The 47,461-nt window shown below is 63.7% G+C and carries 47 protein-coding genes (1 of these 47 cut by a window edge); 23 read left to right on the forward strand and 24 right to left on the reverse strand.

Going from position 1 to position 47,461, the window contains the following annotated elements:
• The 3 genes in view from MVC20_RS14715 to MVC20_RS14725 are tightly spaced (at most 55 nt apart) and all read left to right on the forward strand, a layout consistent with a single transcriptional unit that may run on beyond the window.
• On the forward strand, positions 1 to 629 hold the 3' portion of the coding sequence (locus tag MVC20_RS14715; protein ID WP_297542669.1) for an RNA methyltransferase. It extends 115 nt beyond the left edge of the window; 629 of the gene's 744 nt are visible here — the last part of the coding sequence; its start codon lies beyond the left edge, outside the window; the stop codon is at positions 627 to 629.
• 55 nt (positions 630 to 684) lie between these two features.
• The gene (ctaA, locus tag MVC20_RS14720) at positions 685 to 1,827 is read left to right on the forward strand and encodes a heme A synthase (RefSeq protein WP_297542671.1); all 1,143 of its coding nucleotides are present in this window, start codon (positions 685 to 687) and stop codon (positions 1,825 to 1,827) included.
• Positions 1,828 to 1,829: 2 nt separating this feature from the next.
• The gene (locus MVC20_RS14725) at positions 1,830 to 3,299 is read left to right on the forward strand and encodes a carboxypeptidase M32 (protein ID WP_297542673.1); all 1,470 of its coding nucleotides are present in this window, start codon (positions 1,830 to 1,832) and stop codon (positions 3,297 to 3,299) included.
• 3 nt (positions 3,300 to 3,302) lie between these two features.
• Here the strand turns inward: MVC20_RS14725 and MVC20_RS14730 are convergent, their stop codons facing one another.
• From MVC20_RS14730 to MVC20_RS14740, 3 genes are all read right to left on the reverse strand, one after another.
• The gene (locus MVC20_RS14730) at positions 3,303 to 5,180 is read right to left on the reverse strand and encodes a nucleoside-diphosphate sugar epimerase/dehydratase (protein WP_297542675.1); all 1,878 of its coding nucleotides are present in this window, start codon (positions 5,178 to 5,180) and stop codon (positions 3,303 to 3,305) included.
• 168 nt (positions 5,181 to 5,348) lie between these two features.
• Positions 5,349 to 5,984, reverse strand: a complete 636-nt coding sequence (locus MVC20_RS14735; protein WP_297542677.1) for a sugar transferase — start codon at positions 5,982 to 5,984, stop codon at positions 5,349 to 5,351.
• Positions 5,981 to 6,841 (reverse strand): NAD-dependent epimerase/dehydratase family protein, encoded by an 861-nt coding sequence (locus MVC20_RS14740; protein ID WP_297542679.1) that lies wholly within the window; start codon positions 6,839 to 6,841, stop codon positions 5,981 to 5,983. The genes MVC20_RS14735 and MVC20_RS14740 overlap by 4 nt, the downstream gene beginning before the upstream one ends.
• A gap of 99 nt (positions 6,842 to 6,940) precedes the next feature.
• On the opposite strand from MVC20_RS14740, the gene MVC20_RS14745 reads away from it, so the two are divergent.
• Positions 6,941 to 8,059, forward strand: a complete 1,119-nt coding sequence (locus tag MVC20_RS14745; protein ID WP_363320805.1) for a polysaccharide biosynthesis/export family protein — start codon at positions 6,941 to 6,943, stop codon at positions 8,057 to 8,059.
• An 84-nt stretch (positions 8,060 to 8,143) separates the two neighbouring features.
• Here the strand turns inward: MVC20_RS14745 and MVC20_RS14750 are convergent, their stop codons facing one another.
• From MVC20_RS14750 to gyrA, 3 genes are all read right to left on the reverse strand, one after another.
• Positions 8,144 to 8,494, reverse strand: a complete 351-nt coding sequence (locus tag MVC20_RS14750; RefSeq protein WP_297542681.1) for a DUF6614 family protein — start codon at positions 8,492 to 8,494, stop codon at positions 8,144 to 8,146.
• Between the two features lie 80 nt (positions 8,495 to 8,574).
• Positions 8,575 to 9,156 (reverse strand): hypothetical protein, encoded by a 582-nt coding sequence (locus MVC20_RS14755; RefSeq protein WP_297542683.1) that lies wholly within the window; start codon positions 9,154 to 9,156, stop codon positions 8,575 to 8,577.
• Positions 9,157 to 9,292: 136 nt separating this feature from the next.
• Positions 9,293 to 11,992: a DNA gyrase subunit A gene (gyrA, locus tag MVC20_RS14760; RefSeq protein ID WP_297542774.1), complete on the reverse strand. Its 2,700-nt coding sequence runs from the start codon at positions 11,990 to 11,992 to the stop codon at positions 9,293 to 9,295.
• Positions 11,993 to 12,213: 221 nt separating this feature from the next.
• On the opposite strand from gyrA, the gene MVC20_RS14765 reads away from it, so the two are divergent.
• Both MVC20_RS14765 and MVC20_RS14770 read left to right on the forward strand, forming a co-directional pair.
• Entirely contained in the window at positions 12,214 to 12,483 is a 270-nt protein-coding gene (locus MVC20_RS14765; RefSeq protein WP_037269335.1) for an usg protein, read from the forward strand.
• An 87-nt stretch (positions 12,484 to 12,570) separates the two neighbouring features.
• The gene (locus tag MVC20_RS14770) at positions 12,571 to 14,388 is read left to right on the forward strand and encodes an SLC13 family permease (RefSeq protein WP_297542684.1); all 1,818 of its coding nucleotides are present in this window, start codon (positions 12,571 to 12,573) and stop codon (positions 14,386 to 14,388) included.
• A gap of 41 nt (positions 14,389 to 14,429) precedes the next feature.
• On the opposite strand, the gene MVC20_RS14775 is transcribed toward MVC20_RS14770, so the two are convergent.
• Together MVC20_RS14775 and hemB are read right to left on the reverse strand one after the other, a co-directional pair.
• On the reverse strand, positions 14,430 to 14,990 hold the full coding sequence (locus MVC20_RS14775) for a YSC84-related protein (RefSeq protein WP_297542685.1): 561 nt from the start codon (positions 14,988 to 14,990) through the stop codon (positions 14,430 to 14,432).
• Between the two features lie 130 nt (positions 14,991 to 15,120).
• On the reverse strand, positions 15,121 to 16,122 hold the full coding sequence (gene hemB / locus MVC20_RS14780; RefSeq protein WP_297542687.1) for a porphobilinogen synthase: 1,002 nt from the start codon (positions 16,120 to 16,122) through the stop codon (positions 15,121 to 15,123).
• A 122-nt stretch (positions 16,123 to 16,244) separates the two neighbouring features.
• Between hemB and MVC20_RS14785 the strand changes: the two genes are divergently transcribed.
• From MVC20_RS14785 to MVC20_RS14800, 4 genes are all read left to right on the forward strand, one after another.
• Complete coding sequence (locus tag MVC20_RS14785; RefSeq protein WP_297542689.1) at positions 16,245 to 16,772, forward strand: component of SufBCD complex; 528 nt, start codon at positions 16,245 to 16,247, stop codon at positions 16,770 to 16,772.
• Between the two features lie 37 nt (positions 16,773 to 16,809).
• On the forward strand, positions 16,810 to 20,262 hold the full coding sequence (mfd, locus tag MVC20_RS14790; RefSeq protein WP_297542691.1) for a transcription-repair coupling factor: 3,453 nt from the start codon (positions 16,810 to 16,812) through the stop codon (positions 20,260 to 20,262).
• A gap of 125 nt (positions 20,263 to 20,387) precedes the next feature.
• Positions 20,388 to 20,984, forward strand: a complete 597-nt coding sequence (locus MVC20_RS14795) for a hypothetical protein (protein WP_297542693.1) — start codon at positions 20,388 to 20,390, stop codon at positions 20,982 to 20,984.
• Positions 20,985 to 21,040: 56 nt separating this feature from the next.
• Entirely contained in the window at positions 21,041 to 21,505 is a 465-nt protein-coding gene (locus MVC20_RS14800) for a hypothetical protein (RefSeq protein ID WP_297542695.1), read from the forward strand.
• Positions 21,506 to 21,715: 210 nt separating this feature from the next.
• On the opposite strand, the gene MVC20_RS14805 is transcribed toward MVC20_RS14800, so the two are convergent.
• Together MVC20_RS14805 and MVC20_RS14810 are read right to left on the reverse strand one after the other, a co-directional pair.
• Positions 21,716 to 22,609 carry a fructose bisphosphate aldolase gene (locus tag MVC20_RS14805; protein WP_297542697.1) on the reverse strand — a complete coding sequence of 298 codons (894 nt, stop codon included), beginning with the start codon at positions 22,607 to 22,609 and terminating at the stop codon, positions 21,716 to 21,718.
• 102 nt (positions 22,610 to 22,711) lie between these two features.
• A complete protein-coding gene (locus MVC20_RS14810; RefSeq protein ID WP_297542699.1) occupies positions 22,712 to 23,896 on the reverse strand; it encodes a phosphoglycerate kinase in 1,185 nt (394 codons plus the stop codon).
• 127 nt (positions 23,897 to 24,023) lie between these two features.
• Between MVC20_RS14810 and MVC20_RS14815 the strand changes: the two genes are divergently transcribed.
• The 5 genes from MVC20_RS14815 to MVC20_RS14835 all read left to right on the forward strand — a co-directional run bounded on the left by MVC20_RS14815 (position 24,024) and on the right by MVC20_RS14835 (position 28,514).
• Positions 24,024 to 24,530, forward strand: coding sequence for a peptidylprolyl isomerase (locus tag MVC20_RS14815; protein WP_297542700.1), 507 nt, complete (start codon positions 24,024 to 24,026; stop codon positions 24,528 to 24,530).
• Entirely contained in the window at positions 24,523 to 25,071 is a 549-nt protein-coding gene (locus tag MVC20_RS14820; protein ID WP_297542702.1) for a peptidylprolyl isomerase, read from the forward strand. Before MVC20_RS14815 ends, MVC20_RS14820 begins: the two co-directional genes overlap by 8 nt.
• A 56-nt stretch (positions 25,072 to 25,127) precedes the next feature.
• Positions 25,128 to 25,775: a DUF4336 domain-containing protein gene (locus tag MVC20_RS14825; RefSeq protein ID WP_297542704.1), complete on the forward strand. Its 648-nt coding sequence runs from the start codon at positions 25,128 to 25,130 to the stop codon at positions 25,773 to 25,775.
• Between the two features lie 89 nt (positions 25,776 to 25,864).
• The gene (locus tag MVC20_RS14830; protein WP_297542706.1) at positions 25,865 to 26,830 is read left to right on the forward strand and encodes a DUF3179 domain-containing (seleno)protein; all 966 of its coding nucleotides are present in this window, start codon (positions 25,865 to 25,867) and stop codon (positions 26,828 to 26,830) included.
• 382 nt (positions 26,831 to 27,212) lie between these two features.
• Entirely contained in the window at positions 27,213 to 28,514 is a 1,302-nt protein-coding gene (locus MVC20_RS14835) for a DEAD/DEAH box helicase (protein WP_297542707.1), read from the forward strand.
• A gap of 37 nt (positions 28,515 to 28,551) precedes the next feature.
• Here MVC20_RS14835 and MVC20_RS14840 read toward each other — a convergent pair whose 3' ends face one another.
• The 3 genes from MVC20_RS14840 to MVC20_RS14850 are packed head-to-tail and all read right to left on the reverse strand — an operon-like array spanning position 28,552 to position 31,392.
• Positions 28,552 to 29,973 (reverse strand): protein adenylyltransferase SelO, encoded by a 1,422-nt coding sequence (locus MVC20_RS14840; RefSeq protein WP_297542708.1) that lies wholly within the window; start codon positions 29,971 to 29,973, stop codon positions 28,552 to 28,554.
• 31 nt (positions 29,974 to 30,004) lie between these two features.
• Positions 30,005 to 30,454 carry an N-acetyltransferase gene (locus tag MVC20_RS14845; RefSeq protein WP_297542710.1) on the reverse strand — a complete coding sequence of 150 codons (450 nt, stop codon included), beginning with the start codon at positions 30,452 to 30,454 and terminating at the stop codon, positions 30,005 to 30,007.
• Positions 30,451 to 31,392: a nucleoside hydrolase gene (locus MVC20_RS14850; RefSeq protein ID WP_297542712.1), complete on the reverse strand. Its 942-nt coding sequence runs from the start codon at positions 31,390 to 31,392 to the stop codon at positions 30,451 to 30,453. Before MVC20_RS14850 ends, MVC20_RS14845 begins: the two co-directional genes overlap by 4 nt.
• A gap of 319 nt (positions 31,393 to 31,711) precedes the next feature.
• Between MVC20_RS14850 and ihfB the strand changes: the two genes are divergently transcribed.
• The 5 genes from ihfB to trpB all read left to right on the forward strand — a co-directional run bounded on the left by ihfB (position 31,712) and on the right by trpB (position 34,958).
• A complete protein-coding gene (gene ihfB, locus MVC20_RS14855; protein WP_008282380.1) occupies positions 31,712 to 31,993 on the forward strand; it encodes an integration host factor subunit beta in 282 nt (93 codons plus the stop codon).
• Between the two features lie 3 nt (positions 31,994 to 31,996).
• Positions 31,997 to 32,347: a lipopolysaccharide assembly protein LapA domain-containing protein gene (locus tag MVC20_RS14860; RefSeq protein ID WP_037269371.1), complete on the forward strand. Its 351-nt coding sequence runs from the start codon at positions 31,997 to 31,999 to the stop codon at positions 32,345 to 32,347.
• A 9-nt stretch (positions 32,348 to 32,356) separates the two neighbouring features.
• Complete coding sequence (locus MVC20_RS14865; protein ID WP_297542715.1) at positions 32,357 to 33,001, forward strand: phosphoribosylanthranilate isomerase; 645 nt, start codon at positions 32,357 to 32,359, stop codon at positions 32,999 to 33,001.
• A gap of 34 nt (positions 33,002 to 33,035) precedes the next feature.
• A complete protein-coding gene (locus tag MVC20_RS14870) occupies positions 33,036 to 33,653 on the forward strand; it encodes a class I SAM-dependent methyltransferase (RefSeq protein ID WP_297542717.1) in 618 nt (205 codons plus the stop codon).
• An 81-nt stretch (positions 33,654 to 33,734) separates the two neighbouring features.
• On the forward strand, positions 33,735 to 34,958 hold the full coding sequence (gene trpB, locus MVC20_RS14875; protein ID WP_297542719.1) for a tryptophan synthase subunit beta: 1,224 nt from the start codon (positions 33,735 to 33,737) through the stop codon (positions 34,956 to 34,958).
• Positions 34,959 to 34,973: 15 nt separating this feature from the next.
• Here trpB and MVC20_RS14880 read toward each other — a convergent pair whose 3' ends face one another.
• From MVC20_RS14880 to mazG, 3 genes are all read right to left on the reverse strand, one after another.
• Entirely contained in the window at positions 34,974 to 35,369 is a 396-nt protein-coding gene (locus MVC20_RS14880; RefSeq protein WP_297542721.1) for a carboxymuconolactone decarboxylase family protein, read from the reverse strand.
• Positions 35,370 to 35,373: 4 nt separating this feature from the next.
• Entirely contained in the window at positions 35,374 to 35,754 is a 381-nt protein-coding gene (locus tag MVC20_RS14885) for a DUF2237 domain-containing protein (protein WP_297542723.1), read from the reverse strand.
• 74 nt (positions 35,755 to 35,828) lie between these two features.
• Entirely contained in the window at positions 35,829 to 36,644 is an 816-nt protein-coding gene (gene mazG / locus MVC20_RS14890) for a nucleoside triphosphate pyrophosphohydrolase (RefSeq protein ID WP_297542725.1), read from the reverse strand.
• Positions 36,645 to 36,706: 62 nt separating this feature from the next.
• Here mazG and MVC20_RS14895 point away from each other — a divergent pair, with 62 nt between their 5' ends.
• Both MVC20_RS14895 and speB read left to right on the forward strand, forming a co-directional pair.
• Positions 36,707 to 37,870, forward strand: a complete 1,164-nt coding sequence (locus MVC20_RS14895) for a M20 aminoacylase family protein (RefSeq protein ID WP_297542727.1) — start codon at positions 36,707 to 36,709, stop codon at positions 37,868 to 37,870.
• A 12-nt stretch (positions 37,871 to 37,882) separates the two neighbouring features.
• Positions 37,883 to 38,848 (forward strand): agmatinase, encoded by a 966-nt coding sequence (speB, locus tag MVC20_RS14900; RefSeq protein ID WP_297542729.1) that lies wholly within the window; start codon positions 37,883 to 37,885, stop codon positions 38,846 to 38,848.
• Between the two features lie 38 nt (positions 38,849 to 38,886).
• Here the strand turns inward: speB and grxD are convergent, their stop codons facing one another.
• The 7 genes from grxD to MVC20_RS14935 form a co-directional block, all read right to left on the reverse strand.
• Positions 38,887 to 39,249 carry a Grx4 family monothiol glutaredoxin gene (gene grxD, locus MVC20_RS14905; RefSeq protein ID WP_297542731.1) on the reverse strand — a complete coding sequence of 121 codons (363 nt, stop codon included), beginning with the start codon at positions 39,247 to 39,249 and terminating at the stop codon, positions 38,887 to 38,889.
• 19 nt (positions 39,250 to 39,268) lie between these two features.
• Positions 39,269 to 39,487 (reverse strand): hypothetical protein, encoded by a 219-nt coding sequence (locus MVC20_RS14910; protein WP_297542733.1) that lies wholly within the window; start codon positions 39,485 to 39,487, stop codon positions 39,269 to 39,271.
• Positions 39,488 to 39,492: 5 nt separating this feature from the next.
• Positions 39,493 to 39,729: a BolA/IbaG family iron-sulfur metabolism protein gene (locus MVC20_RS14915; protein ID WP_037269401.1), complete on the reverse strand. Its 237-nt coding sequence runs from the start codon at positions 39,727 to 39,729 to the stop codon at positions 39,493 to 39,495.
• A 150-nt stretch (positions 39,730 to 39,879) separates the two neighbouring features.
• The gene (locus tag MVC20_RS14920) at positions 39,880 to 40,413 is read right to left on the reverse strand and encodes a hypothetical protein (protein ID WP_297542736.1); all 534 of its coding nucleotides are present in this window, start codon (positions 40,411 to 40,413) and stop codon (positions 39,880 to 39,882) included.
• Between the two features lie 251 nt (positions 40,414 to 40,664).
• Entirely contained in the window at positions 40,665 to 42,830 is a 2,166-nt protein-coding gene (purL, locus tag MVC20_RS14925; RefSeq protein WP_297542738.1) for a phosphoribosylformylglycinamidine synthase subunit PurL, read from the reverse strand.
• Positions 42,831 to 43,008: 178 nt separating this feature from the next.
• Complete coding sequence (locus MVC20_RS14930) at positions 43,009 to 43,545, reverse strand: phosphoribosylglycinamide synthetase (RefSeq protein ID WP_297542740.1); 537 nt, start codon at positions 43,543 to 43,545, stop codon at positions 43,009 to 43,011.
• Positions 43,546 to 43,713: 168 nt separating this feature from the next.
• Positions 43,714 to 46,191 carry a penicillin acylase family protein gene (locus tag MVC20_RS14935; protein WP_297542742.1) on the reverse strand — a complete coding sequence of 826 codons (2,478 nt, stop codon included), beginning with the start codon at positions 46,189 to 46,191 and terminating at the stop codon, positions 43,714 to 43,716.
• A gap of 80 nt (positions 46,192 to 46,271) precedes the next feature.
• Here MVC20_RS14935 and MVC20_RS14940 point away from each other — a divergent pair, with 80 nt between their 5' ends.
• On the forward strand, positions 46,272 to 47,162 hold the full coding sequence (locus MVC20_RS14940; RefSeq protein WP_297542744.1) for an NAD(P)-dependent oxidoreductase: 891 nt from the start codon (positions 46,272 to 46,274) through the stop codon (positions 47,160 to 47,162).
• Between the two features lie 12 nt (positions 47,163 to 47,174).
• Here MVC20_RS14940 and MVC20_RS14945 read toward each other — a convergent pair whose 3' ends face one another.
• Complete coding sequence (locus MVC20_RS14945) at positions 47,175 to 47,327, reverse strand: hypothetical protein (RefSeq protein ID WP_297542746.1); 153 nt, start codon at positions 47,325 to 47,327, stop codon at positions 47,175 to 47,177.
• Positions 47,328 to 47,461: the final 134 nt, after the last annotated feature.

The raw sequence follows: 47,461 nt of genomic DNA on the forward strand, positions 1-47,461 counted from the left end.
TGGCACCGCGCGATGGCTGGCCCAATCCCAAGGCCGATGCCATGGCAAGCGGGGCGGGGCGGCTTCTCGATGAGGCGCTGTTGCTGGAGGATACCGCCGGTGCGGTGGGCGATTGTTCCTATGTTCTGGCCACGACGGCGCGGGCGCGGGGGCTGACCAAGCCGGTCCTCAGCCCCGAGCGCGCCATGGTGCTGGCCGCCGAGAAGATCGCGGCGGGCGAGAAGGTCGCGGTGCTCTTTGGTCCAGAGCGTGCAGGGCTGGAAAATGACGACATCGCCCGCGCCAATGCGATCATCAACGTGCCGGTCAATCCGGTCTTTGCCAGCCTCAACCTAGCGCAATGCGTGCTTTTGGTGGCCTATGAGTGGCAGCGCGCGGCGGGCCAGGTCGTGCCCGAGCGGGTCGATCTGGCCAAGACCGACTGGGCCGCGCAGGTCGAAGTCGAGGCCCTGGCCGCGCATTACGAGGAGCGGCTGGAGGAGGCCGGGTTTTTCTTTCCCGAGCACAAGGCCGAGAACATGAAAACCAACCTGCGCAATATGTGGAGCCGGATGCCGATGACCCGTGCAGACGTGCAGACCCTGCACGGGGTGATGCGGCAGATGGTCCGCTGGAAGGCGCGCGGTTGAAGCAGGCAGGGACGCGCCCTAGTGTTGCCGGGTGCGAACAGAAAGAGGCGTGAGCATGAGCGGAAAACGCAGCATTTTCGAAGAGGTGGGACAGACCGGCGCCGAAAAGCCCGTGCCGCAGGGCGGCATGATCGACGCGGGCCGACGCGGTGCGCGGGGGGCGATCCGGCTCTGGCTGATGATCCTTTTTGCCTTGGTCGTGGTGATGATCGCGGTGGGGGGCCTTACGCGCCTCACCGACAGTGGCCTCAGCATCACCGAATGGAAGCCGGTGACCGGGGCGCTGCCGCCGATGTCCGAAGCGCATTGGATGGAGGAATTCGACAAATACCGCGCCATTCCGCAATATGAGCTGATCAACAAGGGCATGACCCTTGCGGAGTTTCAATTCATCTATTGGTGGGAATGGGGCCACCGGCAATTGGGCCGGGTGATCGGGCTGGTCTGGGCCTTGGGCTTTTTCGGGTTTCTCGTCGCGCGGCAGATCCCCAAGGGCTGGAGCGGGCGTTTGCTGCTCTTGGGGGCCTTGGGCGGCACGCAGGGGGCTATCGGCTGGTGGATGGTATCCTCGGGTCTGACGGGCGAGATGGTGGCGGTGGCCTCTTACCGGCTGGCGACGCATCTGGGGTTGGCCTTTGTGATCCTTGGGGTGATCGCGTGGTTCGTGTTCCTGCTCGGGCGCGAGGAGCGCGAGTTGATGCAGGCGCGGCGGGGGCGCGAGGCCAAGCTCTTTAGCCTCTCGACCGGGCTCATGCATTTTGCCTTTCTGCAAATCCTGCTGGGGGCGCTGGTTGCGGGGATTGATGCCGGGCGCAGCTATACCGACTGGCCGCTGATGGCAGGGGGATTTCTGCCGCCCGACATGATGGAGTTGCTGCCATGGTGGCGAAATTTCTTTGAGAACCCCGGCACGGTGCAGTTCATTCACCGGATGAGCGGCTATCTCTTGCTGGTCTTTGCCGTGGTGGTCTGGCTGCGCGGGCGCAAGAGCGCGCATGAGCGCACGCGGGGGGCCTTTACCGCCGCCTTTGCCGTGCTGCTGTTGCAGATCGTTCTGGGCATCATGACGGTGCTTTATATTGCGCCCTGGCAGTTGGCGATCGCACATCAGTTCGTGGCGGTGATCCTCTGGGTGCTGATCCTGCGGGCGCGGTTCCTGAGCCAGTATCCGCGCGCCACCTCCATTCGGGGCAGTTGAGCATGAGTGCCTATGACGATCTGATGGCGCGCGAGCGCGAGACGCAGGCCCTGGCGCAGGTGGCCGGGCGGCTGGGCTGGGATCAGGAAACCATGATGCCGCACGGGGCCGCCGACCAGCGGGCCGAGGAATCGGGCGCGATTCAGGCGGTGCTGCATGCGCGGCGTGTGGACCCGGCGCGCGGCGCGATGCTGGCTGAGGCGGAGTTGGAGGCCACCGCGCCCGTGGCGCGGGCGCAATTGCGCCACATCCGGCGCGACTACGAGCGCGCGGTCAAGGTGCCGGGCGATCTGGCGGTGGCGCTGGCCCGCCTCACGAGCCGGGCGCAGGGGCAATGGGCCGCGGCGCGGGCGGCGGATGACTATGCCGCCTTTGCGCCTGTTCTGGCCGAGGTGGTGCGGCTCAAGCGCGAGGAAGCGGCGGCGCTCTCGGAGGGGGGCGCGCTCTATGATGCTTTACTCGAGGATTACGAGCCGGGCATGGGCGCGGCGAGGCTCGATGCGATGTTCGCCGAGATGCGGCCCCGGCTGGTGGCGCTGCGCGGTGCTGCGCTGGCGGCGGACTGGCCCGAGCTTGCGGGGCGGTTTGATCGCGCCGCGCAACTGGCGCTGTCGCGGGAATTGGCGCAGGTTTTCGGCTATGACCTGAACCGGGGGCGGCTGGATCTGGCGGTGCATCCGTTCAGTTCCGGCAGCGGGGATGATGTGCGCATCACCACGCGGGTGAGCGAGGCGGACCCGTTCAACTGTTTCTATTCCACCATCCACGAGGTCGGGCATGCCTGCTATGAGCAGGGGATCGACCCGGACTATCGCCTCACGCCCTTGGGTCAGGGGGTGTCGATGGGGGTGCATGAGAGCCAGAGCCGGATCTACGAGAACCAGTTGGGCCGGAGCCGGGCGTTTTGCGGCTGGCTCTATGGGCGGATGCGGGATGGGTTTGGCGATTTCGGCATTGCCGATGAAGAGACATTCTATCGCGCCGTGAACCGGGTGCATCGCGGCCATATCCGCACAGAGGCCGATGAGGTGCAATACAACCTGCATGTGATGCTGCGCTATGATCTGGAGCGGGCCTTGATCGCGGGGGATCTGGGCGTGGCCGACCTAGAGGCCGCGTGGAACGACCGCTTTGCCGCCGATTTCGGATATGCCGTGGATCGCGCCTCGCAGGGCGTGTTGCAGGATGTGCATTGGTCCGTGGGGCTGTTTGGCTATTTCCCGACCTATAGTCTGGGCAATCTCTATGCCGGATGCCTCTTTGCCGCCTTGCAGGCGGCGGTGCCGGAGCTTGAGGCGCAGTTGGCGCGGGGCGATCTGACCGCCGCGACGGCGTGGCTGCGCGCGTCCGTGCAGCGGCATGGCGGGCTCTATGAGCCAGCGGAGGTGATCGAACGGGCCGTTGGTGCGGCCCCGACGGCCGGGCCGCTTCTCGACTATCTGGATGTGAAATTCGGCGCGCTGGCGGGCTGACCGCTATTGGTTGACCGTCGCGTCGGGGCGATCTTCGATCTGTTCGATCCACTGGGCCAGCACGCTGCGCAGGAGGGCCACATCGCGTGTCTCGATCGCCTCGGAGAGGGATTTGAGCGCCTTGGCGAGTTCGATTTCCGACAGATGCCCCTCTTGGGCGCGCAGGATCTTGGGGTGCGGCGTGGTCAGCATGTCAGAGCCGATCAAGAGCTCCTCATAGAGCTTTTCGCCGGGGCGCAGGCCGGTGATCCGGATTTCAATGTCGCCATGGGGGTTCTGTTTGTCGCGCACCGTCAACCCTGAGCCTTCGATCATCTTGCGCGCCACGTCGCGCACGGCGATGGGTTTGCCCATGTCGAGCACAAAGACATCGCCGCCGCGGGCAAAGGAGCCGGCCAAGAGCACGAGGCGCGCGGCCTCGGGGATGGTCATGAAATAGCGGGTGACATCGGCATGGGTCAGCGTGACCGGTCCACCGCGGGCAATCTGCTCGGCAAAGAGCGGAATGACAGAGCCGGACGATCCCAGCACATTGCCGAACCGCACCATGGAAAAGCGCGTGTTCTGGCTCCGGGTGGCGAGATCCTGCACGATCATTTCGGCAAAGCGTTTGGAGGCCCCCATCACGCTGACGGGGCGCACGGCCTTGTCGGTGGAGACGAGGATGAAGCGTTCGACGCCCGCGTCCCGCGCCGCCTGTGCCACGGTGCGGGTGCCGATGACATTGTTGCGCATCCCCTCGATGGCGTTGGATTCGACCATGGGCACATGTTTGTAGGCCGCGGCGTGCAGCACGATTTCCACCTTGCGCGAGCGCATCAGCACATTGATCAGGGATTTTTCGCAAACCGATCCCAGCACGGCTGAAATCCGCATGGCGGGGGCAAGGCTGCGCAATTCGCGCTCGATCTCGAACAGGGCGTGTTCCGCGTGATCGAGCAGGATCAGATGTCCGGGATCATAGGCGATCAACTGGCGGCACAGCTCCGAGCCGATGGAGCCGCCTGCGCCGGTGACGAGAATGCAGCGCCCCTTGTAGCTGTCGCGGGAGCCGGGCAGCTTGTCCTCAAGCCCGTCGCGGCCCAATAGCTCGTTCACATCGACGGGCCGGCTTTGATAGAGGCTGCGGGCGTCGTTGGAAATCAGGTCGGCAAAGGAGGGCAGGGCGTGCACCTCGATCCCATGTTCCGCGATGCGCCGCGTGAGCAGGGTGCGTTTGGCGGGGGGCGCGCTGGGCATGGCGAGGATCACGCGCTGAATGTCATAGCGTTTGACGAGGTCCGGCAGATCGTCGGACTTGTGGACCTTGAGCCCGGCGATGGTCAGGGATTGCAGGCGCGGTTCGTCATCGACAAAGGCCATGGGCAGCACGGCATCGTCGGTTGCCAGGGCCGTCGCAAGCTGTTGGCCGGTCTGACCGGCCCCGTAGATCAGCACCCGCAGGCGGCGATTGCCGTTGCGGTAGATGCGCAGGAGTACGGTGCGCAGCACCAATCGCGAGGTCGCGGACAGGATGAGGAACATCATGCCGCAGACGATATAGACCGTGGCGGGGGCAGCGACGCTGGTGTCCAAGAGCGAGAAGGCAATCCCGCTGGCGGTGATGGCGAGCGCCACCCAGCCAGAGCTGAGCATGCCCTGCATCTCGTAGGATTTCAGTTTGACCTTGTGCAGGCCGAAATAGGTGGCGAGCGCCGCCGCGACGCACATCATCGCGAAGAGATCGTTGGAGGCAGCGACGAGATTGCCCGAAAGGGCTGTGGGCCCCATGAAGAGAACCACGGAAAAGACGTAGGACACAACGACGATCAGCATGTCCAGCGTCAGGAAAAACGCTTGTTTCTGGCCCTGCTTCAGTGAGGTGACGATGTCATACAGCACGGCACTATTCCCTGAGATCAAGTACGTCGAAATCAAATCGTTTGTAGGCGTTCACAGCGTCTTAAGGAATGCCGATTAACGGCATTTTGAGAAGCCGGGAGGAGATTCTGGGCAAATTTTAGCCGATCAGTCTAAAACATATGCGAAATCGATCCTGAATCATACCGCTTAGCTGCGGTTTGCCCGGGCTGTACGCCGCCGGGAAAAAACGCGAATCACGGTTTGACAGATCAGGCGGATGTCGTAGCAGAGGCTCTGATGGCGCGCCCAGATGAGGTCGAGCCGCGCCTTGCGCGGGATGCAGCGGGTGACATAGGTGGTCTCGCCGCTCTCGTGGTTGGTGCAGGCCGAGAGCAGTTTCTCCTCGGTGCGGTGGTAGACGAGCGTGGCCAGACCCGTCACGCCGGGGCGTTTCTCCAGCACGCGAGCGTAGATGTCCGGGCAGCTTTCGACATAGCAGCGCAGCGGCGGGCGGGGGCCGACAAAGCTCATGTCGCCGCGCAACACGTTGATAAGTTGGGGCAGTTCATCAAGCCGGGTGGCGCGCAAGCGGCGTCCAAGCGGGGTGATGCGGTGCCGCTTGTAGCCGGTGGAGACGCCGGAATCGTTGTCCACCACGCGCATGGTGCGGAATTTCCACAGGCAGAACGGGGTGTCGGGCGTCTTCATCCGTTCCGAAAGGTAGAACACGGGTCGCCCGTCGCAGATCGCGATCAAAAGCGCGATCACCAGGAGGATGGGTGACAAAAGCACGATCAGGAGCAGAGCGAATGCCACGTCAAAGGCCCTTTTGGCCGGGGTCATGTTGCCATCTCCAAGCTGTGCCAGTCGTCGATCATCTGCTGAGCTGTCTGTTTCAGATACAGAAGTGGAAGCAGACCGGCAAGAGATGCGCCATCGAGGGTGACGGCCTGCACCGCATTTTCCGGGGCTTTTCGCCAGATCAGGGGGCGTCCGGCGGCGCGCGCGAGGCTTTCCATCGTCACGGGGACGGGGGCGGTCACGTTGAGCACGTCAGGCAGGCGGTTTGGGGCAAGCTCTGAGAGCGCGCAGAGCACCTGCGCGAGGTCGCCTGGGGCGATATAGCTGCGCAGCGGGCCGGTGCCATCGGCGAAGCGGTCGAGCGACACTGCGCCATCGGTGGCGCGCAGTGCCGGGGCGAGGCTATCGGCGCCTACGACATTGGCCAGCCGCAGGCAGCAATGGCGCGTCTCGCCGGGGGGCAGGGCGCGTACCGCTGCCTCCATCGCCAGCTTGGCCTGGCCATAGGCATTGGCGGGATGGGGGGAATCGGATTCTGTCAGGGCGGTGCCGGGGCCGTAGATGGCCGCCGACGACAGGTGCAGCATGCGCCGTGCGCCGCAGGCCCGCGCCAGTTCCGCCCCGTGATGCACCAGCGCGACATTGGCGGCCAGATCCTCGGGCGTGCCTGCGACCTGTCCCCACAGAGCGATCACCGTATCGCACCGGGGCAGATCGGGCGGCAGCATCCCGCCCGGAGACCATAGAATATCCGCCGGTTCCCGACGCGCAAGCCACAAGGGTCGCAGGCGCGCGAGCAGGCCCTCTGGCCTGGTCCAGGCCGCGCGCAGCAGCGTCCCGAGACGGCCCGTGGCACCGGTGATCAGCACGGTTGAGTCATGGCGCATTTCGGCCAGCATGCGGCTTTGCCTGTCGTTGATGGGCAGATTCCGATTGTCTAGCACGGCAGGACCGGGGTAGGAACCGATGCAATGCCAGACGAACCGGGGAGTCGGAGAGTGACGCGCACAATCAGGATTGTCCTCGGAATGATGATGTTTGCCGCCGTGGCGGCGTGCAGTCTGCCCCGGGGCGCCGCTCTGCAAAGTGAGGTTCTGGCCGAGAAGGACAACAAGTCTCCGACATTTCAGGTGGTCGAGGTCACGCGCCGCTCGACCCCGGCTCTGGCGCTATGGCCTGCGTCGGGCTGGAAGGGCAGCTATCGTTGGCTGTCGGCAGGCCGCGGGCCGGATTCCACGACCATCCAGACCGGCGATACGCTGAATGTGATCGTCTGGGACAATGAGGAAAATTCCTTGCTGGCCAGCGCGTCGTCGCGCTCGACCCCTGTTGCGGGCTTGACGGTTTCGCCATCGGGCACGGTGTTCATGCCCTATATCGGTGAGGTCAACCTGCGCGGCATGACCGAATCCGAGGCGCGCGCCACGCTGCAGGAACGGATGCTGCAAATCGCACCATCGGCGCAGGTGCAGTTGAACGTGGAGCCGGGGCGCAACAACTCGGTCGATGTGGTGGGCGGTGTGACCGCGCCGGGCAACTACCCGCTTGAGTCGCGCAACACGCGCATTCTGAGCGTGCTGGCGACTGCGGGCGGTATTTCGCCCGCGATGGTCAACCCGCTGGTGATTCTGCAACGGGGCGGGCAGGTCTATGAGACGCGGGCGGAGAGCCTGTATGCCGAGCCGGAACGCAATGCGCTGGTGCGGGGGGGCGATCAGATCGTCGTGACCGAGGATGACCGCACCTTCAACGTGCTGGGGGCTGCGGGCAGCCAGAAGGTGATCCCCTTCGAGGATGACCAGGTAACGGCGATGGAGGCGGTCTCGATGATGGGCGGGCTGAGTGCCGCGCGCGCCGATCCCAAGGGCCTTTTGGTGCTGCGCGAATACGAGCGGCATCATATCAACCCCGACAAGCCCGGCCCCGAGATGCGGCAGGTGATCTTCTCGCTGGATTTCACCAATGCGGACGGTCTCTTTGCGGCGCGGCAGTTCCAGATCAACCCGGGCGACACGTTGCTTGCGACCGAATCGCCGGTCACGCGCGTGCAGACCATCCTTGGCCTCTTTGGCACAGTCGTTGGCTTCGCCTCGACCGCGAACAACATCGCGAACTGATCGCCAGGCCTGAGACCGCCGGGCTAGACGGGGGACGCTGTCCCCCGGACCCCCTGAGGCATTTCGGCCAGATGAACGCGGGGTTCAGATGAGGGACATGCGTTCGGCGCGTTCGGCATCGGGGAACGGACGGTAGAGGGCAAATCGTGCCACGGTGATCTGGGCATGCACCCGGTCATGCAGCACGGTTGTCACCTCGTCCTGCGCGCCGGTGAGGCGGAAGGCGCGGTCAAGCTGGGCCAGATCGTCAACCTCAATCTCCAGCAGGAAATCGCCATAGGCATCGGCCGCGAGATTGAGCTTGCGCCGCAAGAGGCGCCAGCGGCCGATGGTGCCATGGTGGTGCAGATGCGAGAGCCAGGCATCGAGAGCGGCGGCAAAGGCCAGAGCCTTGGCATCCTGCTTGAGGTCGATCATGCAGCAGTAGAGGTTCATCGGCGGGCCTCCGGCGCGAGGGAAATCGCGCCCAGTCTGCGCCGGAAGGGTTGAGGTCGGGTTAAGCGGCGCGGGCCCGGTCAGATATTCGCGAAGATATTGTCGACGGCATCCTCGTCCTCGTCGGCGGGACGATGCGTGATCGTGGCTGCGGCGAGCGCGCTGCGGATTTCCTGCTGAACGGGGCGTTTGGGGGCCGGTTTGGGCGTGATGCGGCGCGGGCTGATGGCCCTTTGTGCCATGGCGCGGCGCAGGCGGGCGCGGTGGGCCAGCACCGAGGCGCGGCGCAGCGCGCCGGGGCCGAGCGTGAGATAGGTGAGCAACACCGCCGTGGCCAAGGTCAGGTCGCGCCAGAAGGCCGAAAGGCTTTCGGGTGTGACGGAGATGAGATTTTGCACAAAGCTGGAGCAGAATACCAAGAGCGCGAGGCTGAGCGCCGCAAGGCGCAGGTGCAGCCCGGCCATGACAGCCGCGCTGAGGCAAAAGAGCAGCGTCGAGCCGACCAGATCCGCTGCGGCATGGGGCATCAGGGCGGCAAAGAGCGTGGCCGCATCGAGCCCCGCGACGAGATCGAGCGAGAGCGCGAGGAAATACGAGCCGATCACGATCCGGATCAGGTTGAGACCGGTTTGGTCCATGCTGGCGCTGGTGGGCTTGGCCATGAGACAATCCGCAGTGAGAGGTGCCGGGAACCGAATGAAACAAATACAACCATGCCGCGAGGCAACCAGGGTATCATCGGGCCAAATCCGGCGAAATTGGGGCCGGAGCGTGATGATACCCTGACGCGGCAAGGGTTTAGCTCTCTGCGGTCTCGTCCTCTTCGGCCTGTTCGGCGATCCAGGCCACGGACACCACCTCTTCGCCGGTGCCGGTGTTGAACACCTTGACCCCGCCAGCGCTGCGCGAGCGGAAGGAGATGCCATCGACCGGCACGCGGATCGACTGGCCCTTGGAGGTGGCGAGCATGATCTGGTCTTCGAGCGTGACCGGGAAGGAGGCCACCACGGCCCCGCCGCGCATGGATTTGTCCATGGCCTGCACGCCCATGCCGCCGCGCCCGCGCACCGGGTAGTCATGGCTTGAGCTGAGTTTGCCGGTGCCGCGCGCGGTGATGGTCAGGATCAGGTTCTCGGCGGCCTGCATTTCCTCGAACCGTTCGGGGCTGAGGGCGGCGTCGGCATTGCCTTCGTCATCGCTGGAGCCGTCGTCTTCGGCCCCGGCCAGTTGGCGGCGCATCTTGAGATAGGCGGCGCGGTCGTCGGCGGAGGCGTCGAAATGGCGGATTACGGACATCGACACCACGCGGTCATCGCCGAGCAGGCGGATGCCACGGACGCCGGTCGATTTGCGGCCCTTGAAGACGCGCACCTCGGTTGTCGGGAAGCGGATGGCGCGACCGGAATCCGTGACCAGCATCACGTCATCCTCGGGGCCGCAGATGCGTGCGTTGACCAGTTCCACGCCCTCGGGCAGGTCCATCGCGATCTTGCCGTTGCGCATCACATTGGTGAAATCCGACAGCGCATTGCGCCGCACGTCGCCGGCGGAGGTGGCAAAGACGATTTGCAGGTCTTCCCAGTCTTCCTCGGGGCGGTCGACGGGCATGATGGCCGCGATGGAGACACCCGCAGGAATGGGCAGGATGTTGACGATCGCCTTGCCCTTGGACGTGCGCCCGCCAAGGGGCAAGCGCCAGCACTTGAGCTTGTAGACCATGCCGCTCGTGGTGAAGAACAAAAGCTGCGTATGGGTATTGGCGACAAAGAGGGTGGTGACGACATCCTCGTCCTTGGTGGCCATGCCCGACAGCCCCTTGCCGCCGCGTTTCTGCGCGCGGAAATCGGCGAGGGCCGTGCGCTTGATATAGCCGCCGCTGGTGACGGTCACGACCATATCCTCGCGTTCGATGAGGTCTTCGTCCTCCATGTCGCCGGACCAGTCCACGATCTCGGTGCGGCGGGGGACGGCGAACAGCTCTTTCACCTCGCGCAGTTCATCGGCGATGATCTGCATGATCCGCTCGCGGGAGGCGAGGATGGCGAGGTATTCCTTGATCTTGCTCGCGAGGTCCTGGAGTTCGTCGGTGACCTCCTTGACGCCCAGTTGCGTGAGGCGTTGCAGGCGCAGATCGAGAATGGCGCGGGCCTGAACCTCGGACAGGTTATAGGTGCCGTCCTCGTTGGCGCGGTGGCTGGGGTCGTCGATCAGCGCGATATAGGGCAGGATGTCGCCTGCGGGCCAGCGACGTTCCATCAGTTTTTGCCGGGCCTCGGCCGCATCCATCGAGCCACGGATGGTGGCGACCACCTCATCGACATTGGAGACCGCGACCGCCAGACCGCAGAGCACATGCGCGCGCTCGCGCGCCTTGCGCAGGTCATAGGCGGTGCGGCGCGCGACCACCTCTTCGCGGAAGGTAATGAAGAGCGAGAGGAAGCGGTGCAGCGTCAACTGCTCGGGCTTGCCGCCATTGAGCGCCAGCATGTTGCAGCCGAAATAGGTCTGCATCGGGGTAAAGCGATAGAGTTGATTGAGCACCACCTCGGCGGTGGCGTCGCGTTTCAACTCGATCACCACGCGCACGCCGTTGCGATCGGATTCGTCCTGCACATGGCTGATGCCTTCGATCCGCTTGTCACGGGCGGCCTCGGCGATCTTTTCGATCATCGTCGCCTTGTTCACCTGATAGGGGATCTGGTCGATGACGATGGCAAAGCGGTCCTTGCGGATTTCCTCGACGCGGGTCTTGGCGCGGATGATGACAGAGCCGCGCCCCTCAAGATACGCCTTGCGCGCGCCCGAGCGCCCGAGCATCAGACCGCCGGTGGGAAAATCGGGGCCGGGAATATACTGGATCAGGTCTTCGCTCTCGAGATCGGGATTCTCGATCAGCGCCAGCGTGGCATCCACGACCTCGCCCAGATTGTGCGGGGGGATATTGGTGGCCATGCCGACGGCGATGCCGCCTGCGCCATTGACCAGCATGTTGGGGAAGCGCGCGGGCAGGACGGTGGGCTCTCGGTCCTTGCCGTCGTAGTTGTCCTGGAAATTGACGGTCTCTTTTTCAATATCGGCCAAGAGATAGGCGGCCGGTTTGTCCATCCGCACCTCGGTATAGCGCATGGCCGCCGCGTTATCGCCATCCATCGAGCCGAAATTGCCCTGACCATCGAGGAGGGGCAGGGACATCGAGAAATCCTGCGCCATGCGGACCAGCGCGTCATAGATCGCGGAATCGCCGTGCGGGTGATATTTACCCATCACGTCGCCCACGGCGCGGGCGGATTTGCGATAGGGTTTGTCGTGGGTATTGCCCCCCTCGTGCATCGCATAGAGGATGCGGCGATGCACAGGTTTCAGCCCGTCGCGCAGGTCGGGAATCGCGCGGCTGACGATCACACTCATGGCATAATCGAGATAGGAAGTTTTCATCTCATGGGTGATCGAGACGGAGGGGCCGCTGTGGGTGGGCCGCTCGGGCGGGGTTTCATCCATGTTTTCAGGGGGTTGGGGCGTATCGCTCACGATTGGGACCGTCCTGTGATCATTCTCTATATCTTGTTGAAGGGACTATATCAGAGGCAGGATATAGGGTGCAATGGGGCTGGGGAATTGCCTTTGTCAGCCGCGCGGAGCGAGTGCTAATATATTGTTTTAATTGAAAAGTAATTTATTTCTGGCACCATGATCCTGTCAGGCGGTGACAGGAGAGACACATGCAGATGTCTGAGACGGAAATGATGCTCAAGGGATACGGGCTGACGACGGCGGAATTTTTCTACCGGATGCCCGATTTTCGCAACGTGCTGAACAGTTACCTTTGGCAGGATTACGATCTGGCACCGGATCACCCCAAGCTCTTTGGTTTCATCGAATTCTGGCAGCGCGAGCTTGAGGGCCCGCTGCATTCGGTGCGTTTTACCCATCGCAAGCTGATCGCGCCGGGGGAATGGCGCAACGTGGTGGGCGAATTCACGCTGCATTGACGCCACATTGACGCTGGGGGCGGTTGAAGCGCCCGCAGGTCCGTGATCTTGTCGGGGGCTCTCGTTTCCGGTCTGGAGGATCGCCCGATGACAGCCCCGCAGATGACGATTCTGGGCGTGCTTGCGCTGACGATGGGTCTCTTTCTGTGGGGGCGGCTGCGGCATGACGTGGTCGCGCTGGCCTCGCTCATGGCCTGCGTCGTGACGGGGCTGGTGCCCGCCGCAGAGGCCTTTGCCGGGTTTGGCCATCCGGCGGTGATCACCGTGGCTTGCGTGCTGGTGCTGAGCCAGGGGTTGCAGAATACCGGCGCGGTCGATGCGCTGGCGCGCTCGGTGCTGCCACGCGAGGCGGGGCGGCTGGTCAGCATGACGGCGCTCTTGGGTCTTGGGGCGATGCTGTCGGGGTTCATGAACAATGTGGGGGCGATGGCGCTCTTGATGCCGGTGGCGGTGCAGCTGGCCAAGCGGCTCGAGATGCCGCCGGGGCAGGTTTTGATGCCCTTGGCCTTTGGCACCATTCTGGGGGGCATGACGACGCTGGTCGGCACGCCGCCCAATCTGATCGTGTCGGGCTTTCGCGAAGAGGCTGGGCGAGGCGCCTTTGAGATGTTCGATTTCGCACCGATTGGCGTGGCGGTGGCGGTTCTGGGCGTGGTGGCCATTGCCGTGATCGGCTGGCGTTTGGTGCCCATGCGCAAGCCGGCGGGCGCGTCCGAGTTCGATGCGGGGGCCTATATGACCGAGGTGCGGGTGGGCGAGCGCAGCAAGGCCATCGGGCTGACGCTGCGGGCCTTTGAGCGGGAGGTCGAAAGCTCTGATGCGCAAGTGGTGGCGCTGGTGCGCAATGACGTGCGCCTCTTGGCGCCGCATGGCGGGCGGCGCATTCGCGCAGGTGACGTGCTGGTCCTGGAGGCGGATGTCGAGGCGGTGGCTGAAACGCTGTCGGTGTTCGATCTGACACTGGAGGAGGCCGTCAAACGCGACAAGGACGCAGCCGCAGAGGAGGGAGAGGCGGAGACCGCTGAGGAGGCCAAGTCAAGCGATGAGCGCGACGCGGTGCTGCGCGAGGTGGCCGTCTTGCCCGCCTCTTCGATTGTGGGGCTGTCGGCCAGCGACCTGCATCTGCGCACGCGCTACGGGCTCAATCTCTTGGCGGTGGCGCGGGCGGGGCAGGCTCCGCGGGCGCGATTGCGCTCGATCGCGCTGCGCTCGGGCGACCTGCTCCTGATGCAGGGGCCGGCGGAATCTCTCTCGGAATTCATCCATGACACCGGCTGTGTGCCGCTTGGGGCGCGCGATTTGCGCCTGCCCAGCCGACGGATGGCGATCACGGCGACGGCGATCATGGGGCTGGCAATCCTGCTGGTGACATTCGGTGTGCTGCCTGCGGCGGCGAGTTTCGCATTGGGCGTGCTGGCCTCGATGCTGTTTCGCACGGTACCTCCGCGCGAGGTCTACACGGCGATCGACTGGCCGGTGATCGTTCTTTTGGCCGCGCTCATTCCCGTGGCGGGGGCGATGCAGGCCACCGGCGCGGCCGGGGTGCTGGCAGAGTTTCTGGTGGCAGAGGTGGCGCGTGGACAGGCAGTGGCGGCGCTGGCCGTGATCCTGATCACCACGATGTTCCTGTCGGATGTGATGAACAACGCCGCCACCGCCGCCGTGATGTGCCCCATCGCGCTGAGCATTGCGGGCACGCTGGGCGTCAGCCCGGACAGTTTCCTGATGGCTGTGGCGATTGGCGCGTCTTGTGCGTTTCTCACGCCCATCGGGCATCAGAACAACACGCTTATCCTGGGCCCCGGCGGGTTTCGCTTTGGCGATTACTGGCGGCTTGGTCTGCCGCTGGAGGTGCTGGTTGTGGTGGTCAGCGTGCCGCTCTTGCTGATCGTCTGGCCGCTCTGACGCCGCGGCGCCGTGAGGCGCGCGGCGTCGGGATCGTGGCATCAGGGGATGATGCGGGTGTATTTCATGCCTTCGAGCGAGACACCGGCCAAGGCCCCGGCCTGGCCGAAGATCACGGCGACAACGGGGCTGGACGCGGTCGTCGTCTCGGCACGCAGGTTCTCGCCCCGGTCGTTGAAGACATATTCGACATCGGCACCTGCCGCCCAACCGGACGAGCGGCGGAATTTCTCGAGCGCATCGGGCGTCATGAAGAAAAGCACATGCGCGAATTGCTGTGCGCCGATCTGAAGGCCAACGCTGCCCTTGGTGGCGGAATAGTAATCGACCGTGACATTGTTGATGCGCAGCGCGCCGCGGCCAAAGCCGCCGCCGACGAGAAAGCCCGCCTCGGTCACGACCGGCATGATGAGCATGCCGTTGGATTTAGCCGCGAGATCGCGCGTGTTGGGATAGCGCGAATACATCTGGCTGAGCGTGGCATCGACACGGGCGTCGATGGTGGCCGCGTTGGAATTGCCCACGCCATTGCCGCAGGCCGCAACAAGCGGTGTGCCGGCCATCAGGCCGAGGGTGAAGGTGCGTCTGGTCAGAATGCTCATGAGATCGCCTGTCTGTTGCCTCGTTTCGGGCCGGTCTTTTGTCTCATACCGGTCTGACACTCAGTATAGGGGCAAGCTGCGCTGGTGTCACCATGGATTGCGGTCATGCGCGGGATGCTGCGCGCGGGCGCTAGCCTTTGGACAAGAGCCGGGCCACTTCGGGGGCGAAATAGGTGAGCACCCCGTCACAACCGGCGCGTTTGAAGCACATCAGGCTTTCCATCATGGCGCGTTCGCGGTCGATCCAGCCATTCTGGGCGGCGGCCATGATCATCGCGTATTCGCCCGAGACCTGATAGGCAAAGGTGGGTGCGCCAAAGCTCTCCTTGGCCCGGCGGCAGATGTCGAGATAGGGCATGCCCGGCTTGACCATCACCATATCGGCCCCCTCGCTGAGGTCACGCTCGATCAGGCGCAGGGCCTCGTCGGTATTGGCGGGGTTCATCTGATAGGTTTTCTTGTCGCCCTTGAGCGCGTTCGAGGCCCCCACCGCATCGCGGAACGGGCCATAGAAGGCAGAGGCGTATTTGGCGGCATAGGACATGATCATCACATTGGGATAGCCATGCGCCTCGAGCGCCGTGCGGATCGCGCCCACGCGCCCGTCCATCATGTCGGACGGCCCGATGATGTCGACGCCTGCCTCGGCCTGAGACAGCGCCTGTTTCACAAGCGCCTCGACGGTGGCGTCATTCACGATCTCGCCCTCTACGACAAAGCCGTCATGGCCTGTGTCGGAATAGGGGTCGAGCGCCACATCGGTCATCACGGTGATGCCGGGCACGGCGGCCTTGATCGCGCGCGTGGCGCGGTTGCTGAGGTTCTCCGGGTTCCACGCCTCGGCGCAATCGGCGGTGCGGTTCTCGGATGAGGTATAGGGAAAGAGGCAGATGGCCGGGATGCCCAGATCGGCGGCCTCTTGGGCGGCGGCGACCACGCGGTCGATGGAGCGGCGCATGACACCGGGCATGGAGGGCACCGGTTCCTCGATCCCGTCACCATCGCGCACGAAAAGCGGCCAGATCAGATCGCCCGCTGTCAGCGTATTCTCGGCCACAAGAGCGCGGATGCTGGGGGTTGCACGGGTGCGGCGCAGGCGGGTGGCGGGAAAGGCGGCTTGGGTCGGGCGCATGGGCGGTCTTTCTGGCTGGATCAACCTTGACTGAGTGGCATGGAAATTCGCGCATCTCAAGGGTAGGAATTGCCGCGCACCGGCGCTAAGAGAGGCGATGATGCGGCAAGAGGGGCGCGGATTTGGACTTGTACGACACGGTTTTCGAGTTGATCGACATGCGGTCATTCAGCAACCTCTGGTTCTGGATCGCCTTGGCGGTCACATGGTCCTCGGCAAGTCATTGGGTGATGGGTGTGCCATGGGACATGGCCATGCGTGCCCGCAAGGGCCGCAGCGCGCAGGCGATGACGGATTTCGAGGATATGGTGCGGATCAATATCAACCGCTTGCTCTATCTCGTGCAGGAATCCGGCCTCTTGATGGCGGGGATCACGGCGTTCATTCTGACCACGCTCGTGTTGCTGGGTTTCGTTTATCACAACGAATTCGCCCAGGCGTTGTTCTTGCTCGGCTTTCCGCTTTTGCTGGTCGGGGGCCTGTCCGTGCGGATGGCGCAGCGCATCGCGGTGCAGGGGTGGACGGGGGCCGCGTTGATCAAGCGGTTGCAGACCCATCGGCTGATCATTCAGGTGATCGGCATGGTGTCGATTTTCGTAACCGCCATGTGGGGCATGTATCAGAACATGAACGCCAATATTCTGGGATGACACGCGCCGCTGACCGGGCGCAAGACGCAGGAAGACCATGACCAAGGCGCAGCATATCACCGTGGGCGGCGCGCCCGAAGGCTTTGACGCCTCGCTCATTCTGGCCGAAGTGGCCAAGACCGGCGCACCGGTCCTGCATGTGGCGCGGGATGACAAGCGTCTGGCGGCGATGCAGGCGGCGTTGCGGTTCTTTGCGCCCGACATGCCGGTGATGACCTTTCCGGGGTGGGATTGCCTGCCCTATGATCGCGTCTCGCCCAACGCAGAGATCAGCGCCACGCGGATGGCGACGCTGGCGGGGCTGGCGCATGGCGGGCCGTCGCATTTCGTGCTGTTGACCACGCTCAATGCCGCCACACAGCGGGTGCCCGCGCGCGATGTGCTGCGCGATGCGGCCTTTGTCGCCGCTGTGGGCGAGCGGGTCGACGAAAAGGCCTTGCGCGCCTTTCTGGTGCGGATGGGGTTCACGCAGGCGCCCACGGTGACAGAGCCCGGGGACTATGCGCTGCGTGGCGGGATCATCGACATCTACCCGCCGGGCGAGGGGGGGCCGGTGCGGCTTGACCTCTTTGGCGATGTGCTGGACGGGGTGCGCCGGTTTGATCCGGGCACGCAGCGCAGCACGGAAAAACTGGACCGGGTGGAACTGGCGCCCGTGTCCGAGGTCATTCTGGACGAGGAGGCGATCCGCCGCTTTCGTCAGAACTACCGGATCGAGTTTGGTGCGGCGGGCACGGATGATCCGCTCTACGAGGCGGTGAGCGCGGGGCGCAAACATGCCGGGGTCGAGCATTGGTTGCCGTTCTTTCACGAGCGGCTGGAGGGGCTTTTTGATTATCTGCCCGGCGCCACGATCACCCTCGATGAGCAGGTGACGCCGCAACGCCTGGCGCGATGGGACAGTATCGCGGATCAATACGAGACGCGGCATCTGGCGCTGAGCCAGAAATCGCGGGGCGATACGGTCTACAAGCCGGTGGCGCCCGGTCTCTTGTATATCGACGATGCCGCGTGGACGGCGGCGGTGGCGAACCGGCGCGTGTTGCAATTCGCGGCGCTGCCGCAGGCGACCGGGCCGGGGGTGATCGACGCGGGCGGGCGCATCGGGCGCAATTTCGCGCCTGAACGCCAGCAGGAAAACATCAACCTCTTCAGCGCGTTGAAGGATCATATTCAGGCAAAGCTAGAGAAGTCCCCGGTGCTGGTGGCGTCCTATTCCACGGGCGCGCGCGAGCGGCTTGAGGGGCTGCTGGAAGATGAGGGGCTGATCGGCGCGGTCGGGGTCAGCAGCGCCAAGGGCATCGGCAAGCATGGGCTGCATCTGGCGGTCTGGCCGCTGGAACACGGCTTCGAAGCCCCGAACCTGACGGTGATCGCGGAACAGGATGTGCTGGGCGAGCGGCTGATCCGCGCGCCGCGCCGGCGGCGGGCCGAAAATTTCCTGACCGAAGCCCAGAGCCTCAGCATCGGCGATCTGGTGGTGCATGTGGACCACGGCATCGGGCGGTATCTGGGGCTCGAGGTGGTCACGGCCGCCGGGGCCGCGCATGAATGCCTTGTGCTGGAATATGCTGAGAGCGCCAAGCTCTATCTGCCGGTCGAGAATATCGAACTCTTGTCGAAATACGGGCATGAGGAGGGCTTGCTTGACCGTCTGGGCGGCGGCGCCTGGCAGGCCAAGAAGGCGCGGCTCAAGGAACGTATCCGCGAGATGGCGGATCGTCTGATCCGGGTGGCGGCCGAGCGTGCATTGCGCAGCGCGCCGGTGATCGAGCCCGAGCATCACGCCTGGGAGGCGTTTGCCGCGCGGTTCCCCTATCAGGAGACCGACGATCAGTTGCACGCCATCGAGGATGTGCTGAACGATCTGGGATCGGGCGCGCCGATGGATCGGTTGATCTGTGGCGATGTCGGCTTTGGCAAGACCGAGGTGGCGATGCGCGCGGCCTTTGTCGCCGCGATGGCCGGGCTGCAGGTGGCGGTGATTGCGCCGACCACATTGCTGGCGCGGCAGCATTATCAGGAATTCGCGTCGCGGTTCCGCGGCTTTCCGGTCAATGTGCGGCCCCTGTCGCGGTTCGTGTCGACGGCTGAGGCGGCCAAGACCCGCGATGCCATGGCGCGCGGCGAGGCGGATATCGTGGTGGGCACCCATGCCCTCTTGGCCAAGGGCGTCCGGTTCAAGAACCTTGGGTTGCTGATCATCGACGAGGAGCAGCGCTTTGGCGTGGCGCATAAGGAGCGGTTGAAGCAATTGCGCTCGGATGTGCATGTGCTGACGCTGACCGCGACACCGATTCCGCGCACGCTGCAACTGTCGCTGTCAGGGGTGCGCGATCTGTCGATCATCAGCACGCCGCCCGTGGACCGTCTGTCGATCCGCACTTATGTGAGCGAGTTCGACAGTGTGACCGTGCGCGAGGCGCTCTTGCGCGAGCATTATCGCGGCGGGCAGTCGTTCTATGTGGTGCCGCGTATCAGCGACCTGCCGGAAATCGAGGATTTCCTGAAAACGCAGGTGCCCGAGGTCAGTTATGTCATCGCCCACGGGCAGATGGCAGCGGGGGAACTCGACGAGCGGATGAACGCGTTCTACGACGGGAAATACGACGTGCTGCTGGCGACGACGATCGTCGAGTCGGGGCTCGATATTCCCACGGCCAATACGATGATCATCCACCGGGCCGATATGTTTGGCCTCAGCCAGCTTTATCAGATCCGGGGGCGGGTCGGGCGCTCGAAAACGCGCGCCTATGCCTATCTCACCACCAAGCCGCGCGTGCCGCTGACGCCGGGGGCGGAAAAGCGGCTTCGGGTGCTGGGCAGTCTCGACACATTGGGGGCGGGGTTCACGCTGGCAAGTCAGGATCTCGATATTCGCGGCGCGGGCAATCTGCTGGGCGAGGAACAGTCCGGGCAGATGCGCGATGTGGGCTACGAACTCTATCAATCCATGCTGGAAGAGGCGATTGCCAAGATCAAATCGGGCCAGATGGAGGGGCTGTCGGAGGGCGACGAGCAATGGGCGCCACAGATCAATCTGGGCGTGCCGGTGCTGATCCCCGAGGATTATGTGCCCGATCTCGACGTGCGTCTGGGGCTCTATCGTCGCCTGAGCGGGTTGGAGACCAAGGTGGAGTTGGAAGGCTTTGCCGCCGAGTTGATCGACCGGTTCGGCAAGCTGCCGCGCGAAGTGAACATGCTGATGCTGGTGGTGCGGATCAAGGCGATGTGCAAACGCGCGGGCATCGCCAAGCTCGATGGTGGGCCGAAAGGGGCCACGATCCAGTTTCACAACGACAAATTCGCCTCGCCGCAGGGCTTGGTCGAGTTCATCAAGGATGAGCGGGGATTGGCCAAGGTGCGCGACAACAAGATCGTGGTGCGCCGCGACTGGAAGGGCGAGAGCGACCGGATCAAGGGGGCCTTTGGCATCGCCCGCGATCTGGCGGAGAAGGTCGTGGCCGAGGCCAAGCGCGCGAAGGGGTGAGGACGGGGTGGGGGCGCTGCCCCCGTCCCGAACCAAGTGCGCTCCACCCCGAGATGATGTGAGTTCGATGGTGCATATGCATTAACTTTTGAACGACGTCTCACAACACACTTGCTCGAATAAAGATGCCGACCTTATCGCAAGAATGCGTTGACATGGGGAGTGCGCAACTTCAACTTAAAGTTGGGTTCATTGCAAGGCGTTCAATGGAGCCGAGTTCTCAAAAATCATACTGTATTGATCTTTTCACTTTGATTTTTCTCGCAATTACCTGCTTCGCAGAAGATGCGTCCGCGACAGATATTGAATCCATGCTGTCCTCCCGTTCTGAATCCCGAGTTACCAAGGGAACGCTTAATGAGTGTAAATTGGTGATAGAAGCTTCATATCCGCAGAACATTAATGCCGAGGGTCATAAGCCAGACGGCGTTAGGAAAGCTGTAAAAACAGTTTGGATTATTGATCTATCAACCGTCGGAAGTGTGAAAGTCGCTCCGGTGCACGGAGATATGCACGTTGGTTTCTGGCCGCCAAGAAGAACTTGGGTCTCAAAGCTCTTGGGGCGTGCAAACAAAGTCGGCTACGCTGAAACAATATACTACAGCAACGGCGATGCCAGCGTGCAGAGCGGGCACATATCTGCCGGTGTCGTCATTTCAAAGGCTCCCGAGCCCGATTTGGCAAAGATGCTGACTTATTATGTAAATAACCGCTGTAATTAAGAGGAAGCCATGGAAACCCGATTTTCAGAAGCCGATATAGGTTCCGAGGAAACTCCATGACGTACCCCGTGGAAGAGTTTCATTTAAAGTTTCGCAGACAGTTCACGTTCGGACTCGTCATTTTCACGATTTTTCTGTCATATTTTGTAGTCGCGCTCCTAATTAAGCCTGATCCTATTGATCCCGTATCGCCATTGGCTTTTTTGGCAATGCTTGGGGCTGGCATATATTTTACTTTCCCTTTTATTTTCACCAGACGGGTGGTCATCGACGACAGTGGGTTCATCTTCAAACCGGTTAACGTCCGATACCCGACAGGTCCGATTAAACAGATCAAGAAAATTTATAAGAAAAATGAGCAAATTGTTGCTGTTCAACTGATCACACAGGGTGCCCCTAGTATATGGCTGCCGATGATGATTGTTGGTGGGCCAGATCTTGTGAAACTTAATCTCGCGAATATGGATGGTGAGAAATTCGTTCGGAGTTTAGAAAAGCGCGTCTCTTTTGATTGCCAATGAGGACTGCCCCGCACTGTCACCGAGATTTGACCCATCCGGTCGTTATGTTTTTCGTCCTCTTGATGGCGTCACGCTATCTGCAAGGAGAGCGTAAATATTAATCGCACCAAGCGCCTTGGAACAATAAGCTGCGATGGATTTACTCCACCGCAGCTTATTGCTGAGTTGAACTTTCCATTCGCGGCTTTGTTCAGCTGATACTGACCGCGATCAGCCCGCGATGGAGGCCCGGTAGATGTCGTCGATGGATTTCGCGATGGTGGCGTTGAATTCGGCATCCGATTGCTGCGCCGAGAGACCTTCGGTCAGGGCGCGGCTGAAGCTGGCGATGACGCCGCGATTTTGGGCCAGACGCGCGTTGGCCTCTTCCCGGCTATAGCCGCCCGAGAGCGCCACGACGCGCAGCACGCGGGGGTGGTTGACGAGGCTTTCGTAGAGGTTCGGGGATTCGGGCAGGGTGAGTTTGAGCATCACCTCTTGATCGGCCGGCAGCGCGTCAAGCTGGGCGAGGATGGCGGCGCGCAGGATTTCTTCGGCTTCGGCCTTGTCCTTGATCGAAATGGTCACTTCGGGCTCGATGATCGGCACGAGGCCATGACCGAGGATCTGCTGTCCCACGTCGAATTGCTGGGCCACGACGGCCTCGATGCCCGCAGGGTTGGCGGCGTCGATGACAGAGCGCATCTTGGTGCCGAAAATGCCCGCTTTGACCGCGCGGTCCAGGAGCGGATCGAGATTGGGCATGGGTTTCATCAGCTTGACGCCCTCGGTATCCCCGGCGAGCCCCTGGTCGACCTTGAGAAAGGGGACGACGCCGCGTTCTTGCCAGAGGAAGGCGGGCGAGGGTTTGCCGCCGATGTCGCGGTCCATGGTCATCTCGAACAGGATCGCGCCCAGAACCTTGTCGCCGGTAAATTCCGGTGCCTGCGCGATGCGCGCGCGCATGGCGTGCACCAGATCGAACATTTCCGCCTCGGAGCCATAGGCGCTTTCTTCGATTCCGTAGAGGCGCAGCGCCTTGGGGGTGGAGCCGCCCGACTGGTCGAGGGCGGCGATAAAGCCTTGGCCCGCGCGGAGTTTGTTGGCCTGTTCGGTCTTGCTCATATGGAACACCCCTGAAGCATTAAATGATCTCGCGCCCTCTTAGGCGAGGGGCGCGGGGCTTGCAATCGTGGTGGCGCTAACAGGCGGGCGCTGTGATCTTGCTCAGGACTTGAGTGCTGCAACGCCGGGCAGATCCTTGCCTTCCATCCATTCGAGAAAGGCACCGCCTGCCGTCGAGATATAGGTGAACCCCTCGGCGGCACCGGATTTGTTGAGCGCCGCCACGGTATCGCCGCCCCCTGCGACGGAGGTCAGCTTGCCCGCCTGGCTGAGCTCTGCGGCGTGCGTGGCGGCGGCGTTGGTGGCGGCATCGAAGGGGGAGATTTCGAACGCGCCAAGCGGGCCGTTCCAGATCAGCGTCTTGGCGGCATCGAGCGTGGCGATGATATGGGCCACGGCCTGCGGTCCGGCGTCAAGGATCATGGCATCGGGCGGGCAGGCATGTGCGCCCACCACCTCATGCGCGGCACCGGCGGCAAAGTCGCGCGCCACGACCACATCGGCGGGAAGCAGGATCTTGCAGCCCGCCGCCCCTGCCTTGAGCATGATCTCGCGGGCGGTATCGGCCATGTCGTGTTCGCAGAGCGATTTGCCCACATCGAGGCCCATGGCCGCGAGGAAGGTATTGGCCATGCCGCCGCCGATGATGAGGCTGTCCACCTTTGCCACGAGATTGCCCAGGAGGTCGAGCTTGGTCGAGACCTTGGCGCCGCCGACAACGGCCACGACGGGGCGTTTCGGGGTGCCAAGGGCGGCCTCGAGCGCCTGCAATTCGGCCTGCATCAGGCGGCCCGCGCAGGAGGGCAGGTGATGCGTCAGCCCTTCGGTTGAGGCATGGGCGCGATGGGCGGCGGAAAAGGCATCGTTGCAATAGACATCGCCAAGCTGTGCCAGACGCGCGGCAAAGGCGGGATCGTTCGCCTCTTCGCCGGGATGAAAGCGGATGTTTTCGAGCAGCAGCACGTCAGAGGCCAGCGCCTCGTCCGTCAGGTTTTCGGCCCCTTCGAGGGTCTCGATCAGCCGCACCTTGCGGCCCAATGCAGCCTCGAGCGCGGGCACGGTCACGCGCAGGGACATGTCCAGCACGACCTTGCCCTTGGGGCGCCCGAAATGCGCCAGAAGGATGGGCCGCCCGCCCTTGGCCAGAATGTCGAGGACGGTGGGGGCGATCCGGTCGATCCGGGTGGCGTCGGTCACAAGTCCGTTTTCAACGGGGACGTTGATATCGACGCGCACCAGCACGCGCTTGCCGGTCAGATCCATGTCGTCAAGGGTTTTCCAGCTCATGCCTCAGGCCTCCCGCAATCTGGTCGCGCCTCTATTGGCGCGGGTCTTTGCCAGCGTCAACCTCTGTGCTTGGCAATCGCGCGGGAACCGCCTAGGTATCGGGGCATATTTTACCAAGGAGAGCCCCATGGCCGAGATCAAGGACCCCGAGAACACCATTCTGATGGAGCTGAAGGGTGGCACTGTCACCATCGAGTTGTTGCCTGCCATCGCGCCGGGCCATTGCGAACGGATGAAGGAACTGGCCCGCGCCGGGCAGTATGACAACGTGGCCTTTCACCGTGTGATCGACGGGTTCATGGCACAGACCGGCGATGTGCAGCATGCGAACATGGAAAAGGATTATAATCCGCGCATGGCGGGCACCGGTGGCAGCGACCTGCCTGATCTCAAGGCCGAGTTTTCCAAAATCCCGCATGATCGCGGCACGCTGGGGGCGGCGCGCAGCCAGAATCCCAACAGCGCCAACAGCCAGTTCTTCATCAATTTCAAGGACAACCATTTCCTGAACGGTCAGTATACGGTCTATGGCCGCGTGATCGCGGGCATGGAGCATGTCGATGCCATCACGCGCGGCGAGCCGCCTGCGAACCCGGACCGGATGATCAGCGTCAAGGTGGCCGCAGATGTATAAGACCGCAGTTGTACTGAGCCTGCTGGCGGGTCCGGCGCTGGCGACGGGGCTCGAGATCGAGATTGCGGGGGAGGCCAATGGCACCGTCAAGATCGACCTCTATGAGGATGTCGCGCCGGGGCATGTGGAACAGATCACCGCTCTGGCCGCAGAGGGGGCCTATGACGGGGTCGTGTTTCACCGAGTGATCGAAGGCTTCATGGCGCAGACCGGCGATGTGCAGTTTGGCAAGCTGGACGGGGGCGACATGAGCCGCGCGGGCATGGGCGGCAGCGCTCGGCCCGACCTCAAGGCCGAATTCTCTGACGAGAAGTTTCTGCGCGGCGTGGTCGGCATGGCGCGCGCCCAGAACCCGAATTCCGCAAACAGCCAGTTCTTCATCATGTTCGACGCGGGCGAGTTCCTGAACGGGCAATATACCGTGGTCGGTAAAGTCACAGAAGGCATGGAGATCGTGGACGCGATCAAGCGCGGCAATGGGCCGAATGGGGCCGTGATCGGCCAGCCGGACGTGATGACGAAAGTCACTGTGACCGAATAAGCATGACTGTCGCCTCCACATGCGTCCCGGAGCCTCTGGCCCATGGGGTTTGGGAAGTGGCGGGCGACTTTGTGATCTGGCGTGGCGGCGTTGCGATGCCGCTGCGCACGGTCGTGATCGAGCTGTCAGGCGGTGCGCTCTGGGTGCATGCGCCGGGGGTCTTGACCGACGGGCTGCGCGACTGGCTCGAGACACGCGGGCGCGTGGCGCATATCGTGCTGCCCCATGCTCCGGAATTGCCGCATCTCGGCGATTGGCAGGCGGCCTATCCCGGCGCGCGGATATGGCGCGGGGCAGAGGTGAAAACAGCCGCGTGGTGTCGAGAGATCAAGCCGCTGGTGCTGGAAGGGGCCGAGACCGAGGTTGTCTTTCTGCATCAGGCCAGCCGTTCTGCCATCCTCTCACGGCTCATCATCGCGGTGGAGACCGCGCCGTTGCCTGTCTGGGTGCGCCCGCTGATCTGGCTGGCGGGGATCGACGACAGCGATGGCAAGCCCCCCTTGGGTTTGGCGGGGCGTCTGGGCGGGCGCAAGGCGGTGGGGGATCTGGTCGAGCAGGTGCTGGACTGGGGCCCAGAGCGGCTGATCCTGACCCATGGGCGGTGCTACACGCGCGACGCCAGCGGTGAGGTCAAGCGCGCCTTTCGACGGTTGATGCGGGACCGGCTGTGGGACCGGGCGCTGAGCGAGGCGCGGCGCGGCTGACGCAGGGTCACAATCGCGTGGGGGGGGCTGGTTTGGCGCCCCTGCGGCGTGCATCTTGGGGCATGATGCATGTCAAGACAGGAGCCGCCATGCCCCGTTTCCTTGCCCTGCTGGCATCCCTGATGCTGATGGCCTCGCTGGCTCATGCCGACCCTCGGTCCTGGCGGGCGGAGTGGCCGCAAACGAATTTCGACAAGACCACGGTGCGCGACTGGTCCGAGATCATGTCGGGCGGGCCGCCCAAGGATGGAATCCCGGCCATAACCGGGCCAAAATACCGCAAAGCCGCGTCAGAGCGGCGGATTGCCGGGACAGAACCGGTGATCACGCTGGAAATCCCCGGCACACAGCCGCGCGCCTATCCCATTCGCTACCTCACCTGGCATGAGATCGTGAATGACACGGTGGGGGGCGTGCCGGTGGCTGTCACCTTCTGTCCCTTGTGCAATTCAGGCATGACATTTGACCGGCGCACGGCGCGGGGGGTGCTCACATTCGGCGTGTCGGGCAAGCTGCGTCATTCGGATATGGTCATGTATGACCGCGAGACCCAAAGCTGGTGGCAACAGGCGATCGGCGAGGCCATCGTGGGCGAACTGACAGGTACCACGCTCAAGCAGATGCCAAGCTGGATGGAAAGCTGGGATCAGTTCCGCGCGCGCAATCCGGATGGGTTGGTGATGGACGAGCCGGCCTATAATCGGTCCTACGGGCGCAATCCCTATCGGGGCTATGACACTTCGGCGCGGCCGTTTCTCTACAATGGCGAGGACCCGCCGCATGGAATTCCGCCGCTTGAGCGGGTGGTGCGGGTGGGCAACCGGGCCTGGCCCTTGACGCGGGTTCGGGCAGAGGGGGGCGTGACCGAGGCAGGGGTTCGGATCAGTTGGGAGGCGGGCCAAGCCTCGGCGCTGGATCACGGGACCATCGCCAAAGGCCGCGACGTGGGCACGGTGCGGGTGCGCGACGGGCAGGGGCGCGATGTGCCGCATGATGTGATGTTCGCCTTTGCGTTTCATGCGTTCTGGCCCGAGGGCGTGTGGATGCTGAGGTGAGGGGGATGGCGTGATCCGCGCGGCACCTTGGGTGCTATTCGCGCGGGGGTGCATTGCGGGGCTAGAGGTCCTCGGGTCGAGCCCGAGGATGACAGAAGCAACACGTGACGCAACGGGACGCTGCGCTTGACTTCTGCGCGCGGCGCCTCCATATGGCGCGTAACCGACATTTCCTGCCGCGTGAGCAGCACAGCCCGAACCGGGCCCATTTATGAAATGTCGCGGATGATCCCAAAATCACGCGTGGGGCCAAACACCTGTCAGAGTGCAGGGGGCATTCGGTCCCTTGGCTGCTGGTTGGTGAAACCACGACGACCGGGCGGTGGCTATCACCGCCTGCGATGGGCTGCGGGATGTCCTCGCGCCCCTGAAAGGATACGACTTGAACCTATTTGACGAAATGGGCCTGCCTGCTGCATTGGTACGCAAGCTGGCCACCGCAGGCATCACCGAACCGACCCCGATCCAGACCCATGCCATTCCGCACGCGATGAACGGGTTTGACGTTCTGGGCCTTGCACAGACCGGCACCGGCAAGACCATGGCTTTTGGCCTGCCGCTGATTGCCGCGTTGATGGAGGCGCCGGGCAAACCTGCGCCCAAGACCATCCGCAGCCTCATCCTCGCGCCCACGCGCGAACTGGCCAGCCAGATCCGCGACGCGCTCTTGCCGCTGGTCAAGGACAGCCCGATCAAGATCAGTCTTGTGGTGGGCGGTGCCTCGATCAACCCGCAGATCAAGCGGCTGGAGCAGGGCACCGATATTCTGGTGGCGACACCGGGGCGCTTGCTTGACCTCATCGACCGGCGCGCGGTGCGTCTGGATGCGGCGCGCTTTCTCGTGCTGGACGAGGCGGACCAGATGCTTGATCTGGGCTTTATCCATGCGCTGCGCCGGATTGCGGGGCTCTTGGCCGCCGAGCGCCAGACGATGCTGTTTTCGGCCACCATGCCCAAGCAGATGGAGGAGATTGCCGCCAGTTACCTGACCCATCCCAAACGGGTGCAGGTCAGCCCGCCGGGCAAGGCTGCGGACAAAGTCACGCAGGAGGTGCATTTTGTCGCCAAGGCGGCCAAGCCCGATCTGTTGATCGAAATGCTCGACCGGCACCGCGACGAGTTGGCGCTGGTCTTTGGCCGCACCAAGCACGGGTCGGACAAGCTGGCGCGGCGGCTGGAGCAGGCGGGCTATAGTGTCGCGGCCATCCATGGCAACAAGAGCCAGGGGCAGCGCGAGCGCGCGCTCAAGGCGTTCCGTGACGGGCAGGTCAAGATCCTCGTGGCGACCGATGTCGCGGCGCGGGGGCTGGATATTCCCGATGTCAAACACGTCTACAATTACGAATTGCCGAATGTGCCTGACAATTACGTTCACCGGATCGGCCGGACCGCGCGCGCGGGCCGGGACGGGGCGGCGATTGCCTTTTGCGCCCCCGACGAGATGGGCGAGCTGAAGGACATTCAAAAGGTGTTGGGCACGACGATTCCGGTGGCCTCGGGCCGTCCGTGGGAAGTGCTGCCCGATCCGAAGGCACCCAAGCCTGCCGGTGGTCGCGGCGGCCCGCGCCGTCGCGGTGGCAACGGCGGCGGTGGCTTCAAGGCGGGGGGCCAGCCGGGCAAGCCTGCTGCGGGCGGCGGACGTCGGCGCAAACCCGGCGGTGGCGCGCGGTCGAACGCGGCCTGATCAACTCGAAGGCGCCGGGGGTCATTCCCCGGCGTTTTCATGTGCCGCAGAAGGTGTTGTGCACCACCTCGCTCGGGGTCGGCGGGCGTTTGAGATCAGCTGCGTCGGGTTGATCCTCGTAGGGCCGCGCCAAGACGTCGAGCAATCGCTCGAAAGGGGCGTAATCACCCGCGACGGCCGCCTCGATCATCTGTTCGATCCGGTGATTGCGGGGGATGAAGGCCGGGTTGGCGGTGCGCATCACGGTCTCGGGATCGGATTCCTGCGCGATGCGGGCGCGCCAGAGCGGCTCCCATTCATCAAAGGCTGTGCGGTCGAGGAACTGATCCCGCGCCGTGCCATCGAGCAGGCCTCGGAAGGTATTGGTGAAATCCGCCCGCCCTTCGGCCATGCGCGCGAGCAGGTCGGCAACGAGCGGGGCATCCTGCGCCGTGGCCTCGGCAATGCCGATCTTGCGGCCAAAGGCGCGGCGCCATTCGGTCTCGATCTGATCGGGCATGGCATGAACGAGCGCGGTGAAATCTTCGATCGCCTCGTTCTGATCAGGCATAAGCGGCACCAGTGCGGTGGCCAGTTGCGCCATGTTCCAGACGATCACATGCGCCTGATTGTCATAGGCATAGCGCCCGCGTGTATCAATCGAGCTGAACACGGTCTGCGGATGGTAGACATCCATGAAGGCGCAGGGGCCATAGTCGATGGTTTCGCCGGAAATCGTTGTGTTGTCGGTGTTCATCACCCCATGGATAAAGCCGATGGAAAGCCCGCGCGCCACCAGCCGCGCCTGAGCGCGGATCACCTCGGCCAAGAGATGTGCGGGGCTTTCGACATGGGGGTAGTGGCGCTCAACCGTGTAATCATAAAGCGTGCGCAGCCCGTCGAGATCACGGCGCGCGGCGAAGAACTGGAAGGTTCCGACGCGCAGATGGCTGGCGGCCACGCGAGTCAGCACCGCGCCGGGCAGGCCGCCCGCCTCGCGATAAACCGGCTCGCCGGTCAGGGTGGCGGCGAGGGCGCGGGTGGTGGGCAGGCCAAGGGCGTGCATGGCCTCGGACACCACATATTCGCGCAGGACCGGGCCAAGCCACGCGCGCCCATCGCCCATCCGGCTATAGGGGGTCGGGCCAGAGCCCTTGAGCTGGATGTCGCGGCGCTGGCCGTTGCGGTCAATCACCTCGCCCAACAGGAGCGCGCGCCCGTCGCCCAGTTGCGGCGAGAAGCCCCCGAACTGATGACCGGCGTAGACCTGGGCCAAGGGGCTGGCACCCTCGGGCACCTGATTGCCGGAAAAGATATTGGCAAGCTCGGTTTCGCTGGTCTCGGAGATGCCCAGTTCGGCGGCCAGATCCCGGTTGAAGCGGATCAGATGCGGGGCGCGCACGGGCAGGGCCGCTTGCTGCGTGTAAAACCGCGCGGGCAAATTGGCATAGCTGTTTTCGAACGGGATCAGTCGGGTCATATGGTTTACCTAAGGTCAAGCGCGGAAAAGTCTAGAGCGCGCAGGTCATGAGGCTGTAGGCATCGCGCGGCTCGAAGCGCAGTTTGCGATACAGGGCGCGCACCTTGTCATTGTCGCGTCGGACTTCGAGATGCAGGGCCTTCAGCCCGGCACCGGCAAGAGCCTTGGGCAGGCTGACCATCACCTCGGAGCCGATGCCGCGCCCGCGCACGCCGGGGCGGATGTAGAATTCATCGACATAGCCATCGAGGCCGCCGAACTCGACCGACCAGCCAAAGCTGATGACGATATAGCCGATGGGCGCGCGGCCCGGTCCGATCAGATAGGTCACGCCATGCGGGCTGCCTTCGAGCATGGGCAGAAGGGCGGCACGGCGGGCGGTGTCGGACTGGACAATGCCGGCTTCGTCGTGAAAGGCGGCGACCAGCGGCAAAAGCCGGTCCAGATCATCGGGCCGGGCGAGGCTGAGGGCGGTGGTCATAGGCGCGAGAGCCTTTCAGTGAGCAGGTCAAAGAAATCCTGCGCGCGAATATCGTGGACGAATGTGGCATTGGCGGGGCGTTTGGTGACACCCCACCAATCCACCACTGTCATGCCCATGGTCAATTCGGATCCGGTCTCGATTTCCACATTGACGCGGCGGGCGGTGAAGAGATCGGGGCGCAAGAGCCAGCCGATCGTGCAGGGATCGTGCAACGGCGCGCCGTCGCGACCGTGGCGCTCGGGGTGGTAGCGTTCATAGAACCCGGTGAGCGCGCCGACCGCCGCCCCTACCGGCGTTCCAAGGGCGTGAAAGGCGGCATTGCGGGAGGGGGTGACGAGGGCCTTGTGCGTCACGTCGAGCGGCAGCATCGTAATCGGTGCACCGGAGGCCATGACGCAGGCGGCAGCCTCGGGGTCGACATGGATGTTGAACTCTGCCGCCGGGGTTACATTGCCATGGGCCGCATGCGCGCCCCCCATGAGCACGATTTCCTGAACGCGCGGGATGATGTCAGGCGCGCGCTGAAAGGCCGTTGCGATATTGGTGAGCGGGCCGATGGGCACCAGTGTGACCGTGCCGGAGGGGCGCGTGCGCAGGGTGTCGATGAGAAACTCGACGGAGTGCCGATCCTGCAGCGGCATGGTCGGTTCGGGCAGGTCCGGGCCATCGAGGCCGGAGCGGCCATGCACATGCTCTGCCGTGATCAGCGCGCGGCCAAGGGGGCGGTCGCATCCGGCAAAGACCGGCAGATCCGAGCGGCCTGCCAATTCGCAGATCTTGCGCGCATTGCGCGTGGTCATGGCCAGTGGGACGTTGCCTGCGACACAAGTCAGGCCCAGCACCTCGAGCGCCTCGGGGCAGGCCAAGGCAAAGAGGATCGCCACCGCGTCATCCTGACCGGGATCGGTGTCGATGATGATCTGTCGTGCCGTCATGCCTGTCCTCGCGGTGCCCGGCGCAGCATGGGGGGGACGTGGCGAAATGTCCACCAGTGGCGTTGTAAGAAGGCGTGTGGCCGCCGATCCGAATCAACGCCGGTGCGATCCTGATGCCGCGACGCAGCATCAAGGCCGTGCCCGCGATGTGCCGCCGCTGGACAAGGGCAGGGCGGGAAAATTGCCTGCGGTCAGCAAAAAATCGCATAGATTTCCGCCTCTTGCCCCGGCTTTCTGTTTGGGTTTCGCAGCATTCTGGCTATAGTCCCCCTCAACTGCCGCAAAGTTACAAACAATAAGGCCGGGGGAGAGACCACCGATGATCCGATCGGAACTGATTCAAAAAATCGCCGACGAGAATCCGCATCTTTATCAGCGCGACGTCGAGCGTATCGTCAATACGATCTTCAATGAGATCACCGATGCGCTGGCCGAGGGCAATCGCGTCGAATTGCGCGGCTTTGGTGCGTTCTCCGTGAAAAAGCGGGATGCGCGCACAGGTCGCAATCCCCGCACGGGCGAAAGTGTGCATGTTGAGGAGAAAAACGTGCCCTTCTTCAAGACCGGCAAGCTCTTGCGTGACCGGCTCAACGGAAAGTAATCCATGCGCTATATCCGCTATGCCTCGATTGCCATTTTCGCCCTTGCGCTGGTGCTGATTGCGCTGGCCAATCGCGGGGTCGTGACCTTGCGGGTGCTGCCTGATGAATTGGCGGGGTTTGCCGCGCTCAACCCGACCTATGACCTGCCGCTGTTCATCGTGATCTTTGGCGGCATTCTGATGGGGCTGATTGTCGGATTCATCTGGGAATGGATTCGTGAGGCGGGCGAGCGGGCAGCCGCGGCGCGGCAGGCGCGGGAACTGGCCAGTCTGCGGGCCGAGATCAAGCGTCTGAAAGGCGAACGGCACCAGGGCAAGGATGAGGTTCTGGCGCTTCTTGATCAGGCGAGCTAACCTGCGCGCATGACAAGAAATATTCGTGTCAAGATTTGCGGCCTCACCGCCGCCGCTGACGTGTCGGCGGCGATTGAGGCGGGTGCGGCCTATGTCGGCTTCGTGTTCTTTGGAAAATCGCCGCGTAACGTGAGCCTCGCGCAGGCGCGCACCCTTGCCCTGGGCGTGCCGCCGGGCGTGGCCAAGGTGGCGCTGACGGTCGATGCTGATGACGCCATGCTCGATGCGCTCACGGATCAGGTGCCGCTCGATTTCCTGCAATTGCATGGGCATGAGAGCCCGGCGCGGTTGGCCGAGGTCAAGACGCGCTATGGATTGCCGGTGATCAAGGCCATCGGAATTGCCGAGGCGGCGGATCTGGCGCAGATCGACGTCTACGGTGGGGCCGCCGATCAGCTTTTGATCGACGCCAAGCCGCCACCGGGGGCGACACGGCCGGGGGGCAATGCGCTGGCCTTTGACTGGGGTTTGATCGCGGGGCGCGATTGGCCCTTGCCGTGGCTTCTGGCGGGGGGGCTGAACCCTGACAACGTGGCCGAGGCCGTGGCGCGGACGGGCGCGCGGCAACTCGACGTGTCCTCCGGGGTTGAGGCCGCGCCGGGGGTGAAGGATGCGGACCTGATCCGCGCCTTTATTGACAACGCGCAGAGCTAGGGCATGCTGGCCCCATTGGAGGGAGGCGCGCATCATGGATGATCTGAGCGATGTATACGGGGCCAAGACGCCCGAGCAATCCCGCGCGATCTATAATGATTGGGCGCTCAGCTATGACGCCGACAATCTGGCGAAAGGGTTTCGGTTGCCCGCCCTTGGGGCTGCGATGTTCGCGCGGTTCATGGGCACGACCGATGGGCCGGTGCTTGATGCCGCTTGCGGCACGGGGCTGGTGGCCGAGAGCCTGAGCATTCTGGGCTACGGGCCGATAACCGGCTGCGATCTTTCGCCGGGCATGTTGGCGGCGGCGCAGGCGACGGGGCATTACGCCAATCTGGTCGAGGCCGAGATGGGCAGCGGTCTGCCCTTTGCCGATGACAGTTTTGCCGGGTTTGTCTGTGTCGGGGCCTTTGGCCCCGGTCATGCCCCGCCCGAAAGCCTGATTCATCTGGCCCGCGTGACACGCCCCGGCGGCTTCGGTGTCTTTAACCTGCTTGAGGCGACGTGGAAGGCGCAGGGGTTTCAATCGGTGCTGGAATCGCTGGTGGACAGTGGCCAGATCCATATCGCGCAGCGGTCCGAGCCGTTCTTGCCCTTTCTTCTGGCCGAGCCGGACCTCTGGTCGCGGCTCTATGTGATCCGCTGCCTCTGATCGCCCCGCTTTTCGCTGGAAAATCCTCTGCGCGTCCCATATTCAACCTCAGACTTTCCCGAATGACAAAGGCCCGAGACAATGAACGATCTCTTCAACAGCTTTATGACTGGCCCCGACGAGAAGGGCCGGTTCGGCGATTTCGGCGGGCGGTTCGTGTCGGAAACCCTGATGCCGCTCATTCTGGAACTCGAAGAGCAGTATGAGCATGCCAAGACCGATCCGTCGTTCTGGGACGAGATGCACGATCTGTGGACGCATTACGTGGGCCGCCCCTCGCCGCTCTATTATGCCGACCGGCTGACGCAGCATCTGGGCGGGGCCAAGATCTATCTCAAGCGCGATGAGTTGAACCACACCGGCGCGCACAAGATCAACAACGTGCTGGGCCAGATCATCCTTGCCCGCCGCATGGGCAAGAAGCGGATCATCGCGGAAACGGGTGCCGGTCAGCATGGGGTCGCGACGGCTACCGTTTGCGCCAAGTTCGGGCTGCAATGCGTGGTCTACATGGGCGCACATGATGTCGAACGTCAGGCACCCAATGTGTTCCGGATGCGGTTGCTCGGCGCCGAGGTGGTGCCGGTGACAAGCGGACGTGGCACGCTCAAGGATGCGATGAACGACGCGCTGCGCGATTGGGTCACGAATGTGCGCGACACCTTCTATTGCATCGGCACGGTGGCGGGGCCGCATCCCTACCCGGCGATGGTGCGCGATTTCCAGTCGATCATCGGCAAGGAAACCAAAGAGCAGATGCAGGCCGCAGAAGGGCGTCTGCCCGATACGCTGGTGGCGGCGATTGGCGGCGGGTCGAACGCGATGGGGCTGTTCTATCCGTTCCTTGACGATCCGACCGTCAATATCATCGGGGTCGAGGCCGGGGGGCATGGCGTCGATGACCGCATGGAGCATTGCGCGAGCCTGACTGGCGGGCGGCCCGGCGTGCTGCATGGCAATCGCACATATCTCTTGCAGGATGCCGATGGGCAGATCCTTGAGGGACATTCGATTTCGGCAGGTCTGGATTATCCGGGCATTGGGCCGGAGCATAGCTGGCTGCATGAGACGGGGCGTGCCAAATATGTGTCGATCACCGACACCGAGGCGCTGGAAGCGTTCCAGCTCTGCTGTGCGCAAGAGGGGATCATCCCGGCACTGGAACCGAGCCATGCCCTTGCCCATGTGATGAAAATCGCGCCGACCCTGCCCAAGGATCACCTCCTGGTGATGAATATGTGCGGGCGTGGCGACAAGGATATTTTCACGGTCGCCAAGCATCTGGGCTTTGACATGAAGATCTGAGGCGTCGCGCGGGGTTCAGACCTTGAAGGTGTCGTCAACCGGCACCTGAAGGGCGGTGGCGAGCGCATTGGTCTGGGCGGCCATGCCGATCACCGAGAGCAATTCGCCATGCTGCTCAGCTGTCATGCCCTTGGCGCGCGCGGCGGCGGTGTGGGAATGCGCGCAATATTCGCACCCATTGGCGACCGACACGGCGATATAGATCAGTTCCTTGGTCAGCGGATCGAGGGTGCCAGGGCCCATCACCGCCTTGAGCCGGTCCCAGGTTGCGCGTAAGAGCGCCGGGTCATGGGCCAGCGCGCGCCAGAAATTGTTGATGAAATCGCTGCCACGGGTGGCGCGGATGTCGTCGAATACGGCGCGCGCCTCGGGGCTGGCCTCGGAATCGGACAGAAGGGGGACAGTGGCCATTCTCTCAGCTCTCCGGGGCGGCGTGCTCTTGCAGCACTTCGAGCGGCACGATTTCGAGGGCGCGCACATGGGTGGCGTCGAGCCGCACCATGGGGGCGCAGCCCTCGTCATGGGCCTGAAGAAAGCGCGCGGCGCAGAGGCACCACTGATCGCCCGGTTTCAGGCCGGGAAACTGGAATTCCGGGTGCGGCGTGCTGAGGTCGTTGCCGACATATTTGGAAAAGGCCAGAAATTCGGCGGTCATCACCGCGCAGACCGTATGGCTGCCGTGATCCGCGTCGCAGGTGTTGCAATGGCCGTCGCGGAAAAAGCCGGTGAGCGGCTTGGTCGAGCAGGCTTCCAGAGCCTCACCCAGAACATTGCGGGCCTCATCCATGATCGTCATCGGGTCGGTCCTTTTGCTATTCGTCAGCAGAGTGGCGGGTTTTGGGCGTGATTACAAGCGGTTGTAGGATGGAACTAGCTGCGTTCCTCGGCCTTGGCCTGTTCCCAGAGCGCGTCCATTTCAGCCAGATCCGAGTCTGACGGGCGCAGACCGCGTTCGGCCAAAAGGGACTCGATCCGCTCGAAACGCCGGGTGAACTTGGCATTGGCGCGGCGCAGGGCGGTTTCGGGGCAGAGCTTCATGTGCCGGGCGAGATTGGCCATGACAAAGAGAAGGTCGCCGAACTCTTCTTCGACAGCGTCCTGAGTCAGTTCGGTCGCGGCTTCATGCAGTTCCTCAACTTCTTCGCGTATCTTGTTGAGAACATGAGAAGAGTCTGGCCAGTCAAAGCCAACGCGCGCGGCGCGTTTCTGGAGCTTGACCGCGCGCAGGAGCGCCGGCAGGCCAAGCGCCACGCCGTCGAGTGTGCCGGTCTTTGCCTCGGCGGCGCGTTCGGCGGCCTTGACCGTCTCCCAGTCGCGGGTTTGCTGTTCGGCGGTCTTGTCGCGGCTCTCGGAGCCGAACACATGCGGATGGCGCGCGACCATTTTATCCGAGATGGCGTTGGCCACGTCCTGAACGTCAAACAGGCCCCGGTCCTGCGCGATCTGGGAATGAAACACCACCTGCAACAGAAGATCGCCCAATTCGCCGCGCAACTCTTGCCAGTTTTCCTGTTCGATCGCGTCGGCCACCTCATAGGCCTCTTCGATCGTGTAGGGGGCGATGGTGGCGAAATCCTGCTCGATATCCCAGGGGCAGCCCGTGTCGGGATCACGCAGGCGGGCCATGATGGCGATGAGGCGGGGCAATCCGCCAAGGGGATCGTGAATGAGCGTGTCGTCAGGCATTGCGGCGGCCTCGTCTTTGGGGTTGAGTGGACCCTGACGCGAGAAGGAAGGGATGTCCAGAGATGGCCGTGATCAATCGAATTGCCGGGTTTTCCGAGGAAATGACGGCCTGGCGCAGGCATCTGCACGCGCATCCCGAACTTGGGTTCGATTGTCACCAGACAGCCGCCTTTGTGGTCGAGCGCCTGCGCGAATTCGGCATCACCCAGATCGAAACCGGAGTGGCGACGACTGGTGTCATCGCGGTGATCGAGGGGCGGGGGGATGGGCCCACGATTGGTCTGCGCGCCGATATGGATGCGCTGCCGATGACCGAGATCACCGGGCTGGAGTATGCCAGCCAAACCCCGGGCAAGATGCATGCCTGTGGCCATGACGGGCATACCACCATGTTGCTGGGGGCGGCCAAATACCTGTCGGAGACGCGGAATTTCGCCGGGCGCGTGGTGCTGCTCTTTCAACCCGCCGAAGAGGGGCCGGGCGGCGGGCGTATCATGGTCGAGGAGGGCGCGCTGAGTCGCTACGGCGTGGATCAGGTCTATGCGCTCCATACGCTGCCGGGGGTGCCTGCGGGCCGGTTCGAGACCACACCGGGGCCCATCATGGCGGCGGTGGACACGCTCCATATCGACGTGATCGGGCGGGGGGGGCATGGGGCCATGCCGCATGAGTGCCTTGATCCGGTGGTGGCGGCGGTGGCCATCGTGCAGGCGATTCAGACCATTGTCAGCCGCAACCGCAATCCGCTGGATGATCTGGTAATCTCGGTGACGCAGATTCACACCGGAACAGTGGATAACGTGATCCCTGAGACCGCCTATATCAACGCGACGATCCGCACCTTCACGCCCGAGGTGCAGGAAATGGTGCATCGGCGACTGCGCGAGGTGGCGCATGGCACGGCGGCCGCGCATGGGGTGCGCGCCGAGGTGCGTATCGACCTTGGATACCCTGCGACCTACAATGACGCCGACAAGACCGCCTTTGCCACAGAGGTCGCGCGTGAGGTGGTGGGCGAGGGGGCCGTCATCGCGGATCGCCCGCGCGAGATGGGGGCCGAGGATTTTTCCTACATGCTGCAAGAACGCCCCGGGTCGTATCTGTTTCTTGGACAGGGCGAGGGGCCGGGGCTGCACCATCCGGGGTTCAATTTCAACGATGCGGTGGCACCGATCGGCGCCTCGTTCTTTGCGCGGCTGGTCGAGCGCGCGCAACCGATCGCCTGAGAGAGGGATATCATGGCACTGGAAGATGCAAAAAAGCAGGTGGATCAGGCGTTTACGCGCGATGACCTGCGTGGGCTAACTTATGAGAATACCTTTGGCGGGGCGCTGTCCTTTGCGCGGCGGCGTTACAGCAAAGACCTAAGCGGTGTGGATGTGGCGATCACAGGCGTGCCGTTCGACCAATCCGTGACCAACCGGACCGGCACCCGCATGGGGCCGCGCGCGGTGCGCGAGGCGAGCGCGCTGCAGGTCTATGATCCGCCCTATGGCTGGGATGGCTATGATCCGCTGTCCCATCTGAGCATCGTGGACTATGGCGATCTGGCGTTTGATTATGCGCATGTGGCGGCCTTCCCCGGGACATTGTGTACACATGCGCGGGGGATTCTGGACGCAGGTGCCGCCTGTTTCGCGATTGGCGGCGATCACTATATCACCCTGCCGCTGTTGCAGGCCCATGCCGAGAAATACGGGCCGCTGGCGGTGATCCATTTCGATGCCCATTCCGATACATGGGCTGATGACGACCTCACGCGGATCGACCATGGCACGATGATGTACAAGGCGGTGAAACAGGGGTTTGTCGATGTCATGCGGTCGGTGCAGGTGGGGATACGCACCACCAATCCCGATACGATGGGCTTTACCACGCTTGACGCGCGTCAGGTGCATCTGGAGGGGCCGGTGGAAATCGCGCGCAAGATCAAGGAGATCGTGGGCGATGCGCAGGTTTACATGACCTTTGACATCGATGCGCTCGACCCCGCCTTTGCGCCCGGCACCGGCACGCCGGTCTGGGGCGGGCTGACATCGGCGCAGGCCGCGATCATTCTGCGCGATCTGGCGGGGATCAATCTGGTTGGTGGGGATATGGTCGAGGTATCGCCGCCCTATGATACCACGGGGGCCACCGCGATTGCGGGGGCGCATGTTCTGATGGAAATGCTCTGTCTCTGGGGCTGGACCCGGCGGGGTTAAAGAGACAGGCGGCCGGGTGTTCCGGCCGCCTTGTTCGATCAAGCGTTCGCTTCGCGGATCTTGTTGGCGGCATCCTTGTCATAGGAGACGCCGGATTTCTCGAACAATTCGTCGAGCTCTCCCGAGAGCGTCATCTCGGTGATGATGTCGCAGCCGCCCACGAATTCGCCCTTCACGTAAAGCTGGGGGATGGTGGGCCAATCGGAATAGTCCTTGATCCCCTGGCGAATCTCTTCGTCGGCGAGCACGTTCACATCGGTGTAGGTCACGCCCATGTAATTCAGCACGCCCGCAACGCGGCTGGAGAAGCCACATTGCGGCATGTCCTTGGTGCCCTTCATGTAGAGCACGACATCGGCAGATTTCACGGTGTCTTCGATGCGGGTCTTGGCGTCAGTCATGATATGTCCTATCGGTCTGTCAATCGGCCTTGGCCGGGGTGGCGGTCTCGTCCGGGTCATACCCGGTTTCATCGTCTCCCAAAAGCGTTACATGGGTGCTGTCGGTTTCTTCGCAATAGCCAAGGCCATAGGCGGCGCGCCCGTCGCGGCGGTAGCGGAGGATTTCATGCCACATCGTGTAGGCAAATATTCCCGCGAAGGGCAAGATCAGCAAGGCAACGAGGAGGCGGGGTTCCATCAGGCTCAGTCGGGCGCCTTGGTTGTCAGTGCGAGCGCATGCACGGCACCGTTGGGGCCGTCCATCTTGCCCTTGAGCGCGGCGTAGACGGCGCGTTGCTGCTGCACGCGGTTCATGCCACGAAAGCTCTCGTCGATCACTTCGGCGGCGAAATGCACGCCGTCGTCGCCTTCGACGGTGATCTTTGCATTGGGCAGGGCCTGGCGGATCAGGGCTTCGAGATCGGAGGCGAGCATGGCCATCGGTGGTCTCCTTGTCAGGTCTTGCCCAAGATGTAGAGCGCCGCCGGGAGGAGTGCAAGAGAGCGTGGCGCCTGCCTTTCATCTGGCGCAAAATACCTCGGGGGGAGCGCCGCGAGGCGCGTGGGGGGCAGCGCCCCCCTCTGGCGAGGTTCAGATTTCCTCGCCCTTCTTGAGCAGATCGTCGATGAGCGCGCGTTGCAGCGCACCGCTGTCGCCGCCGCCATATTGCAGCGCGCCGCCGGAATAGAGCGTGCCGTAACTCTGGGCGAGGTTCACCACCTGACCCAGACCCGAGATGAATTCGTCCTTTTCCAGAGGTTTGAGCGGATGGATGAAGGCGGCCCAGAGAATATCCTTGGCAATGGCGTAGCGCGCATCGAGAGCGGTGTCGAAATTGGCTTGCAGGACGCGGCTGAGGTCTTCGGGTGCAAGGTCTTCGGTCTTGGCCACGGGGGTCATGGCGCGCATCCGGTCGGCGGTTTCATCCGTGACGATGAGAACCTGCACGTCATTGACGCTGAGCTGCCAGACGGTTCCGTTGCTCTGCGCTTGCGGGTCGAGGGCGCGGATGATGGTATCGAGCCGGTCGAGCGTCATCGCGGGTTCTGGCTCTGGGGGGGTGTCCTGTGCTGTGAGGGGCGTGGCGAGCAGGACAAGGCTGGCAAGAAGCAGGCGGCGGAGCATGGAGGATCCTTTCATGGCTGGCACGAGCCTGCCACGGTGGCCGTGTCCGCGCCATGGGGCTCCGGATAATGTGATGGGGTGAGAGGGTGGTCTTAAGGGATCGTTGCGCTTTTGCGATGAGTCGCGCGGGGCCCGTCCGAGGGGGCGGACGGGCGCTGCGCGGCGGCGCTACGCGCCTTGAGTCCGCGCTTTGGGGATTGGGGCGAACGTCAGAAACAGGCCAGAATCGCTATCCTGATGTGCCTGCCTCCTTAGCCGAAGGTCGCCCCGAAGGTGCCCCGGAACAGGCTCGACAATTCGGCGAGCGGAGCCTCGGATTTGCCAAAGCGCACGGTGTCGCCGGTGAAGCGCCCAACGGAAGTGAGAGGCACGCCCGCTTGACCTGCGGCGATCATCAGCGCCTCGGCCTGATCGAAGTTGCAGGCGATGAGATAGCGCGCCTGATCCTCGCCGAAGAGGGTGGCGGCATCATCGCTGTCGAGCTGCACGCCCACGCCTGCCGCCTCAGCCATCTCGAAGGCGGCAAGGGCCAGACCGCCATCGCTGAGGTCGGTGCAGGCCTTGATCAGCGCGTGGTTGGAGCGGATGAAATCGCCGTGGCGCTTTTCTGCGGCAAGGTCCACGGGGGGCGCGTCGCCCTCGACCCGGTTGAACACCTCGGCCAGAAGTGCCGATTGGCCCAGGTGCCCATGGGTTTCGCCCAAGACAAGCGCCACATGCCCATCCCGCGCCTGACCGGTGATGGCGGTTGCGGGGTCACGGATGATGCCCACGGCGCCGATGGTCGGCGTGGGCAGGATCGCGGCACCGTCGGTTTCGTTATAGAGTGAGACGTTGCCGGATACGATGGGCATGTCGAGGGCGGCCACCGCCGCGCCGATGCCCTTGATCGCGCCCACGAACTGCCCCATGATCTCGGGCTTTTCGGGGTTGCCGAAGTTGAGGTTGTCGGTGGTGGCAAGCGGCACCGCGCCCAGGGCGGAGAGGTTGCGATAGGCCTCGGCCACCGCCTGTTTGCCGCCCTCGAACGGGTTGGCCTTGACGTAGCGCGGGGTCACGTCGGAGGTGAAGGCGAGAAGTTTGTCGGTGCCATGCACGCGGATGAGCCCTGCGCCCTGACCGGGCGTGCGGGCCGTGTCGGCCATGACCATGGTGTCATATTGCTCGTAAACCCATTGGCGGGCGCAGTAATTGATCGAGCCGATGAGCGCCTTGAGACCGTCGATGGGATCGACGCCCGGCACGGTCGCGGGGTCGAGCGGCGTGGCAGGGGCGGTTTCCACCCAAGGGCGATCATATTCCGGGGCAGAACCCGAGAGCGTGGCCAGGGGCAGATCGGCCTTGATGTCATTGCCATGCAGGATGAGAAAGCGGTCTTCGGCGATGGTCTCGCCGACGATGGCGAAATCGAGGTCCCATTTCTCGAACACGGCGCGTGCCTCGGCCTCCAGCTCGGGACGCAGGACCATGAGCATGCGTTCCTGAGATTCCGAGAGCATCATCTCGTAGGCGGTCATGTTCGCCTCGCGCTGCGGCACGGCGTCGAGTTGCAGCTTGACGCCCAGACCGCCCTTGTCGCCCATTTCCACGGCGGAACAGGTGAGGCCCGCAGCACCCATGTCCTGAATGGAAATCACGGCCCCGGTGGCCATGAGTTCGAGACAGGCCTCCATCAGGCGCTTTTCGGTGAAGGGGTCGCCCACCTGCACGGTGGGGCGCTTTTCCTCGATGCTGTCGTCGAACTCGGCGCTGGCCATGGTCGCCCCGCCGACACCGTCGCGCCCCGTCTTGGCCCCGAGATAGACCACGGGCATGCCGACGCCCGAGGCGGCGGAATAGAAAATCTTGTCCGCGTCGGCCAGACCTGCGGCAAAGGCGTTCACAAGGCAGTTGCCGTTATAGGCCGGATCGAAGCGCACTTCGCCGCCCGCGCAAGGCACGCCAAAGCAGTTGCCATAACCGCCCACGCCCGCCACGACGCCATGCACGAGCTGGCGTGTCTTGGGGTGCGACGGTTCGCCAAAGCTGAGCGCGTTCATCGAGGCGATGGGGCGCGCGCCCATGGTGAAGACATCGCGCAGGATGCCGCCCACGCCGGTTGCGGCCCCTTGATACGGCTCGATGTAGGAGGGGTGATTGTGGCTTTCCATCTTGAAGACCACGGCCTGGCCGTCCCCAATGTCGACCACGCCGGCATTCTCGCCCGGGCCGCAGATCACTTGCGGGCCGGTGGTGGGCAGGGTGCGCAACCATTTCTTGGACGATTTGTAGGAACAGTGTTCGTTCCACATGGCCGAAAAGATGCCCAGTTCGGTAAAGGTCGGCTCGCGCCCGATGATCTCGAGGATACGGTCGTATTCCTCTGGCTTGAGGCCATGGGCCGCGACGAGATCGGGGGTGATGGACGGTTCCTGCATCGGGCGGGCTCCTTCGGGGATGTGCATGCGCGGGTCTTTAAAGCACCCGCGCGGCGGGGGGAAGGGGCGCGTGATCGGCTGTGGGAGATTTTGGGGCATGACTGCAAAACGGCCCGGCCGCTGAGGGCCGGGCCGTGGGCGCGCCGGGAGGGAGGAGCGCGCCGTGAAACGCGGGGCGTTACTGCGTCATCGTCGCGACTTTTTCTGCCACGGCGGTGCGCAATTGCTCGAGCGTCATGGCATATTCCAAGCCACCGTTTTCCCCGACGCTGAGCGAGCCTGCCTCAAAGCCGATACGCTTGGCCTGAATCTGGGCATCCGAGCTGATATCGACATAGATCAGGTGCTCGGTGCTCTCGTCGCCTTCATGCGCCACGACCTCGCCGATGATCTTGTCATCCACGGACGTGAGCGTTGCACCGGTTTCGGCCTCTGCGAGAATATTCTCGACGAGGGTCTTGCCGGCTTCGCGCTCGTCTTTTGCCGTCAGGTCAAGTTCGGTGGGCGCGTGAATGTCGCCATTCTCGGCAACGGTCGCCTCTGACCAGGTGTCGGACTGCGCAGGTGCGGCAGTGTCCGCGCCTTGTTCATAGATGGCATCCACGCCGCTGTTGTCTTGCGCCTGCCGTTCAGTGCCGCCTTCGTCTGCGGCCAAGGCCGTCAGGGCGGAAACGCTTGTAAGGGCCGTTGCAAGAGCCAGTGTGCGGAACGTCATAGTATCCTCCGTTTCTGCAGGGTCAGTCCTGCGATTGCATCAACGCGCCGAATGCGCGCTTGGGAGATCAACGCCGGAGGCACGGCGCGGTTCCAAACGGAGTGAGAAAAGTTGAGATTCTTTGCCCCCGCAGGCTCTGACGACCGCGCGGGAGGGCGGAGGGCGCTGCTACTGCGTCTCGGGGCGAAGGATCGTAATCCCCACCGCTGCCGCGCGGGCCAGATCGGGGTCGAGCGACATGGGGATATATTCGCCACGCCGCCAGAGTTGCGACAGGTTGTCGTAATAGCGGCTGAGGAAGTGCCCCGATTGGCCGGTGGCGATGATGAACACGCTGCTGTCAGGGTCGGCAAAGTCGTAGACCCCGCGATAGCCCGCGCCATGGACGTTCTGGAACGGATCCGGCCCGGCGCCCCCGCGCGTGCGCCCGCGCAGGAGCGTGTTGTCGCCCCCCGAGGTGGATTGGCGGATATTCACGAAATAGCGCAGAAGCGGCACATCGCCCAGAACCTGATGATCATGGGTGGCCTGATGCGCGTCGCCCCATCGCAGGCTTTCGAGCGACGCGCCATAGCGCTCGGAAATCCAGATCAGCGCATCGTCGAGCGCCATGCGGGCGGTGTCGGTGCAGGTCTCGACCGCCGTTGACTGCTTGACATCGCACCAGGCGGCGGCCCCATCGACATTACGGAACACGCGTTCGATGAAGATCGGGTCGGGATGGTCGAACTCGCGCGAGAGGGGGCCGAGGTCGTCGCGAATGAGGCGGTCCATCAGTGCGCGCATCCAGGCGGCGTAGATCAGCGGCTCGGGCAGATGTTCGTTCATCTCGCCGTTCCAGTCGGCCAGCATGGTAAGCGCCCTTTGGCGCAGGCGTTCGGGGGTGCCCTCGGGGGCGGATTCCCCGGTGAACCAAAGATCGGCGCCGATAAGCGGCAAGAGCGAGCGGGCGGTAAAGCTGACGGTGTCCAGTTGCGCCTCGATAAAGCTGTCGCGGGTATGCACCTCGCGGCCCTGCATGAGCCTGCGCCAGCGATGGACGCGCTGCGTATCGCCCCAGAGGTGGCTTACGTGCATGGGAAAGGGGCGATCCACCACCTTGTTGTTGGTATTGCCGAGGATGCCACCCGAGGGGGCGATGAATTCGGGGTTGGCGGCAAAGGGCAGCATACCCTGCCAGCGGTTTTCCGGCAGCCAGCCACGCGCGGGCATGCGCCCTTCGCTCTCGTGGCGGGCGTCGCGGCGCGGCATGGCGCCGATCAGGCGCAAGGCGATGGTGTTCTGGTCCACAAGGGTGAGGTTCTGGGAGGGCGCGATATAGAGCCGGCTAAGGTCGATCGCCTCTTGTACCGTCTGCGCGCGCATCAGGCCGATGGCCGAGGACATGGTGGTATCCTCGGGGCTGAGCGCTGTCCAGGCGAGCGAGGCCACATGGCCCGCCGGGGTCACTTCGGCCAGATCATAATGGCTGCCGGGCAGGACGGGGCCGTTGTCTGTCCAGCGCAGGGTGAGGGTGACGGGATCGGCATCCTTGATCTCGATGATGGAGCGCGCGGTGCGGAACTCTTTCCAGCCGTCCGGCGTGCGGTACTCATCGGGATTGTCGGGGTTCACCTCTTCGATATAGAGGTCCTGATCGTCGAGATAGGACGAGGTGACGGCCCAGCCCAGCCGCGCGCTGCGCCCGGTCAGGATCGCGGGAATTCCGGGAATGGTGCCGCCGATCACGCCACCGGTTTTCAGGTCAAGCCGGGCGAGATACCAGATGTTCGGCGCGGAAAAGCCCAGGTGCGGGTCATTGGCGAGAAGTGTCCCGCCCGAGGCCGAGCGCGAGGGCGCAGCGGCAAAGGCATTCGAGGCCCCGGCGAAGGCGCGGTGTTTGAAGGGCGAGAGCGGATCGTCTGTTTCCGGTTCGCTCTGCGCGACGCGCGACCAGTCCGCACCGGGAAAGAGGGCGGCATATTCGGGCAGGGCGGCGATGCCGCTGCCGGGCGCAAGAGGCATGATGTCTGCCAGACGGTCCGGGTCTTCCAGCGCCAGGGCGGCGCGGGCAAAAAGCACCTCGTTTTCGAGATGCGAAGAAAGCTGAACCGCCATGAGCTTGACCAGCGCGATGGAGTCGGCGGGTTGCCATGGCGCGATGGGGGCGTTGAAAATGAACTGTTCCGGGGCACCGCGCCCCAGAGCCTCGCGGTTGATCTCGGTCAGGCGGGCGTTGACGCCATCGGCATAGGCCTTGAGGGCCGCCAAGGTATCGGCATCCTGCGCCGCGACCGACTGGCGCGCGAGCGTATAGAGGTCGAGCCGGCGCAGGGTGCTGTCGATCTTGACGGTGCGGGGGCCGAACACCTCTGAAAGCCGCCCCTGCACGGTGCGGCGCATCGTCATCATCTGCCAGAGGCGGTCCTGCGCGTGGGCATAGCCCAGCCCAAAGAAACTGTCGGCATCCGTCTGGCCCAGAATATGCGGCACATTGGCATTGTCGCGCACGATCTCGACCGGGGCGGAGATGCCCGAAACGGTCAGCGTCTTGTCATAGTCTGGCAGCGAGCGCGACAGCAGGAAATAGGTGCCGACCAGCGCCAGCAGCGCCAGCAGGATGGCACCGCCTGCCAACCTCAACAACCATTTCAAGACCCCTGACATGCCCCGGCACCGCCCTATTTTCCGCTTGCATCACCTGCCGGGGATAGTCAGAAAACCCCGGCAAGACAATGGCACACAGTATGGGAGAGGACGGGACAATGGCAAAACTGGCGTTTCTGGGGCTCGGGGTTATGGGCTATCCGATGGCGGGGCATCTGGCGGCAGCGGGACATGAGGTCTGTGTCTATAACCGCACGGCGGCCAAAGCCGAGGCATGGGCGGCCCAGCATGGCGGGCGGCACGCCGCGACCCCGCGCGAGGCCGCCGCAGGGGCCGAATTTGTGATGGCCTGCGTGGGCAATGACGACGATCTGCGCTCGGTCTGTCAGGGGGCAGATGGTGCCTTTGCCGGGATGGGGCCGGGGGCGGTCTTCGTGGACCACACCACTGTGTCGTCAAAGGTTACGGCCGAGCTTTACGCCGAGGCCAAGGCGGCGGGGCTGAATTTTGTCGACGCGCCGGTGTCGGGCGGTCAGGCGGGGGCCGAGAATGGCCAGCTTTCGATCATGTGCGGCGGTGATGAGGCGGCCTATGCGGCGGCCGAGCCGGTGATGCAGGTCTATGCCAAGCTCTGCCGCCGGATCGGCGAGAGCGGGGCCGGGCAGATGACCAAGATGTGCAATCAGATCGCGATTGCCGGTCTGGTGCAGGGGCTGGCCGAAGCGCTGCATTTCGCCGAGAAGGCGGGGCTCGACGGGCGCGCGGTGGTCGAGGTCATTTCTCAGGGTGCGGCCGGGTCGTGGCAGATGTCGAACCGCTATGAGACCATGCTGGACGACAAGTGGAACCACGGTTTTGCCGTCGACTGGATGCGCAAGGACCTGGGCATTTGCCTGAGCACCGCAGACGAGACCGGCGCGAGCCTGCCGGTGACGGCGCTGGTCGATCAGTTCTACAAGGATGTGCAGAAGATGGGCGGCGGGCGTTGGGATACGTCGAGCCTGTTCGCGCGCTTGCGCAAGCTGGGTTGAACAAACAGGGCGTCAGGCGATCTTTCGGTCGCCTGACAACCATTTGCGGGTGTCGATGACGTCGAAGATGAGCGAAAAGACATCGACCGCCAGCAGGATCAGGAGATAGGTCCGAAAGCCGTCGGCGATGTCTTGGGTCAAGAGCCACAGGATCAGCCCCAGCATCGGCGTCGAGAGTACCGCAAAGTGCGGGGCAGTTGCCGGTGGCGGGTGTTGATGGCAGTGTCATAACATGGAAGCATCGGGGCAAATCTATCAGCTGAAAGTTCGCCTTCTCGGTATCAGTCCGATGATCTGGC

It is taken from the genome of Roseovarius sp. (assembly GCF_027019125.1).
GTDB lineage: Bacteria > Pseudomonadota > Alphaproteobacteria > Rhodobacterales > Rhodobacteraceae > Roseovarius.

What these genes read in the sequence shown, in the direction of transcription:
- trpB (WP_297542719.1), top strand. Translation starts at nt 33,735, where the DNA reads ATGAACGATCTCTTCAACAGCTTTATGACTGGCCCCGACGAGAAGGGC.
- MVC20_RS14860 (WP_037269371.1), top strand. Translation starts at nt 31,997, where the DNA reads ATGCGCTATATCCGCTATGCCTCGATTGCCATTTTCGCCCTTGCGCTG.
- mfd (WP_297542691.1), top strand. Translation starts at nt 16,810, where the DNA reads ATGACCAAGGCGCAGCATATCACCGTGGGCGGCGCGCCCGAAGGCTTT.
- mazG (WP_297542725.1), bottom strand. Translation starts at nt 36,644, where the DNA reads ATGCCTGACGACACGCTCATTCACGATCCCCTTGGCGGATTGCCCCGC.
- MVC20_RS14750 (WP_297542681.1), bottom strand. Translation starts at nt 8,494, where the DNA reads ATGAACCTCTACTGCTGCATGATCGACCTCAAGCAGGATGCCAAGGCT.
- MVC20_RS14915 (WP_037269401.1), bottom strand. Translation starts at nt 39,729, where the DNA reads ATGGCCATGCTCGCCTCCGATCTCGAAGCCCTGATCCGCCAGGCCCTG.
- gyrA (WP_297542774.1), bottom strand. Translation starts at nt 11,992, where the DNA reads ATGGATGAAACCCCGCCCGAGCGGCCCACCCACAGCGGCCCCTCCGTC.
- MVC20_RS14830 (WP_297542706.1), top strand. Translation starts at nt 25,865, where the DNA reads ATGCCCCGTTTCCTTGCCCTGCTGGCATCCCTGATGCTGATGGCCTCG.
- MVC20_RS14920 (WP_297542736.1), bottom strand. Translation starts at nt 40,413, where the DNA reads ATGCTCCGCCGCCTGCTTCTTGCCAGCCTTGTCCTGCTCGCCACGCCC.
- MVC20_RS14755 (WP_297542683.1), bottom strand. Translation starts at nt 9,156, where the DNA reads ATGGCCAAGCCCACCAGCGCCAGCATGGACCAAACCGGTCTCAACCTG.
- MVC20_RS14820 (WP_297542702.1), top strand. Translation starts at nt 24,523, where the DNA reads ATGTATAAGACCGCAGTTGTACTGAGCCTGCTGGCGGGTCCGGCGCTG.
- MVC20_RS14795 (WP_297542693.1), top strand. Translation starts at nt 20,388, where the DNA reads ATGCCGACCTTATCGCAAGAATGCGTTGACATGGGGAGTGCGCAACTT.
- MVC20_RS14845 (WP_297542710.1), bottom strand. Translation starts at nt 30,454, where the DNA reads ATGACCACCGCCCTCAGCCTCGCCCGGCCCGATGATCTGGACCGGCTT.
- MVC20_RS14775 (WP_297542685.1), bottom strand. Translation starts at nt 14,990, where the DNA reads ATGAGCATTCTGACCAGACGCACCTTCACCCTCGGCCTGATGGCCGGC.
- MVC20_RS14885 (WP_297542723.1), bottom strand. Translation starts at nt 35,754, where the DNA reads ATGACGATCATGGATGAGGCCCGCAATGTTCTGGGTGAGGCTCTGGAA.
- MVC20_RS14725 (WP_297542673.1), top strand. Translation starts at nt 1,830, where the DNA reads ATGAGTGCCTATGACGATCTGATGGCGCGCGAGCGCGAGACGCAGGCC.
- MVC20_RS14865 (WP_297542715.1), top strand. Translation starts at nt 32,357, where the DNA reads ATGACAAGAAATATTCGTGTCAAGATTTGCGGCCTCACCGCCGCCGCT.
- hemB (WP_297542687.1), bottom strand. Translation starts at nt 16,122, where the DNA reads ATGCGCCCGACCCAAGCCGCCTTTCCCGCCACCCGCCTGCGCCGCACC.
- MVC20_RS14870 (WP_297542717.1), top strand. Translation starts at nt 33,036, where the DNA reads ATGGATGATCTGAGCGATGTATACGGGGCCAAGACGCCCGAGCAATCC.
- MVC20_RS14880 (WP_297542721.1), bottom strand. Translation starts at nt 35,369, where the DNA reads ATGGCCACTGTCCCCCTTCTGTCCGATTCCGAGGCCAGCCCCGAGGCG.
- MVC20_RS14800 (WP_297542695.1), top strand. Translation starts at nt 21,041, where the DNA reads ATGACGTACCCCGTGGAAGAGTTTCATTTAAAGTTTCGCAGACAGTTC.
- MVC20_RS14935 (WP_297542742.1), bottom strand. Translation starts at nt 46,191, where the DNA reads ATGTCAGGGGTCTTGAAATGGTTGTTGAGGTTGGCAGGCGGTGCCATC.
- MVC20_RS14940 (WP_297542744.1), top strand. Translation starts at nt 46,272, where the DNA reads ATGGGAGAGGACGGGACAATGGCAAAACTGGCGTTTCTGGGGCTCGGG.
- MVC20_RS14765 (WP_037269335.1), top strand. Translation starts at nt 12,214, where the DNA reads ATGCAGATGTCTGAGACGGAAATGATGCTCAAGGGATACGGGCTGACG.
- MVC20_RS14895 (WP_297542727.1), top strand. Translation starts at nt 36,707, where the DNA reads ATGGCCGTGATCAATCGAATTGCCGGGTTTTCCGAGGAAATGACGGCC.
- MVC20_RS14815 (WP_297542700.1), top strand. Translation starts at nt 24,024, where the DNA reads ATGGCCGAGATCAAGGACCCCGAGAACACCATTCTGATGGAGCTGAAG.
- MVC20_RS14850 (WP_297542712.1), bottom strand. Translation starts at nt 31,392, where the DNA reads ATGACGGCACGACAGATCATCATCGACACCGATCCCGGTCAGGATGAC.
- ctaA (WP_297542671.1), top strand. Translation starts at nt 685, where the DNA reads ATGAGCGGAAAACGCAGCATTTTCGAAGAGGTGGGACAGACCGGCGCC.
- MVC20_RS14840 (WP_297542708.1), bottom strand. Translation starts at nt 29,973, where the DNA reads ATGACCCGACTGATCCCGTTCGAAAACAGCTATGCCAATTTGCCCGCG.
- purL (WP_297542738.1), bottom strand. Translation starts at nt 42,830, where the DNA reads ATGCAGGAACCGTCCATCACCCCCGATCTCGTCGCGGCCCATGGCCTC.
- MVC20_RS14930 (WP_297542740.1), bottom strand. Translation starts at nt 43,545, where the DNA reads ATGACGTTCCGCACACTGGCTCTTGCAACGGCCCTTACAAGCGTTTCC.
- MVC20_RS14805 (WP_297542697.1), bottom strand. Translation starts at nt 22,609, where the DNA reads ATGAGCAAGACCGAACAGGCCAACAAACTCCGCGCGGGCCAAGGCTTT.
- ihfB (WP_008282380.1), top strand. Translation starts at nt 31,712, where the DNA reads ATGATCCGATCGGAACTGATTCAAAAAATCGCCGACGAGAATCCGCAT.
- MVC20_RS14910 (WP_297542733.1), bottom strand. Translation starts at nt 39,487, where the DNA reads ATGGAACCCCGCCTCCTCGTTGCCTTGCTGATCTTGCCCTTCGCGGGA.
- MVC20_RS14770 (WP_297542684.1), top strand. Translation starts at nt 12,571, where the DNA reads ATGACAGCCCCGCAGATGACGATTCTGGGCGTGCTTGCGCTGACGATG.
- speB (WP_297542729.1), top strand. Translation starts at nt 37,883, where the DNA reads ATGGCACTGGAAGATGCAAAAAAGCAGGTGGATCAGGCGTTTACGCGC.
- MVC20_RS14945 (WP_297542746.1), bottom strand. Translation starts at nt 47,327, where the DNA reads ATGCTGGGGCTGATCCTGTGGCTCTTGACCCAAGACATCGCCGACGGC.
- MVC20_RS14735 (WP_297542677.1), bottom strand. Translation starts at nt 5,984, where the DNA reads ATGACCCCGGCCAAAAGGGCCTTTGACGTGGCATTCGCTCTGCTCCTG.
- grxD (WP_297542731.1), bottom strand. Translation starts at nt 39,249, where the DNA reads ATGACTGACGCCAAGACCCGCATCGAAGACACCGTGAAATCTGCCGAT.
- MVC20_RS14810 (WP_297542699.1), bottom strand. Translation starts at nt 23,896, where the DNA reads ATGAGCTGGAAAACCCTTGACGACATGGATCTGACCGGCAAGCGCGTG.
- MVC20_RS14740 (WP_297542679.1), bottom strand. Translation starts at nt 6,841, where the DNA reads ATGCTGGCCGAAATGCGCCATGACTCAACCGTGCTGATCACCGGTGCC.